45 protein-coding genes, 1 rRNA gene and 1 pseudogene (1 of these 47 cut by a window edge) are annotated in these 57,334 nt (G+C 71.8%); 19 read left to right on the top strand and 28 right to left on the bottom strand.

Annotated features, from left to right (window positions below; translation table 11 throughout):
• Positions 1–127 (bottom strand): 16S ribosomal RNA (locus U8525_RS08890); the annotation flags it as partial.
• 643 nt (positions 128–770) lie between these two features.
• Between U8525_RS08890 and U8525_RS08895 the strand changes: the two genes are divergently transcribed.
• Positions 771–1,367 (top strand): macro domain-containing protein, encoded by a 597-nt coding sequence (locus U8525_RS08895; protein ID WP_374263721.1) that lies wholly within the window; start codon positions 771–773, stop codon positions 1,365–1,367.
• 72 nt (positions 1,368–1,439) lie between these two features.
• On the opposite strand, the gene U8525_RS08900 is transcribed toward U8525_RS08895, so the two are convergent.
• Positions 1,440–2,525, bottom strand: coding sequence for an SGNH/GDSL hydrolase family protein (locus tag U8525_RS08900; RefSeq protein ID WP_374263723.1), 1,086 nt, complete (start codon positions 2,523–2,525; stop codon positions 1,440–1,442).
• Between the two features lie 209 nt (positions 2,526–2,734).
• Between U8525_RS08900 and U8525_RS08905 the strand changes: the two genes are divergently transcribed.
• Entirely contained in the window at positions 2,735–3,151 is a 417-nt protein-coding gene (locus U8525_RS08905) for a hypothetical protein (RefSeq protein WP_374263725.1), read from the top strand.
• On the opposite strand, the gene U8525_RS08910 is transcribed toward U8525_RS08905, so the two are convergent.
• On the bottom strand, positions 3,126–3,890 hold the full coding sequence (locus tag U8525_RS08910) for a carbonic anhydrase (RefSeq protein ID WP_374263727.1): 765 nt from the start codon (positions 3,888–3,890) through the stop codon (positions 3,126–3,128). The genes U8525_RS08905 and U8525_RS08910 overlap by 26 nt on opposite strands.
• 345 nt (positions 3,891–4,235) lie before the next feature.
• Here U8525_RS08910 and U8525_RS08915 point away from each other — a divergent pair, with 345 nt between their 5' ends.
• A complete protein-coding gene (locus tag U8525_RS08915) occupies positions 4,236–4,397 on the top strand; it encodes a hypothetical protein (RefSeq protein WP_374263729.1) in 162 nt (53 codons plus the stop codon).
• Here U8525_RS08915 and U8525_RS08920 read toward each other — a convergent pair.
• From U8525_RS08920 to U8525_RS08975, 12 genes are all read right to left on the bottom strand, one after another.
• Positions 4,382–5,674: a CapA family protein gene (locus tag U8525_RS08920; protein ID WP_374263731.1), complete on the bottom strand. Its 1,293-nt coding sequence runs from the start codon at positions 5,672–5,674 to the stop codon at positions 4,382–4,384. The two genes, U8525_RS08915 and U8525_RS08920, sit on opposite strands and share 16 nt — an antisense overlap.
• Positions 5,675–5,691: 17 nt before the next feature.
• The gene (locus U8525_RS08925) at positions 5,692–6,450 is read right to left on the bottom strand and encodes a trans-aconitate 2-methyltransferase (RefSeq protein ID WP_374263733.1); all 759 of its coding nucleotides are present in this window, start codon (positions 6,448–6,450) and stop codon (positions 5,692–5,694) included.
• A gap of 62 nt (positions 6,451–6,512) precedes the next feature.
• On the bottom strand, positions 6,513–7,943 hold the full coding sequence (locus U8525_RS08930) for a hypothetical protein (protein ID WP_374263735.1): 1,431 nt from the start codon (positions 7,941–7,943) through the stop codon (positions 6,513–6,515).
• Positions 7,944–8,054: 111 nt separating this feature from the next.
• Positions 8,055–8,690 (bottom strand): uracil phosphoribosyltransferase, encoded by a 636-nt coding sequence (gene upp / locus U8525_RS08935; protein ID WP_374263737.1) that lies wholly within the window; start codon positions 8,688–8,690, stop codon positions 8,055–8,057.
• A gap of 23 nt (positions 8,691–8,713) precedes the next feature.
• A complete protein-coding gene (locus U8525_RS08940) occupies positions 8,714–9,922 on the bottom strand; it encodes a URC4/urg3 family protein (RefSeq protein ID WP_374263739.1) in 1,209 nt (402 codons plus the stop codon).
• Positions 9,915–11,168 (bottom strand): GTP cyclohydrolase II, encoded by a 1,254-nt coding sequence (locus U8525_RS08945; RefSeq protein WP_374263741.1) that lies wholly within the window; start codon positions 11,166–11,168, stop codon positions 9,915–9,917. Before U8525_RS08945 ends, U8525_RS08940 begins: the two co-directional genes overlap by 8 nt.
• 65 nt (positions 11,169–11,233) lie before the next feature.
• The gene (gene mmsA, locus U8525_RS08950; protein WP_374263744.1) at positions 11,234–12,718 is read right to left on the bottom strand and encodes a CoA-acylating methylmalonate-semialdehyde dehydrogenase; all 1,485 of its coding nucleotides are present in this window, start codon (positions 12,716–12,718) and stop codon (positions 11,234–11,236) included.
• Between the two features lie 180 nt (positions 12,719–12,898).
• Positions 12,899–13,339, bottom strand: coding sequence for a hypothetical protein (locus U8525_RS08955; protein ID WP_374263746.1), 441 nt, complete (start codon positions 13,337–13,339; stop codon positions 12,899–12,901).
• A gap of 180 nt (positions 13,340–13,519) precedes the next feature.
• Entirely contained in the window at positions 13,520–14,749 is a 1,230-nt protein-coding gene (locus U8525_RS08960) for an AAA family ATPase (RefSeq protein WP_374263748.1), read from the bottom strand.
• Positions 14,750–14,930: 181 nt separating this feature from the next.
• Complete coding sequence (locus U8525_RS08965; RefSeq protein ID WP_374263750.1) at positions 14,931–15,455, bottom strand: GNAT family N-acetyltransferase; 525 nt, start codon at positions 15,453–15,455, stop codon at positions 14,931–14,933.
• A gap of 316 nt (positions 15,456–15,771) precedes the next feature.
• Positions 15,772–17,793 carry a glycoside hydrolase domain-containing protein gene (locus U8525_RS08970; RefSeq protein WP_374263753.1) on the bottom strand — a complete coding sequence of 674 codons (2,022 nt, stop codon included), beginning with the start codon at positions 17,791–17,793 and terminating at the stop codon, positions 15,772–15,774.
• A 118-nt stretch (positions 17,794–17,911) separates the two neighbouring features.
• A complete protein-coding gene (locus U8525_RS08975; RefSeq protein WP_374263755.1) occupies positions 17,912–19,156 on the bottom strand; it encodes a phosphatidylserine/phosphatidylglycerophosphate/cardiolipin synthase family protein in 1,245 nt (414 codons plus the stop codon).
• Positions 19,157–19,351: 195 nt separating this feature from the next.
• Here U8525_RS08975 and U8525_RS08980 point away from each other — a divergent pair, with 195 nt between their 5' ends.
• Together U8525_RS08980 and U8525_RS08985 are read left to right on the top strand one after the other, a co-directional pair.
• Positions 19,352–20,203 carry a hypothetical protein gene (locus U8525_RS08980; RefSeq protein WP_374263757.1) on the top strand — a complete coding sequence of 284 codons (852 nt, stop codon included), beginning with the start codon at positions 19,352–19,354 and terminating at the stop codon, positions 20,201–20,203.
• Between the two features lie 165 nt (positions 20,204–20,368).
• The gene (locus tag U8525_RS08985) at positions 20,369–20,542 is read left to right on the top strand and encodes a hypothetical protein (protein WP_374263759.1); all 174 of its coding nucleotides are present in this window, start codon (positions 20,369–20,371) and stop codon (positions 20,540–20,542) included.
• An 86-nt stretch (positions 20,543–20,628) separates the two neighbouring features.
• Here the strand turns inward: U8525_RS08985 and U8525_RS08990 are convergent, their stop codons facing one another.
• The 3 genes from U8525_RS08990 to U8525_RS09000 all read right to left on the bottom strand — a co-directional run bounded on the left by U8525_RS08990 (position 20,629) and on the right by U8525_RS09000 (position 25,253).
• Positions 20,629–21,855: an ABC transporter permease gene (locus U8525_RS08990; protein ID WP_374263761.1), complete on the bottom strand. Its 1,227-nt coding sequence runs from the start codon at positions 21,853–21,855 to the stop codon at positions 20,629–20,631.
• Positions 21,856–21,876: 21 nt separating this feature from the next.
• Positions 21,877–23,103: an ABC transporter permease gene (locus tag U8525_RS08995; RefSeq protein ID WP_374263763.1), complete on the bottom strand. Its 1,227-nt coding sequence runs from the start codon at positions 23,101–23,103 to the stop codon at positions 21,877–21,879.
• Between the two features lie 152 nt (positions 23,104–23,255).
• Positions 23,256–25,253, bottom strand: coding sequence for a lysyl oxidase family protein (locus tag U8525_RS09000; RefSeq protein WP_374263766.1), 1,998 nt, complete (start codon positions 25,251–25,253; stop codon positions 23,256–23,258).
• A gap of 239 nt (positions 25,254–25,492) precedes the next feature.
• Here U8525_RS09000 and U8525_RS09005 point away from each other — a divergent pair.
• Positions 25,493–27,253 (top strand): annotated as a pseudogene (locus tag U8525_RS09005) (MDR family MFS transporter); the annotation flags it as partial.
• A gap of 7 nt (positions 27,254–27,260) precedes the next feature.
• Here the strand turns inward: U8525_RS09005 and U8525_RS09010 are convergent.
• The gene (locus U8525_RS09010; protein ID WP_374263768.1) at positions 27,261–28,772 is read right to left on the bottom strand and encodes a M20/M25/M40 family metallo-hydrolase; all 1,512 of its coding nucleotides are present in this window, start codon (positions 28,770–28,772) and stop codon (positions 27,261–27,263) included.
• A 668-nt stretch (positions 28,773–29,440) separates the two neighbouring features.
• Between U8525_RS09010 and U8525_RS09015 the strand changes: the two genes are divergently transcribed.
• Positions 29,441–32,836 (top strand): PAS domain-containing protein, encoded by a 3,396-nt coding sequence (locus U8525_RS09015; protein ID WP_374263770.1) that lies wholly within the window; start codon positions 29,441–29,443, stop codon positions 32,834–32,836.
• Here the strand turns inward: U8525_RS09015 and U8525_RS09020 are convergent.
• On the bottom strand, positions 32,833–36,276 hold the full coding sequence (locus tag U8525_RS09020; protein WP_374263772.1) for an amidohydrolase family protein: 3,444 nt from the start codon (positions 36,274–36,276) through the stop codon (positions 32,833–32,835). The genes U8525_RS09015 and U8525_RS09020 overlap by 4 nt on opposite strands.
• Before the next feature lie 150 nt (positions 36,277–36,426).
• Between U8525_RS09020 and U8525_RS09025 the strand changes: the two genes are divergently transcribed.
• Positions 36,427–36,876, top strand: a complete 450-nt coding sequence (locus tag U8525_RS09025) for a PaaI family thioesterase (protein ID WP_374263774.1) — start codon at positions 36,427–36,429, stop codon at positions 36,874–36,876.
• 5 nt (positions 36,877–36,881) lie between these two features.
• Entirely contained in the window at positions 36,882–37,334 is a 453-nt protein-coding gene (locus U8525_RS09030) for a PaaI family thioesterase (RefSeq protein WP_374263776.1), read from the top strand.
• Between the two features lie 31 nt (positions 37,335–37,365).
• Here U8525_RS09030 and U8525_RS09035 read toward each other — a convergent pair whose 3' ends face one another.
• On the bottom strand, positions 37,366–37,695 hold the full coding sequence (locus tag U8525_RS09035; RefSeq protein WP_374263778.1) for a pilus assembly protein N-terminal domain-containing protein: 330 nt from the start codon (positions 37,693–37,695) through the stop codon (positions 37,366–37,368).
• Between the two features lie 326 nt (positions 37,696–38,021).
• Here U8525_RS09035 and U8525_RS09040 point away from each other — a divergent pair, with 326 nt between their 5' ends.
• Positions 38,022–39,191, top strand: a complete 1,170-nt coding sequence (locus U8525_RS09040; protein WP_374263780.1) for a hypothetical protein — start codon at positions 38,022–38,024, stop codon at positions 39,189–39,191.
• A gap of 266 nt (positions 39,192–39,457) precedes the next feature.
• Here U8525_RS09040 and U8525_RS09045 read toward each other — a convergent pair whose 3' ends face one another.
• On the bottom strand, positions 39,458–39,733 hold the full coding sequence (locus tag U8525_RS09045; protein ID WP_374263782.1) for a hypothetical protein: 276 nt from the start codon (positions 39,731–39,733) through the stop codon (positions 39,458–39,460).
• Positions 39,734–39,968: 235 nt separating this feature from the next.
• On the opposite strand from U8525_RS09045, the gene U8525_RS09050 reads away from it, so the two are divergent.
• Together U8525_RS09050 and U8525_RS09055 are read left to right on the top strand one after the other, a co-directional pair.
• Positions 39,969–41,327, top strand: coding sequence for an RtcB family protein (locus U8525_RS09050; protein ID WP_374263784.1), 1,359 nt, complete (start codon positions 39,969–39,971; stop codon positions 41,325–41,327).
• Positions 41,328–41,401: 74 nt separating this feature from the next.
• Positions 41,402–42,328: a TIGR02266 family protein gene (locus U8525_RS09055; protein ID WP_374263786.1), complete on the top strand. Its 927-nt coding sequence runs from the start codon at positions 41,402–41,404 to the stop codon at positions 42,326–42,328.
• Positions 42,329–42,390: 62 nt separating this feature from the next.
• Here U8525_RS09055 and U8525_RS09060 read toward each other — a convergent pair whose 3' ends face one another.
• Positions 42,391–43,464, bottom strand: a complete 1,074-nt coding sequence (locus U8525_RS09060) for a hypothetical protein (protein ID WP_374263788.1) — start codon at positions 43,462–43,464, stop codon at positions 42,391–42,393.
• A gap of 324 nt (positions 43,465–43,788) precedes the next feature.
• Between U8525_RS09060 and U8525_RS09065 the strand changes: the two genes are divergently transcribed.
• The 3 genes from U8525_RS09065 to U8525_RS09075 all read left to right on the top strand — a co-directional run bounded on the left by U8525_RS09065 (position 43,789) and on the right by U8525_RS09075 (position 45,796).
• Positions 43,789–44,223 (top strand): cupin domain-containing protein, encoded by a 435-nt coding sequence (locus tag U8525_RS09065; protein WP_374263790.1) that lies wholly within the window; start codon positions 43,789–43,791, stop codon positions 44,221–44,223.
• A gap of 171 nt (positions 44,224–44,394) precedes the next feature.
• The gene (locus U8525_RS09070; RefSeq protein ID WP_374263792.1) at positions 44,395–45,294 is read left to right on the top strand and encodes an MBL fold metallo-hydrolase; all 900 of its coding nucleotides are present in this window, start codon (positions 44,395–44,397) and stop codon (positions 45,292–45,294) included.
• Between the two features lie 49 nt (positions 45,295–45,343).
• Positions 45,344–45,796: a GNAT family N-acetyltransferase gene (locus U8525_RS09075; protein WP_374264212.1), complete on the top strand. Its 453-nt coding sequence runs from the start codon at positions 45,344–45,346 to the stop codon at positions 45,794–45,796.
• A gap of 21 nt (positions 45,797–45,817) precedes the next feature.
• Here U8525_RS09075 and U8525_RS09080 read toward each other — a convergent pair whose 3' ends face one another.
• Positions 45,818–48,040, bottom strand: a complete 2,223-nt coding sequence (locus tag U8525_RS09080; protein ID WP_374263794.1) for an ATP-binding protein — start codon at positions 48,038–48,040, stop codon at positions 45,818–45,820.
• Positions 48,041–48,357: 317 nt separating this feature from the next.
• Here U8525_RS09080 and U8525_RS09085 point away from each other — a divergent pair, with 317 nt between their 5' ends.
• The 3 genes from U8525_RS09085 (at position 48,358) to U8525_RS09095 (ending at position 51,254) form a co-directional block, all read left to right on the top strand.
• On the top strand, positions 48,358–48,633 hold the full coding sequence (locus tag U8525_RS09085; protein WP_374263796.1) for a hypothetical protein: 276 nt from the start codon (positions 48,358–48,360) through the stop codon (positions 48,631–48,633).
• A 265-nt stretch (positions 48,634–48,898) separates the two neighbouring features.
• Positions 48,899–49,912 (top strand): hypothetical protein, encoded by a 1,014-nt coding sequence (locus U8525_RS09090; protein WP_374263797.1) that lies wholly within the window; start codon positions 48,899–48,901, stop codon positions 49,910–49,912.
• A 148-nt stretch (positions 49,913–50,060) separates the two neighbouring features.
• On the top strand, positions 50,061–51,254 hold the full coding sequence (locus U8525_RS09095; RefSeq protein WP_374263799.1) for a peptidylprolyl isomerase: 1,194 nt from the start codon (positions 50,061–50,063) through the stop codon (positions 51,252–51,254).
• Between the two features lie 39 nt (positions 51,255–51,293).
• Here U8525_RS09095 and U8525_RS09100 read toward each other — a convergent pair whose 3' ends face one another.
• Positions 51,294–51,791: a hypothetical protein gene (locus U8525_RS09100; RefSeq protein WP_374263801.1), complete on the bottom strand. Its 498-nt coding sequence runs from the start codon at positions 51,789–51,791 to the stop codon at positions 51,294–51,296.
• Positions 51,792–52,002: 211 nt separating this feature from the next.
• Between U8525_RS09100 and ppk1 the strand changes: the two genes are divergently transcribed.
• Positions 52,003–54,168: a polyphosphate kinase 1 gene (ppk1, locus tag U8525_RS09105; RefSeq protein ID WP_374263803.1), complete on the top strand. Its 2,166-nt coding sequence runs from the start codon at positions 52,003–52,005 to the stop codon at positions 54,166–54,168.
• Between the two features lie 40 nt (positions 54,169–54,208).
• Here the strand turns inward: ppk1 and U8525_RS09110 are convergent, their stop codons facing one another.
• The 3 genes in view from U8525_RS09110 to U8525_RS09120 are tightly spaced (at most 32 nt apart) and all read right to left on the bottom strand, a layout consistent with a single transcriptional unit that may run on beyond the window.
• Positions 54,209–55,351: an App1 family protein gene (locus U8525_RS09110; protein ID WP_374263805.1), complete on the bottom strand. Its 1,143-nt coding sequence runs from the start codon at positions 55,349–55,351 to the stop codon at positions 54,209–54,211.
• A 32-nt stretch (positions 55,352–55,383) separates the two neighbouring features.
• Positions 55,384–57,237 carry a glycoside hydrolase family 15 protein gene (locus U8525_RS09115; protein WP_374263807.1) on the bottom strand — a complete coding sequence of 618 codons (1,854 nt, stop codon included), beginning with the start codon at positions 57,235–57,237 and terminating at the stop codon, positions 55,384–55,386.
• On the bottom strand, positions 57,234–57,334 hold the 3' end of the coding sequence (locus tag U8525_RS09120; protein WP_374263809.1) for a glucose 1-dehydrogenase. Its footprint extends 994 nt past the window's final position; only the last 101 of its 1,095 coding nucleotides appear in the window; its start codon lies beyond the right edge, outside the window — the gene reads right to left on this strand; it ends in the stop codon at positions 57,234–57,236. The genes U8525_RS09115 and U8525_RS09120 overlap by 4 nt, the downstream gene beginning before the upstream one ends.

A 57,334-nucleotide genomic window follows, 5' to 3' on the forward strand; every position in this document is an offset into this window, starting at 1 on the left:
AGGCAGATTATCCACGTGTTACGCACCCGTGCGCCGCTCTACTAGGGTTTCCCCATTCGCGCTCGACTTGCATGTGTTAGGCACGCCGCCAGCGTTCGTTCTGAGCCAGGATCAAACTCTCCAATTGCTTTCTTGGTTTGCTTGAACCGGCGTCCCCCAAGGCCCGGCTAAGGAACCTTGGCTCGCTGATTCGTCGGCGCTCCCCTCTCGCTGCGCTTTTCAGCGCTGCCCTCAAGGTGAAGCACCCTCAAAAAATTGACTGCGGTTTCCGCAATCCATTACTTCTTGGGCTTGCTATTTGGTTTTCAAAGACCGAGCCGCTTGTTGCGACCTTGTTGCTTGCCGGCTTCGCTTCAACCGGCGGGGTTGCAGCTTCTATTTCAGTTCGCAGTCAGCGTCAACTTCGCTTTTGCGTCCTGCTGTCCTTCGAATCCGTCGGCGCCGTCCAGTGACTTCCGCCGCTTCGTTCGAGGGAGGCGGCTTCTACTTCAGCGCCGCCCATCCTGTCAACCGCTCGTTTCTGGTCATCTTCGGCGAACCAACCGCCGAGGGTGTTGACCGGGAAGTCGACCGGGGCCCAGCGCGCCGAAGCGGCGTGCGAGGCGCAGCGGGAATTCGCACAGGTTGAGCTCGCGTGCAAGCTCTTCGTTGATCGGACGTCACCAAGCCGTCGCGGGTCTGTCACCTGGACCCGCTCCTTCGTGCCCCCATCAAGGCTGCGGGCGGGTGGGCAGGCGAGCGCCCGGCTGTCCCCTTATAAAGAGCCGGTCATGCTCCCCGAGAAGATCTACCTCATCGACCTCCAGTCCCAGCTGGTGCGGGCCTGGGACGAGGCCTTCGACCCGTTCGAGTTCGTCGCCGTGCGAGAGGAGGACTTCTTCGCCGTCCCCGCAGACGCGATGGTCAGCCCCGCAAACAGCTTCGGCATCATGGACGGCGGGCTCGATCTGGCCATCCGGGAAACGCTGGGATTCCAGGTCCAGGATGCCGTCCAACGGGCCATCGTGGACCAGCATCATGGCGAGCTCCCGGTCGGTGCCGCCGTGGTCGTGCCTTCCGGGGATGCGCGCTGGCCCTTCCTCATCGCCGCGCCGACCATGCGAATCCCCGAGAGCGTCTCGCAGACCGTCAACGCGTACCTGGCGTTCCGCGCCGCGCTCCTCGCGGTGAAGCGGCATAACGAAGCCGCTGGCGCTCCGGTCATCCGGACGCTGGTGTGTCCCGGGCTGGGTACCGGCATTGGCGGGCTCGAGGCGCGGCGGTGCGCGGCGCAGATGGTGCTGGCGCTGAAGCACGTGATGGCCCCGGCCCGCATCCCCTCCTTCCGCGACATCCACCTCGTCCACCGTGCCCTCCGCGCCTCATAGGCCCACACACGAAAGGGCCCCCGACCCGGTGACAGGTCGGAGGCCCTTTCTTCCCGCGGATGCCGGCTCAGCTCACGGCGTCGCGGGGTCGAACGTGGAGATGCTCCAGCCCATGCGCTCGTGGCCGAACTTGTTCCAGTCCGGGTTCTTGCCGTTGACGACCTGGCTGTCCGTGTAGGACGGCGCCCCGGAGCCGGAACCGGAACCGGAGAAGATGTTCACGCTGATGGTGGAGCCCGTGTACGTCGGGTGCGTGTTGTCCGACTGGATGTAGTCGTAGCTGGTGCTGCTGTTCGCCAGGTGGCCGTTCGCGTCGCGCAGCGTGCTGCGCAGGGTGACGCTGATGCGCTGCACGTAGGCGTCCTCGGTCTCACCGGCGCGGTACGCGATGGCCGCGGAGTCAATCTGGCCGTCGCCGTTACGGTCGTAGTCGGAGGCCATCATCTCCGCGAACGCGTCCGCGCACTTGAAGCCATACTTCGCCGCCAGGTTGCAGGCGCGCCAGTTGCTGCGCGCCAGCAGCGGCAGGAAGTACTGCTGCTTGTTCACCTTCTGGCCCGTCGCCGAGTCCGTGCAGGACGTCAGCGCGTTGTCCGCGTCATAGCCGGGGTAATAGATGTTGGAGATGACCTTCACCTTGGCGGTGGTCGCGTACTGGTTGATGGTCTGCATCGCCCGCTCCATGTACGTGGTGCAGGCCGACAGCGCGTTCTGCAGGCCGCTGTAGTTGCACGTCCCCTTCTGGTCGGAGAACGCGCTGCGGGCCTGCAGGTAGTCGTTGCCGCACATCTCGAACATCACGACGCGCGTGCGCGAGTCCTGCATGTAGGAGCGCTCGGAGACGATCTTGTTGTTGTAGATGTCGTCCGCCTTCGCGCCGGACTTCGTGCGACGGATGACCTCCACGTTGGAGCCCCACGTCTTCGCCGCGTACTCCCCCTCCACCACCGGGGCCGCACGGCGCGCCACGCTGGTGATCCCGCCGTTGTAGCCGGCGAAGATGGAGTCGCCGTAGGCCACCACGCGGTACGTCTGCGACGCCGAGCGGTTGATGGTCCACGACGTGTTCTGATTGATGGTGCTGGCCATCGCGCTGCCACTGAGGGTGGTGGCGGCGAGGACGGCGGCGAGGGACAGCCCGCTGCGACGAACGGACATACCGGCTCCTGAAGAGGTAGGGGATTCCCGCCCCGGCAATGGGGAGAGGCCGCGCACGGTACACGGCTCTGATTCGGGAATCACTCCTCAGACCAGAATTGACTTACCAATATGTATTCCATGTTGAACATGAATTTCGCCACGTCGCGTCAGGGGGAGCGGTCACGCGCCCTCCACTGACGCAGCGCTTCCCGATGACGCATTGTTTCATGGATTGGGGGCGCTGGAAGCTCGCGGGCACCAGCGACTGCCTGGGCCTGGGCATGCCCGGCATCATGCGCGCGTTCGAGGGGGGCTTCGCCGCCCTGGGTGCGTTCGCGTGGAAGCTCGCGTTCGCGGTGGTGGCGCTGGGTGCGGCACTGGGCATGGCGGCGGCCCATCCACCGCTCGCGCTGTCGTTGAGGGTGGTGGAACCGGTGGGCACCTCCGTGCTGCCTCACGTGGCCATCGTCGCCACGGTGGCGTACCTGCTCACGGGACTCCGTCGCAGCGCTTTGCTCGGAGGAAGCTGGGCAGGCCGCTGTTTGGACTGCGTCGTCGCCCTGCGCGACCTGCGTGAAGCGCCCCGGGAGGAACCCGAGGCGCCTCGCCAGCGCGGGGTCAGTGGGCGCCAGCGGCTTCGGTAGCGGTGGTGGCCGGCTTCGCCGCGGGGGCGAGCCCCTCCGTGTGCCAGAACTCCACGTGCCCGGTGTCGAGCGAGTAGATGGCGGAGACGATCGCGAGCTCTCCCGCATCGACCTTCGCCTTGAGGAGCGCGGAGCGCTCGGTGAGCTGGCGGGTGACGGCGTCCACGTTGGCGTGCGCGGCCTTCACCACCTTCGGGTCATGGCGGTCCGCGTCCGTGAGGTGGACGTCGCTGAGGTTGCTCTTCACGGACGAGACGAGCGCGTCCAGGTTGGGTGAGCCGGTGCTCTGGCCGTCCGGCGTGGCGAGGCCCGCCTTCACGGCACCGCAGGACTCGTGACCCATGATGACGATGAGGCGCACGCCCAGGTTGGCGACGCCGTACTCGATGCTGGCGACGGCGAGGGGCTCCAGCTCATTGCCGGCCTCGCGCACGACGAAGAGCTCGCCCAGTCCCTGGTCGAAGATGAGCTCCGGCGGCACTCGCGAGTCACTGCACGCGACGACGATGGCGTGCGGGTGCTGCTCACTGGCCAGCGCGTTGCGCACCGCGATGGTCTGCGCGGGATGGCGCGCCACGCCCTTGGTGAAGCGGAGGTTGCCCTGCTCCAGGCGGTGGAAGGTGACGGGCAGCGCCTCGGGCTTCACGGCAGGGTGGGACGGCTGCGCGTCCTCGGCGAACGCGGGCATGCCGACGCCCAGCAGCGCGACGGCCGAGGCAGTGCGAAGGAGAGGATTCATGGGGTGTGACCTGGGGTGGGGTGTACGCCGGGATGAGGGTCCAGGCGTCCCGCTGGCGTAACAGCGCCGCAGGTCCGGAACCATGGATTCCGGGGCGGGTCACGGAAGTGTCACAGGCGCCCATGGGCAGGCGGGCAGGGAACGCTGGCGCTCAGCTGAATGGCACATCCGCCCACACCTCCAGCCTGTCCGGGCGGAGGGGCTTCAGGAGCAGTTCGGGGGCTCGCAGCAGGCCTTGTCTCTTTGGCTCCGGGCCACGGGTGACTCGGCTGCCGGATGGGGCGGCCCGGGTGCCCGGACGCGTGCACTGCCTGGGCTGGGACCCGCGCTCCTGTCCACCGGCTGTTGGACGTCTGGGCCGATGCCGCCCGCCATGCGCTGGCGTCCTGGGACACGCTCACCCTCCCCCAGGACCTCAGCGAGGAGTTCCGTCAGCGCTGCGTCACCTGCCGGGGACAGCTCGCGGAGCTCATCGCTCGCGTGCCGCCGGTTCACGGCACGGTCTGAGCCGTCAGCCCCATGGCTCCGTCGCCCCTTCTCCGGAGCTCTGGCGTCGCCACCCGGAACTCCGCGGGCAGCATCCGCAAGATGCGTTCGCGGCGGTAGCGGGCGCCAGCCAGGCGCTGCTCCAGGGCGGCCTTCTCCGCTCGGGCGGCCTTGTCGGGTGCCGCGCCGCGCTGGGCCAGCGCGGCCAACCTCCGCGACACTTCTTCAATCTCGCGGTCGATGAACACGGGTTGGATGTTTCGCTTCTCTCCGGCCCGGCGGCCCTGGGCGTTGTTCTCAATCCACACCGGCAACACCGAAACATCCGCCAGCGACACCGGGGCCCCGGGCTCCGCCCGGGTCACTCCGACTCTCAGGAGCAGCGTGTCCCTCTTGTCTCCATCCTTCCCCAGTTGCCCCTTCACGTGCCGGTAGAAGCGCGCCTGGTTCGCCACCAGGTTGCCCAACGAATACGCGATGAAGCCCCGGCGCCCCGCCTTCGTCGTGTATGCCTCCAACGGCTGCAACACGTGCGGATGATGGCCGATGACCGCGAGGGCCCCCGCCTCCAGGAAGGCCTGGCCCAAGGCCCGGTCCAGGGGATGCGGCGTGTCCTTGTACTCGTTCCCCCAGTGCCCCAGCACGAAGAGCGCGTCACACCTCGCCGCCGCGGCCCGCACCCGCTCCACCGCTTCCTCCGGCGTCAGGCCCCTGCGGGAGGCGTGCTCCGGATAGGGCACCAGCGCCGCGTGCGGTGCGTCCGCTTCCTTCGGGTTGCTGAAGCCATTCAGGCTCCTCGTGAAGGAGAGGAAGCCCAGCTTCATGCCCCTCACCTCCATGAACGCCGGCTCCCAGGCCGCGTCCCGCGTCGCCCCCGTGCCCGCGTGGCGCAGCCCCGCCGCGTCCAGGTGCCTCAGCGTCTCCACCAGGCCTTCCACGTGCTGATCCCTCGCGTGGTTGTTGCCCGTGGACACCACCTTCACGCCCGCGCTCACCAGCGCCTCCACCAGCGCTGGGGGTGCGTTGAAGACCAGCTCCTTCGTGACGGCCTTGTCGTTCGCCGTGACCGGCGTCTCCAGGTTCACCACGCCCACGTCCGCCGTGCGCAACACGTCCGACAGCGGCCCGAAGACGTGGTCCCACCCCTCGTGGTTCTGCGACGGGGCCCCGCCGCTTCCGCCCTTCGCGTGGGCCTTCGCCACCGACCTCACCTCGCCGTGCGGAATCACGTCTCCGCCAAAGACGAGCTCCACGCGCGCGGGCGCGGCCATCCCCCACACCGGGATGAACAGCAGCAAGGCCCCCCACCCTCGCATCACCCCTGCTCCCGCACTCCGATGAAGACCTCCCGGTTCCAGGGGTCCCTGTGCGTCGTCGCGGGACAGCCGGCCTCCCGCATCCACTCGAGCCAGTCGTCCCTCCGGAACAGCCCGAAGCGGTGGCGCTCCTGCGACATGCTCACCGTGCCGTCCGCTTCCCGCAGCAGATAGGCGAACGCGGTCTCGAACGTCTCATCGTCCGGATCCGGATCCCACGTCCACATGAGGTAGCGCATGCCGCGCCCGTCCGGCGCGTCGTGACCTCCGGACTCGGTGAGGGGCTCGAAGGTCTCCCGCACGCAGTCCGGCAACAACACCACCCGGCCCCCCGGACGGCAGTGCGCCGCCGCCGTGAGGACCGTGGCCCGCGCGTCCTCCCGCGCCACCGCGTACATGATGGCGTCGTGCACCATCACCCGGTCGAACGTGCGCCCCAGCCGCAGCGAGCGCATGTCGCCCACCCGGTGCTCGCACTCCGGATTCACCTTGCGGCTCACCGCCACCATCTCCGGCGAGCGGTCCGTCAGCGTCAGCGTGAAGTGCTTCTTCAGGTGGAAGGCCAGGCTCCCACCGCCCGACCCCAGCTCCAGCAGCGTGCGCGCCGGGCCCTCCTCCGGATGCAGCAGGGGGAGCAGATCCTCCGCCTCTTCCACGTACTCCTCCGGTGGCGAGAACAACGGCCACCAGGAGGCGAGGTCGGTGTAGAGGTGGGGCTCCTCCACGGGAGGCGGAATCACGGTGCGCAACAACGCCATGGGTGGCTTCCTCGGAGACGGGGGACCGTTCTACCGCCCGGAACCCCGTGCGTCCATGCGGCTCACCGGACCTGGATGGCGTCCGCGACCACGTAGGTCCCCGCCGTCACCCAGCGGCTCAGCTGGACCTTGTTCCACCCCGCCGGGAAGCTCCACGTGCCCAGCGTGTTCCAGCGGGCGCCGTTGACCGTCTGGTTCACCTTCACGTTCGCCAGCTGCGTGCCGGACGCGTTCGTGATGATGAAGGGCGCCGCCGTGGAGCGGTCGCTCGCCGCCGTCCACCACGCGTCCACCGTCTTCGTGGCCGCCGCGGAGAGGTAGAACCAGAACGTCGCCGGCTCCGACACCGCCGCGCCCGGGGACACCAGGTAGCTGGTGCCGTAGTAGCCCGCCACGTTCGTGGACGCGGCCCAGCTCGTGCCCGCCAGCTGGATGTAGCCCTTCGCCTGGTCGTTGTTCGCGTTGTTGCTGTCGATGACCAGCCCCGTCGACGAACCGCCGCCGGACGTCCACAGGTACGTGACGTCCACCCAGTCGTTGTTCGACATGCCCAGGTCCGTCCAGAACGTCCCGTCCGCGATGTCGATGCCCGCAGGGTTCGCCGGCCGGCGGCCGAACTGATCCAACCCGCCGTTGAAGTTCTCCTGGTACGCCGCCTGCGCCTCCGGCTTGCCCTGCGGCAGCGTCTTCCACATCTCGCGCACGCTGGAGGGGTTCCAGTAGTCGTCCTTCGTGTTCCACGGGCCCACGTCCCAGACAGACGTCGTCGCGCACTTCGCCGTCTTCGAGTAGCAGACGCGCACCTGGTACTCGGAGCCCCCGTTCGACGCGAGCCCTCGCCGCGAGGGCAGCGCCACGAAGCGGTCGTTGCTCTTGATGACGTGGCCGTTCGCCGTGGTGCCGCCCACCAGGCCCTCACGGGTCGCGTACACGCGGTATGTCAGCGGCGTGAGCGCCTGGAGCGCCTCCTCGGCGCCGCCTTCGCGCCAGCCCTCCAGCGCCACCTCCTGCACCGCCGGGCCCCGGCCGCGCTCGTCCGCGATGAGCGCCAGGCGCACCTGCACCTCCGTGCCCGAGCGGGGCAGGCGCACGGCTTCGTCTCCGGTGGCGGTGCGCCACTCGCTCCAGGCGCCTCCGGGGCTCCGCACGCGCACGTCCACCTCGACGCCCTGCCCCAGGCCCACCGTCGCCTGGACCCTCGGACGGAAGGTGTCCACGGGCTGCGCGAGGGTGCGCGCGGGGAACTCGAAGAGGCCCGTGAGCCGGCTCAGGCCCTCCGGACGGCGCATCACCGCGTTGGGCTCGTAGAGCAGCCCGTCGCGCGTGCCCACGAGCTCCGACGTGCCCGTTCCCTCCGAGAGGTTCTCCGTCCAGCGCTGCGTGCCGGCCTGCCGCCGGAGCGCTTCCGGCGCGGGCTCGGCCGCCGCCGCTCCTTCCGCGAAGACCGCGCCCAACATCACCGCCATCAGGGTGGACCGCCACGACGCGCGCATGCCTGGACTCCCGGGAAATGGACAAAAACGTTTAGGCCGTTCAACGTTTAAATCCGTTTTTCCTGGTTCTCAAGAGCCAAGGCGTGAAACCGTCGCGGCCCGGTGCGGGGCCTACTTCGTGCCGAAGAGGCGGTCTCCCGCGTCGCCCAGGCCGGGCAGGATGTAGCCGTGCGCGTCCAGCTTCTCGTCGATGGCGGCGGTGAAGACGCGCACGTCGGGGTGGTGCTCGCGCAGGTTCAGCAGGCCCTCCGGGCACGCGAGCAGACACACGAAGCGCAGGGAGCCCGGGCGGCTCCGCTTCACGCGCTGGAGCGCCGCCACCGCGGAGTTGCCCGTCGCGAGCATCGGGTCACAGACGATGACGTCCCGGTCCTCCAGGTTGGAGGGCACGCGGTAGTAGTACTCCACGGCGCCCAGCGACTCCGGGTCCCGGTACAGGCCGATGTGGCCCACGCGCGCGGAGGGCACCAGTTGCAGGAGGCCGTCCAGGATGCCCTGCCCCGCTCTCAGGATGGGCACCAGCACCAGCTTCTTGCCGTCCAGCGCCCAGCCCGTGGTGCGGGCCATGGGCGTCTCGATCTGCTCCTCGCGCAGCTTCAGGTCTCGCAGCGCCTCGTACCCGAGCAGGAGGGAGATCTCCTCCAGCAGCGCCCGGAAGGACGCCGTGCTCGTGTCCGTCCTGCGCATCACCGTCAGCTTGTGCTTCACCAGCGGGTGATCCACCACCGTGCAGTTCGGGAAGTCCATGCGTCGTCCTCCTGGATTGTGTTTCAGAACACCGTGCCGTCACTGCGGATGCGGATGGGCGGCACGCCCCCGGGGCGCAGCTCCGCCGCCACCCGGCGCCCCGCCGTCCACGTGCCGCCCTGGAGCACCTTCGCCAGCGGCAGCTCCTCCGCGCTCATCTCCAGGCGCCCTCGCACCAGCGCGGCCACCCGGTCCAGCAGGGCCACCGTCAGCGCCCGCCACTCCACGATGGGCGGGTCTCCCGGCGCATGGACCTCCCTCGTCAGGCGCGGGTCCTGCGGCACCAGCACGCCCAGGTCCACGAAGAGGCCGCCGTTGCGGTACTCCGGCAGGCCGGTGAGCGCGTCCAGCTCCGTCACCGTCACGCCCGCCTCCGCGAGCGGCTCCACCAGCGAGTACGCCAGCCACTGGGACAGCTTGTGGAAGGGCACCAGCGCGTCCGCGCTCTCCGGCGGCCCGAGCGCCGGGTGCGGCCACACGTCCCCCAGGTTCACGCCGTCCACCGTCGTGCGCCCCGGCCAGATGGGCCCCAGCACCTCCAGCACCGTGCCGAGCACCTCCGCCGCGCGCACGCTGCGGCGGTGCGCGGCCAGCATGTCGAACAGCGCCCCCGGCCTGGGCAACACGCGCGACAGGCCCTGCAGCAGGTGCAGCCGGCCCTCCACGCCCAGCAAGGGATTGGACTCGGACACCTGGAGGCCGCGCTCCAACTGCTCGCGCGTCATCCGGCCCAGCGCCTCCGCGTCCGCGCGCAGCGGCCGGTCCGGATCCGACGAGAAGGCGCCCGCCATGAACATGCGCAGCGACGCCACCGCCAGCCCCTCCGAGCGCACGTATGTCGCGCCCCCGGGCTCCTCGTAGCGCCACGCCGGGCCGCTGCCCGCGTCCAGCAGCACGCTCACCACGCCCAGGTCCACCCTGGACCGCGCGCGCTCCTCCGGCGGCAGCGGGGCCAGCTGCTCCTCCAGCTGCGCGAGCCGGGGCACGCCGCCCGCGTCGAAGTGCCTCCAGCGGCTGTGCACCGGGATGTCCAGCCGGGGGTACGCCTCATGCGTCACCGCCAGCACCCGGTCCACCACCGTGGGCAGCCTCGACGGCTCCACCCGGAAGTACTCCAGCCGGCCCGCGAGCCCCAGGTCCAGCACCTGATGGCAGCGCTCGCGGATGGCCGCCGGGCTGCGCAGCCACGCCACCGTGGGAGACACCTCCTGCACCCGGATCGTCTCAAGCATCGAGGTCCCGTCCCTTCACCTGCGCCAGCGCCCCCGCGTCCGCCACCGGCCCTCGCGTGAAGTAGCCCGCGGCCTTCTTCGCCTCCATCTCCACCTTCGCGTCCGCCGGAATCAGGCCGTCCGGGATGGGGACGCGCTCGAGGATCTCGATGCCCGAGCGCACGATGGCGTCGTGCTTCATGTCGCTCATGGAGATGAAGCGGTGGATGCGCGTGATGCCCAGCCAGTGCAGCACGTCCGGCATCAGCTCCTGGAAGCGCATGTCCTGCACGCCCGCCACGCACTCCGTGCGGTGGAAGTACGTGGCCGCGGAGTCGCCGCCCTCCTGGCGCTTGCGCGCGTTGTAGACCAGGAACTTGGTCACCTCGCCCAGCGCGCGGCCCTCCTTGCGGTGGTAGACGATGAGCCCCACCCCGCCCTGCTGCGCCATCCGCACGCACTCCTCGATGCCGTGCACCAGGTAGGGCCGGCAGGTGCAGATGTCGCTGCCGAAGACGTCCGAGCCGTTGCACTCGTCATGCACGCGCGCCGCCAGCGGCACGTCCCTGTCCGCCAGCGCGGAGATGTTCCCAAACACATACAGCGACAGCCCGCCGATGGGCGGCAGGAAGACATGCAGGTCCGGGCGGGTGATGAGCTCCGGGTACATGCCGCCGGTGTGCTCGAAGAGGCCCCGGCGCAGCGCGCCCTCCGTGAGGCCGAAGCGCTCGGCGATGCCGGGCAGGTACCAGACGGGCTCCACCGCGGCCTTCACCACCTTCACGTCGCCGTTGGACGCGACGAGGTCGCCGTCCACCTTGAGGCGGCCGGCGGTGATGGCCTCGCGCACCTCCGGCATGTTGATGTGGGCCCGGGTGACGGCGATGGTGGGCCGGTAGTCCACGCCCTGCTCGGCGTAGGCGCGGAACACCTGCGACGCCACCGCGCCCCAGGGGTCCAGCGACACGATGCGCCTGGGGTCGCTCCACGCCGGATGCGGCCCCACCTGCGCCGCGGGCGAGGTGTTGGTCAGGTCCGCCTTGTGGTCCTGCGGCAGCCTGCCCGCGGACACCGCCAGCGCGCGGTAGATGGAGTACGCGCCCGAGTGCGTGCCGATGACGTTGCGGTTCGCGGGGTCGGAGAGCGTGGCCACCACCGGGCCGCGGCGCAGCGGCTCGGACTCGCCCCAGCGCAGGGGGACGCCGGGGGCCTGTCCGTCGGGGTGGGAGGTGAGGCGGATGTGATTCACGGGCTTCTTGTCAGCCATGGGTGCACCCTCCTTGAGGGGCGCGCGGGAAATGCAGATGTCTGGGAATGGGGGAAGCCGCGACGTCAGCTCATCCACGAGCCGTCGGTGCGCGCGGACCACTTGCGGGTCACCTTCTTGAGCTGGCTCCAGAAGTCGAGGCTCGACGGTCCAGTGACGTCGCCGTGGCCGAACTTCGAGTCGCCCGTGCCGCCGAAGGAGAAGGGCTCGCGCGGCACCGGCACGCCCACGTTCACGCCCACCATGCCGGCCTTCGCGCCCTCCACCACCGTCTGCGCCACCGCGCCGCTGGTGGTGAAGATGGACGCCGCGTTGCCATAGGGCGACGCGTTCTCCACGGCGAGCGCCGCCGACAGCGTGGGCACCCGCACGATGGACAGCACCGGGCCGAACAGCTCGCGCCGCGCGGCCTCCATGTCCGGGCGCACGCCGTCCAGCACCGTGGGGCCCAGCCAGTGGCCGTTCGCGTAGGCCTCGCCCGCGGGCCGCCTGCCGCGCCCGTCCAGCAGCACGCGCGCCCCGTCCGCCTGGGCCTTCGCGATGGCCGTCTCCAGCCGGTCCACCGCGCCCCGGTCGATGAGCGCGCCCATGCCCGGGCCGACCTCCAGGCGGGCCGCGCGACGGACGATGTCGTCCACCAGCGGCTGCACGTCCCCCACCGCGAGCAGCACGCTGGCCGCCATGCAGCGCTGGCCCGCGCAGCCCGTGAACGAGTCCACCACCGCCTGCGGCGTGAGGTCCGGATCCGCGTCCGGCGCGACGATGAGGTGGTTCTTCGCGCCGCCCAGCGCCAGCACGCGCTTGCCGTGGCGGCTGCCCTCCACGTAGACGTGCCGCGCGACGGGGGATGAGCCCACGAAGGCCACGGCCTTCACGTCCGGGTGCTCCAGGAGCGCGTCCACCGCGGCCTTCGCGCCGTGCACCACGGAGAAGACGCCGGGCGGATAGCCCGCCTCCACCATCAGCTCGCCCAGCGCGGTCGCGGTGAGCGGCACCTTCTCCGACGGCTTGAGGATGAAGGCGTTGCCCACCGTGACGGCGATGGGGAACAGCCACAGGGGCACCATCGCGGGGAAGTTGAACGGCGTGATGCCGGCGACGACGCCCAGGGGCTCGCGGCGGTATTCACAGGTGATGCCCCGGCTCACCTCCAGGTGCGCGCCGCTGTCCAGGTTCTGGAGCGACAGCGCGAAGTCACAGACCTCCAGGCCCTTGAGCAGCCCCGCGCGGCCCTCCGCCACCGTCTTGCCGGATTCGCTCGCGGCCAGGTGCGCGAGGCGCTCCAGGTTTGCTTCGAGCAGCGCGCGGAAGCGTTGCAGGAGCTGGGTGCGCTCGCGCAGGGGGGTGACGCGCCAGCCCTGCGCGGCGGCCTTCGCGGCCTCCACGGCCCGGGCGACCCCCGCGGCGGTGGTCAGCGGCACCCGGCCGATGAGCCCGCCGGTGTAGGGACTGCGGACCTCCTGCGAGGGACCCTCCGTCGGAGACAGCCACTCTCCGCCCACGAGGTTGCGACACGGGACGACGCTCTCGGGTAACCGAACAAAGGACACGCGCACCCCCCCGGTGTTGCGTGACAGATGGACGGCAAGGATAGACGCAAAGCCGGAAGCCGGGGCAAGTCGGGGGGCGTCACCGTGTCATTGCTTGATCGGAAGCCATGGCGTCCCCCCTGTGGATGTGTCGCAAACCGGACCGATGCGCGGGTGCGCGAACGTGCGCGCCGCGCTTCGTCAAGCCTGGGAGAGCATCCGCTGGTGCCGCTCCGACATGGCGGTGGTGTCCGTGGTGGCGCGCAGCTCCGCGATGGCGGTGGCGTCCTCTGTGTCCGGGTTGAGGCCCATGGAGATGGCCTCCAGGTAGAGCTCCAGCGACAGCAGGAAGCGCGAGTCGGCGGTGAGCGGGTCGCCCTGCTCGCGCATCAGCTCGCCGTCCTCGCGCACCAGCTTCGCGAGCATGCGCACGCGCGAGGCGGTGCCCAGCAGGCGCGAGGTGGACTCGGCGTCCGCGAGGACGAGCGCGCCGTACTCCATGCCCAGCACGGTGAGGGCGGTGTCGCGGATGAGGTTGCGTGCGTCCCCGTACCGCTTCTCCTTCCGAGCCTTGAGGAGGCTGGCGATGGCGGCGACGAACTGCTCGATGGCGCGCTCGATGAAGTCCTTGCGGAGGGACATGGGCCCTACACGGTAAGCCCGCCCCGGGGCACATGCACCTTTCCCACCGTGCTGGCGTGGCCCCTGTCACATGAGACCCATGGGGTTTCACGTGTTTCAACGGTCCTCACCGAGACCGCGAGGGAGCGGCGGGCCGCACCCCCGGTGTCCTCCCGCGCGGCGGGCCGCCTTCGTCTCCCTTCACGCGGTCGCGTGGCTCCGTGACCTCCAGTACTCGCGACGCGCGGGCACGGAGACGAGCTGCCGCTCCGGATAGCGCAGCGCGGTCAGCTTCCCTCCGAACACGCAGCCCGTGTCCAGGCAGAGGGTGTTGTTCACCCACTCGGCCTCCGTCACGGAGGTGTGGCCGTACACGACCGTGGCCTCACCGCTGTAGTCGCGCGCCCAGTCGGCGCGCACCGGCAGGCCGTAGGCGTCCGCTTCACCCGTGGTCTCGCCGTAGAGGGCGAAGTCGCGCACCTCGGGGGTGTCCCGGCCGTGCATGGACGCCTTCAGGCCCGCGTGCGCCACCACCAGGCGGCCGTCATCCAGGACGTAGTGCGGCGAGCGGGCCTCGATGAAGTCCGCGACGGCAAGCGGGAAGCCGGGCGGCTCCCGCGCCAGTTGCTCCAGCGTCATCGCGAGCCCGCGCGCCACGCGCACGTCCTTGCCCCGCAGCTTCTTGAGCAACTTGATTTCATGGTTGCCCGGCACGCACAGCGCCGTGCCCGCCTCCACCATGCCCATCACCAGCCGCAGCACGCCCACCACGCCCGGCCCCCGGTCCACCAGGTCGCCCAGGAACACCACCTTGCGCCCGCCGGGCGTGCCCACGTCGAAGCCGGGGCTGCCGTCCGCTCTCGGCGCGACCGTGTAGCCCAGCTCCGTCAGCAGGGCCTTCAGCTCATCGAAGCACCCGTGGATGTCTCCGATGAGGTCGAAGGGGCCGTGCTCGTCCTGGCGATGGCTGGGCAGCGGGCGGTGCTCGAACGCCACCGCCTCCACCGTCTCCGGCGTGAGCACGTGCACGTGCCGGATGCCCTCCTTCGCCAGCCCCTTCAGCGCGTTCTGGAGCTGCTGCACCTGGTTGCGCAGCGCGCGGGGACTGGCGTGCGCCCCGGAGCGAGCGCGGTTGCGCTCCAGGCAGAGCGCCTCCGGCGTGTCCATGGCCACCGCGACCAGGGCCACGTGGTGCTCGCGCGCCAGGGTCACGTAATGACGACGCGCTTCGGCGCTGAGCGGGACGCCGTCGATGACGGTGAGCGTGCCGCGCGCGAGCCTTCGCGACACCTCGTCGTGGAGCTTCTTTTCGTTGCCCGTGCCGGGCAGCACGTCCTCCGGGAGGAAGTGCGCGTTCGCCAGCGTGGACTTGCCGGAACCGGATGGACCGAGGAGCAACACGAGCGACTGCTCGGGAATGGGGATCATCATGAGGGGAACACCGGGGATGGGGTCGGCGCGTGCCGACCGGCGCCCCTTCCGGGGCAGGGCGCACGCCACGACGCCTGCGCGCGATCCCCTCCGGTGCCCGGGTCACGCGAGCCTTCGCGGACCCTCCGGCGTCAGACGGGATGCGCTCTCCACGGTTGAAGACGCCCCCGCCTGACGGGCGTCACTTCAGGGGCAGCAGGTACGCCTCCAGGAACACCTCCGGACGATGGTCCATGTCACCCTCGGGTGCCCGCTGGTAGCCCCGGCGCTGGTACATGCGCGCGACTCCCACCGCGCCCTGGCGCACGTGGAGGGAGATGGCGTCCACGCCCCAGCGCTTCGCCAGGACCTCCGACTCCGCCAGCAGCGGCTGGGCCAGCCCCTGACCGTGGTAGCGCACCGACGTGGCCAGCGCGCGCAGGTCCGCCGTGCGGGGAAGCCACGCCTCGGAGCCGGGCGCGCCGGGCGGGTACAGGGCCACCGTGCCCGCGACCTCGCCGTCCACTTCCGCCACGAGGAGGGTGCACACCTTCCGCCGGGAGGCGACGTCGCGCAGGAACGCCTTGCGCTCGTCGGAGTAGACGACCTCCGGCAGCTTCTTCGCGTACTGCGTGACGTAGGCCTCCACCAACAGCTCGCCAATCGCCTGGTCGTCCTCGGGCCGCGCCTCGCGGATGACGGCGCGCTTCACCACGTCCGTGCTCATGCGTCGCCCTCTAGCATGGCGTCGCGGACCTGCGCGGGGCTTCCGGGCAGGCAGCCAGGCTTGTACCTCCCCGGTCCGACACGGGCTCAGGCTGGCCGCCAGGGCCGGGGGTCCGGGCCGCGGTTCTCCAAGACCTGTCCGACTGTCGGACAGGTTCGTGCGGTTCGCCTCCGGCAGCGGGGCGGCAGGGTCCGGGCCGCGGTTCTCCAAGACCTGTCCGACTGTCGGACAGGTTTTCGCGGTCTGCCTCCGGCAGGGGGCCCGCCGGCATGGCGCGTCGCGGCAGGCGTGCACGCCTCGCGTGCCTTCCCCGCGACTACCGCCTCCGGGCGGGCACGGTCACGCGAGCGTGACGACGACGCATGCCGCCGAGCGCCCAGGCCGCGAACAACAGGCCCCCCGCGATCGCCGCCGTGCCGCCTCCGCCCGTGCTGCATCCGCCCGACTGGGCGTCGGAGACCGCGTCTGGCGTCACATCGGACGGCCTCTGCGATGGACCTCCCGAGGCTTCGTCCGGCGTGGGCGCCGTGCCCCCGTCCGTCGGCGTCTCCGGCGGCTGCGTGCTCCCGTCCGTCGGCGTCCCCGGCTGCTGCGTGCTCCCGTCCGTCGGCGTCCCCGGCTGCTGGGTGCCCGCGTCCGGCGGCTGCGTGCCTTCATCCGGCTTCTGGCCCGCGGTCAGCTCCTCGTAGCGCTGGATGAGCTTCAGCCTCGCCGCATCGAAGGCGGCGCTGTCGTCCGAGACCCGCGACGCGGCCGGAATCAGGTCCCGGGCCACCTTGCGCGCGAAGGCCGGGTCTCCCGCGTCACCCACCGCCTTGAGCCACTCGTAGTCCTGCATGCCCTGGCGGAGGAGCTTGAGCCGCATCGACGCCACCGGCACGTCCGTCTTGCCCCCAATCGCCTGGGGCGTGCCCGGGTAGAAGAGCGTCCCGTCCCCGTTGCCGTTGTAGCGGTACTGGTCCGCCCACGCCGTGGAGAGCATGCCCACCGTCTGGTAGTACAGCTCGCCCGTCGCGCCTTCGAGGTACGTCACCCACTCCATGGCGCGCGCCTTCGCCGCCGACCGGTCCAGCATGTACGACGGCCAGCCCGCGCCCGGCTTGTTCTCCGGCGCGTTGGTCCCATACGCACAGCCGTGGCTCATGCAGCTCTGATACATCCACAACGCGGTTCCCGGACGCTTCAGGAAGGCCGTGTACGTCTCGCGCTGGTCACCCCGGAAGTTCGCGTCCGTGCCGTCCAGGTGGTTCACCAGCGGCACCACCACGTCCACCCGGTCTCCCAGGTCGTTGGCCTTCAGCTCACGCGAGTTCGTCGTCAGCATCGTGCGCAGGCCGGGCGCCGCCTGGCGCACCAGGTCCCCGTTCGCCTGCACCTGCGCGAAGGTCGTGCCGTAGGGCGGCTCATCCCCCAGCTGCACGTAGGCCCGGTCCAGCCAGCCCTTGTCCTTCATGTGCGCCGTGAAGTCCTTCAGGTTCGCCGCGTCGAGCGGCCCCACGTACTCCAGGCTCGTCATCCTCGCGCCCGGCAGCCGCGTGGGCGCGGTGCCTTCCATGTACGGTCCCCACGTCGCGTCGAAGCAGCGCCACTCCGGCGGCCACGGCTTGCGCGGGAAGAGGCTGGACAGCGTGAAGCGGTGCTCCAGGGCCATCCGCTGGTAGCGCTCCAGCAGCGGTTGCAGCTCCTCCGCCGTGCAGTCCTCGCGCCCCATGTGCGCGCGGCACACGTGCGGCGGCCAGAGCAGGAACGCAGAGGGCAGCGAGGACGTGCTCGGCAGCGCCGCGTCCACCACCGTCAGCCTCGCGGTCACCTGCCGCTGGAAGCCCCCGTCCGCCTCCACCGTCACCGTGCCCGTGTAGTCGCCTGCGGGCGCGCCCTGGGGCACGTGCACGTCCACCCAGAGGGCTCGCGACTCGCCCGCGGGCACGTCGAAGGGGAAGGCGTTTCGCGTCTCACCGGCAAGCTCGTCCCTGTCCGGCACCAGGCCGTCCGGCCACGCGCCCACCGGCTCTCCCGCCACCGACGCCTGCTTCGTGGTGATCAGCGCCTCGCGGTACAGCGTCACGTCCGGCCCCGTCAGCGTCGCGGGGCCCTCCAGCGCGGGCAGCTTCGCTCGCACGCCCTTCAGCCCCGTGTCGCCGCCGTGCAGCGCCACCTGGAAGGAGACGAACTCGTTGCGCGCGGCGGTGAGCCGCACCTCGGTGGCGCTCCGGGCGGCGGTCCCCGGCCGCACCTTCACCATCATCCCCTCGCCCCATACCGCGGGCCCGGCCGCGAAGGCCGGCAGGGCCAGGGTCAGCGACAGCAGGGCGGCATGGAACGGTCGGGTCGAGGCCATGGAGAGAGCAACGCGCCCCGGCCCGGCCCGGCTTCCCGCGGCGGGTGTCTCCTGTCAGCCGGACGGGCAAGCAGACAGGTCCTCCCGGGCCCGGGAGGTGGGCTCGGGAGCGGATGGCTCACAGGAAGTCGCCGATGAGCCACGGCAGCTGCTCGCCCAGCCGCTGGAGCAGGCCGCGCCGCTTCCAGCCGTGCCAGTGGACCTCCGCCGAGTGCGTGAGGTCCTCCTCGAAGGCCGCCGCCAGCTCCTCCGCCAGCGCCTTGTCCTCCACCACCACCGAGCCCTCGTCGGTGTGGCTGAGCGCCAGCGGATCCATGTTGGTGGAGCCCACGACGCTCAGCGTGTCGTCCGCGACCAGCGTCTTGGAGTGCAGCATCGAGATCTCGTACTCGTAGATGCGCACGCCGCCCTCCAGCAGCCGCGCGTAGGACGCCCGCTGCGCGGCGAGCACGGGCTTCACGTCGTGGTAGCGGCCCGGCACCAGCACCCGCACGTCCACGCCCTCGCGCGCCTTGAGGATGAGCATGTCGCTGATGGCTTCCGACGGAATGAAGTACGAGTTGGCGATCCACAGCCGGTGCTTCGCGGAGGCGATGGACAGCAGCCACATCCTCGACGCCTCCGAGAGGAAGCGGTGGCCGGTGCTGGCGACGAAGCAGGCCCGCGCGGCTCCGGCGGGCGCGAGCTGCGGGAAGGACTCCGAGGGCAGGAAGTCGCCGCCGGACTCCTGCCAGTTCCGCGCGAACGCGAGCTGCATGCCTCGCACGACCGGGCCTCGCACCCGCACGTTGGTGTCGCGCCAGGTCTCCGGCGCGTCGCCGTTGCCCAGCCAGCTGCGCCAGATGCCGAAGCCTCCGGTCAGCGCGACCTCGCCGTCGCGGATGATCATCTTGCGGTGCATGCGCGCGCGGATCCGCACCGCGTCCAGGGACGCCACCGCGCCCTGGTAGGGACGGTAGACGCGCACGTCACAGCCGGCGTCCGCGAGCACCGGCGCCACGACCTCGAAGTTCACGCTGCCCAGCGGGTCCACGATGACGCGGCACTGCACGCCAGGGGCGCGCTCGCGCAGCGCGATGAGCACCCGGTCCGACGGGATGCCCGGACGCCAGATGTAGCTGGCGATGTGGATGCTGGAGCGGGCGGCGCGGATCTCCTGCTCGATGACGTCGAAGACGCGGCCGTTCTGCACCAGCTCCACGGCGTTGCCGGGCTCCATCGGGATGCCCAGTGTCTGCTCGATGGCGAGTTCCCTCGCGGCCGGGTCCTCCGGCAGCGCGCGCAGGCGCAGGTCCTGTCGGTGGTTCGGGTAGGGGCACCCCGCGGCGAGCAGGGCGAGCAGGATGGGCCAGACCAGCCGCACGGTCCGGAAGCTAGGGCAGCCCCCACCCTTCCGCATCCGCCGGATGTCTTCGAGTGGAGGAAGGGCGTGCACGGACACGAACACCGTCCACCCGCCGACGGTTGAGCGCGGCGAAACAAGAGGTCGGTGGTGCCGGGCGCGTCGCATGCGCACTGCTGGACGTGAACAGGGGATGCGCGGGAGGACACACACGGCATGGGGCGACGGGGGAGGTCACCAGCGCGCGGAGCGCTCCTGTCGCTGGTCCTGCTGGGGGCGCCCGCCGCGGCCGCTCCCACGGGGGCGCAGGACGAGCCGCCCGCGGAGGGGGACGCCCCCGCGCCTCGCGATGAACCGCGCGAAGCCGACGCGCCCGTGGCCGGCCCCGCAGCGCCTCCTCCGGAGGAGGCGCTGCCTTCGCCCGCCGCGCCGGAACCTCCACCGCCTCCGCTGAATCCCGCCGCGCTGGACGCGCCGTTCCGAGACGCGGAGCCGCCGCCTCCCGCCGTGCCTCCCCGCCCGCTGCGGCCCTTCATCCCGCACGGTGAGCCCGACACGGAGGCCTCGCTGTCCGGCGGGACCTGGGCCGCGCACGGCGGCGTCGCGCTGCTGCCCGTGGGCGCGGTCTGGGCCGCGACTCGCGTGGGCGGGGACACGCGCCTGGGCGCCACCGCCGCGGAGGCCGCCGCGGGCACCGTGCTCGCCTCGCTCCCCGGACGCGTCCTCTTCCTCCACCCTTCCTATCCCCAGGGCCGGTGGCTCGAGCTGGAGGTGGGCGCGTTCGGCGCGGCGATGGTCGTCACGCCTCCTGTCGCCGCGCTCGGCACCTGGGGCATGGGCGAGGTCGCGTTCGGCGACAGCCAGCGGCCCGGCCGCGCGTACCTGGGCGCGCTCGGCGGCGCGGCCGCGGGAATGCTGCTGGGCATCGCCGCGCATGAAGGCCTGCGCCACCTGGCCGGCTCCAGCGAGCGGCTGGACCTCCTGCGCCGCTACCTCGCGCTGTCACTCATCGGCAGCGGCGCCACCGTTGGCTATCAGTGGAGCCGCACCCCCACTCCCAGGCATTGACGCGCTGTTTCGCCGCACCGGCGTTTCAATCTTCCTTCCGCGCGCGGCGCCTCGGCGCCCCGCCCTCCACGCCAGCGCGCGAGCCCGACGCCTCGGCGCTGGCGTTGTCAGCCCGGGTTCCTACAGTGCTCCGCGCAGCGCCAACACCCAGCAGGGAGAAGACACATGCAGGCTCGCAAGAACGTCCGTCGCCTCGCCTTCATCCTCGCCGCCGCGGCCACCGTGATGGGCCTGGGCATCGCCGCCACGCCGTCCTCCGCGGACGCGCAGGACTGCACGCCCCAGTGTTTCAAGAACCCCATCACCGGGCAGCTCACCTGCACATACCCCTGCCCGTAGCCTGGGGCAGGCGACGACCGCGATGAAAAAAGGCCCCACCCGCTTCATGCCGGGTCGGGGCCTTCTTCATGCGCGAAGCGCGCGCGCTACTCCGTGCGCATCGCCTCCACGGGGTCCAGCTTCGCGGCGCGCGCCGCCGGGTAGATGCCGAACGCCAGCCCCACCCCGCAGCTCATCACCAGCGACACCACCACGGACCACATGGGGACCTCCGTGGGCAGGTTGATCATCCACCGCGCCAGGTGCGCCAGGCCCACGCCCAGCGCCACGCCCACCGCGCCGCCCACCAGGGACAGCACCACGGCCTCCAGCGCGAACTGCGCGAGGATGCGGTAGCGCTTGGCGCCCAGCGCCTTGCGGATGCCAATCTCCCGCGTCCGCTCCGTCACGGCGACCAGCATGATGTTCAGGATGCCGATGCCGCCCACCAGCAGCGACAGGATGCACACGCCGAAGCTGGCGGCGGACACCGCCGAGGAGAGGTTGTTGAACATCTCCGTGGCGGACGCGTTGTTGTAGAGGAAGAAGTCGTCCGGTTCGTCCGCCTTGAGCGCGTGGCGGCGGCGCATGAGCAGCGTCACCTCGTCCTGGGCGCGCTGGAGCAGCTCCGGGGACTTCGCCTGGATGCTGATGCGGAAGTCGCGCACGCCGAACATGGTCGCGAAGGTGGACAGCGGAATCATGGCCTGGTTGTCCTGGCTGCCGCCGCCCAGGAACCCGCCCCGGCGCTTGAGCGTGCCCACCACCTGGAAGGTGCGGCCCAGCAGGCGGAACTCGCGGCCCAGCGGATCCAGGCCGGGCCACAGCGTGTCCGCCAGGTCCTGGCCAATCACCGCCACGCGCCGGCCGTCCACGAACTCCGCGTCGGTGAAGGGCCGCCCGGCGGACAGGCCCACCGAGTTGGTGTGGAAGTACTCCGCCGTGCCGGCCCAGACGTTCACGTTGGGGCGCGACTCGCGGTCGGCGGTGGAGGCCTTCTGGCCGCCCTTGGAGTCCTCGCCGGCGGCCTGCGCGATGGAGGGCTGCGTGCGGATGGCGTCCAGGTCCGCGTAGGTGAAGCGCGGCCGGCGCGCGAGCTCCGCGACGGAGAGCTGGCCCTGGCCAAAGGGCAGCCGCTGCACCTGGAAGCAGTCGCTGCCCAGCTCCGACATCTGGTCGTTCACCTGGTTCCGGAGGCCCTCGATGAGGGCCATCATGGACACCACCGTGGTGACGCCGATGACGATGCCCAGGAGCGTCAGGAAGGAGCGCAGGGGGTTGGAGCGGAACGTGCCGAAGGCCAGCCGCACCGTGTCCCAGAAAGCCATCCACATGGTCAGGTCTCCCGCTCGCGCCTAGTCGTGGCGGAGCGCTTCCACGGGGTCCAGGTTCGCGGCGCGCGCCGCGGGCCAGATGCCGAACAGGAGGCCCACCACCGCGGAGAAGCCCACGCCCAGCGCCACCGTCAGGGGTTGCACCGCCGCCGCCAGGGGCGTGAGGTAGTTCACCAGCCACGCGAGGCTCATGCCCACCGCGGTGCCCATGGCGCCGCCCACCGCGGACACGCTGGCCGCCTCCATGAGGAACTGGAGGATGATGGTGTGCTTGCGCGCGCCCAGCGCCCGCCGGACGCCGATCTCCCGCGTCCGCTCGCGCACCGACACGAGCATGATGTTCATGATGCCGATGCCGCCCACGAGCAGGGTGATGAGGCCCACGCCGGTGGCCGCGCCGTAGAGCGCGCCGGTGAGCTGCGCGTACATGTTGGCCAGCTGGTCCGGCCGGTTGATGGCGAAGTCGTCCGGGGCGCCGGGCTTGGTGTTGCGCTCGCGGCGCAGCGTCTCCGTGAGCCGGTCCTGCACGCGGGGGACGTTCTCCTGCTGGTCCACCGCGAGCACCAGGGTCACGTCGCGCTGGGTGCCGAAGTGCCCCTGGAACGCGGTGTAGGGCAGCATCACCACCAGGTCCACGTTCTGCCCCAGCACCGTGCCGCGCTCCACGATGACGCCCGCGACGCGGTAGGGGCGGCGGTCCACGAGGATGCGGTGGCCCACCGGGTTGATGCCCGGGAAGAGCACCTTGCCCACCTCCGCGCCAATCACCACCACGGCGGAGCGGTTGTCCACGTCCGCGTCCGTGAGGAAGCGGCCCTGGCCCATCTCCACGGAGGACGTCATGGCGTAGTCGGGGCTGGTGCCCATGGTCTGCACGGAGGCGAGCTTCCGGTTCTGGAAGGACACCTCCGCGTTGACGAACATCATGGGGGCCACCGCGACCACGTGCTCGGAGGCGGCGCGCAGGGGCGCCACCAGGTCGAGCGAGAGCGCCTTGCGGTTGCGGTACGCCCACCAGTCCCCGTTCATCACCCAGGGGAACTTGGACACCTGGAGCGTGTTGGAGCCGATCTTGTTGAGCTGTTCCGCGAACGAGCTGTTCAGCCCCTGGATGATGCCCACGATGGCCAGCAGGGTGCACACGCCCACGCCGATGCCCACCGTGGTGAGCACCGTCCGCAGCCGGTTGGAGCGCAGCGAGGTCAGCGCGATGCGCGCGCCCTCCCACACGTCGACCCGGAAGTTCACGAAACCACCCCTTCACGCGAGGAAGCCGCGCGGCCCACCGCACCGGGAGACACCCCGGCCGGCGGGCCGCGTCAGGCACTCTACGCCGAGGAGGGCCACCCATTGCACGCGGCCTTCACCCGGCGCCGCCCCGCGGCCGCGTTTCCCGGGTTTCAAGGCAGCACGGTCACCGTGTCGCCGGTCAAGCGCACCTTGACGGTGGCCTCGTTGGGGAGCGCGTCGGCCTCGTCGATGATGTGGTTCTCATCCACGCCCACGCGCACGGTGTACTCGCCGTCCGGGGTGTCGGTGACGTCCAGCCACTGGCAGGCCGTGTCCGCGGTGTAGACGTCCGACCAGCCAGGCGAGATGCCCGTGCCCGGGTCGTACCAGGACAGCGGGACGCCGTCCGCGCAGGACTGGGTGAAGTCCACCATGTAGAAGCCCTGCTTGCGCCCTACGGCCGTGGTGTGGCCGGACGCGTCCTTCAGGTCGTAGCCGGCGAAGTTCACCAGGTGGTGGTGTTGGTGGCACGCGTCGTAGACGAAGAGGTCCGGCCGCTCGTCCGGGGAGGGCACCACCGCCGGGGCGCTGCCCATGTTCATGATGGACGTGGTGAAGCGCAGCAGGCGCCGCTCGCCGCCCGCGGGCACGCAGCCTTCGCGCACCTCGCAGGAGTCCTGCGCGAAGGAGCGCCGCTCGATGTAGAGCGAGCGGGCCATGACGTCCCGGTCCACCGTGAGGTCCGGCTTGCCGTTCACCGGATCCACCTGGAGGTTGCACGTCCGGGTGGGCATCAGCGCGGGCGCGGGCTCGCTCACGTCCGGCACCGGGCCGCCGCCATACACCACCACCCGGCCCGGGGCGCGCGTGCCGTCGTTCTCCTGCGACAGGCCCACCACCAGGTCGTCGTACCCGTCCCCGTCCAGGTCGCCAGGAGCCGCCACGGCGGGGAGGCTGAAGCCCAGCATCGTCTGGGGCAGGAGGCGGTTGGAGCGCGGCCACGACCAGACGGGCGCCAGCGGGCCGGACACGTTCTCCAGGGGGCGGAAGAGGAACACGCGGCCCAGCGCGGTGAGGACGAAGTCGTGCCCCGTGCTGCCCTTCGCCATGGCCCCCACGGCGAGGCTCTGCGCGGCCACGCTGGGGAACACCGGGTCGTCCATCAACGTCCACGCGGGCGTGGCGGAGTAGCCCTGGACGGAGGCGTCGGACAGGTGCAGGCGCACGCTGCCCCTCAGCGACGCGAGCGCCTCCGGGCGGCCGTCCCCGTCCAGGTCCGGAATCCCCCTCATGCTCTCCGCCGTGCCCCTCCACACCGGCTGCGTGGTGAGCGGCCCGTCACAGACGCGCGGGCCGTCCGCCTTGCAGCCCAGGAAGAGGCCCTGGCCGTTCTCCTCGTCGAAGAGGGAGATGAGCAGGTCCTGGGCGCCATCTCCGTCCGTGTCTCCGGCGGGCTGCACGTAGCCGGACAGCACGCGCGCGTTGGTGAAGGGGCCCTCCGCGCCCCCCGGTGTCGCGCGGTAGAGGGTGGTGCTGCCGCTGAAGGTGGAGACGACGAGGTCATCCAGCCCGTCGCCATCCAGGTCCAGCAGCTGCGCGCTGCTGAAGCGGAGGGTGGTGGAGTCCGGCGCGCGGAACACCGGCTGCGCGAACACCTGGGACAGGTCCGGCCCGCCCCGGTACACGCTGACGCCGTAGTAGCCCTTCACCAGCACGTCCGCGTACGCGTCCCCGTCGATGTCGCCCGTGGCCACCACCAGCTGGTAGCCCGACGTGCGCGGGCTGGGGTGCACCCACGACAGCGTGGAGGTGACGGGCGTCTTGGAGAAGGAGGACGCCTGCCCCGGGTACACCATCACGCGGCCGGGGAGCGTGGGGCCGCTCGTACACGGCGGTGAAGTCACCACCAGGTCCTGGCGGCCATCGCCGTTGAGGTCGCCCAGCGCCACGCCCCGGCCGAAGCACTCCTGCGCGACGAGGCCATCCCCCTGCACCTGCCAGCGCGGCGTCTCCGAGAGGGAGGGGGCGCGGGTGCCGGCGTCGTCCTGGGAGCCCCCGTCGGGGCCCGCGTCCGCGACTCCCGCGTCGGGCTGGGGCTTCGGGTCGCCCTGGCAGCCCGCCGCCAGGAACACCATTCCGGCGCAGGCCAGCGCTCCATGGATGCGCATGCGTCACTCCTGGAAAGGACGCCGCCATGTCCCTGGCGTTGTCCGACGTCCGACATGAAGAGGCGCGGAGGATAGGACCGCACGCCTCCTTCTCCGAACGGCCCCGGCCGGATGAACTTCCATTTCGCGCCCCAGCCGCGCGTTGATTTCCAGGGGAGGGCAGCCGGGCAGGCGGGCGTGGCCAGCCCCCGAGCCCATCCCCAGATTGGCGCGGATGCGCGCGCCCGCGTGCGCGTGCCCGAGCCATGGCCGACACCGCCGCCGACACCGCCCCGGACTCCCGCGCCGCCCCGGCGTCCGAGCGGTTCAGCCGCTCGCAGAAGGCCTTCACGCTGGCGGGGGCTCTGCTGGGGCTGCTGCTGGCGGCGCTGGACCAGACCATCGTGGCCACGGCGGGGCCCACCATCCAGGCGGACCTCCACATCGCGCCGGAGCACTACCCGTGGCTCACCACCGCGTACCTGGTGGCCTCCACGATGATGGTGCCTGTGTGGGGCAAGCTGTCGGACCTGCTGGGCCGCCGCGCGGTGCTGGTGGCGGGCATCGCCGTGTTCCTCACCGGCAGCTTCCTGTGCGGCGCGGCCCGCTCCACGCTCGTGCTCATCCTCTGCCGCGCGGTGCAGGGGCTGGGCAGCGCGGCGCTCTTCACCGGCTCGCTGGCGGTGGTGGCGGACCTGTTCCCGCCGCGCGACCGGGGCAAGTACCAGGGCCTGTTCGGCGCGGTGTTCGGCCTGTCCAGCGTCATCGGTCCGCTGGCCGGCGGCTTCATCACCGACTCGCTGGGCTGGCACTGGGTGTTCTTCATCAACCTGCCGGTGGGCGCGCTCGCGCTGGCGCTCATCTTCCTGCGCATGCCGCCGCTCAGGCCCGAGGGCGTGCACGGCGGGAAGCTGGACGTGCCGGGCGCGGCGGCGCTGGCGGTGGGCGTGGTGCCGCTGCTGCTCGCGCTCAGCCTGGGCCATGGCGCGTCGTCCCGGGCGGGCGGGTTCGCGTGGGGCTCCGCGCCCATCCTGGGCTTGTTCGCGCTGTCGGCGGTGGGGCTGGGGCTCTTCGTGTGGCGGGAGCGCCGCGCGGAGGAGCCGCTGCTGGACCCGTCGCTGTTCCACCTGCGCGCGTTCTCCGCGGGCAACGCGGCGGTGTTCCTCATCGGCGCGGTGTTCCTGGCGTCCGTCACCTTCCTGCCGCTGTTCATGGTGAACGTGGTGGGGCTGTCCGCGACGCACTCCGGGCTGACGCTCACGCCGCTGACGCTGGGCGTGGTGGCGGGCAACGTGCTGTCCGGGCAGCTGGTGTCGCGGCTGGGCCGCTACAAGGGGCTGATGGTGGGGGCGCTCTTGTTCCTCATGGGCGGCTTCGCGGTGATGGGCTTCACGCTGACGCCCGACTCCAGCCAGGCCGAGGTCACCGTGAAGATGGTGCTGGTGGGCCTGGGCCTGGGGCCGTCCATCCCGCTCTACACGGTGGCCGTGCAGAACGCCGTGCCGCCCCAGCGCATCGGCGTGGCCACGTCCGCGACCACGTTCTTCCGGCAGTTGGGCATGACGGTGGGCGTGGCGTTCCTGGGCACCGTGTTCGCGGGCACGCTGGGCCGGGAGCTGCACGCGCGCACCCAGCAGCTCACGCGCGGGCTGCCTCCGGACGTCCAGCGGGAGCTGCATGCGTCCGCGCCCGGAGGTCCGGGCGGCGAGGGCGCGCCGCAGGGGCAGAAGTTCCAGCCGGAGCAGGTGAAGGCGAAGCTGCGCGACGGCTTCTCCGAGGAGCGGCGACAGGCCCTGCGGGAAGGCCCCGAGGCCCGCGCGCGCGTGGACGCGGACGAGGCCCGCGCGCTGTCCACCGTGGACCGCATGGAGCGCGCGCTCAAGGAGTCCTTCACCCGCGCGACGATGGCGGTGTACCGCGTCGCCATCCTCGTCGCGCTGGCGGCCCTGCTCGTCACGCTGCTCCTGCCGGAGCTGCCGCTGCGCAGAGGCGCGCCGCGCAAGGCCCCGGCGGAGGCGTAGCGGCGGCCTACCTCCTCGGCGGCGGAGGCATGTCCGACTCCGGCGCGGTGGGGCGCGCGAGCACCCCGGGCGCCTCCGCCAGCGCGTAGGCCACCCACGCCACCGCGGCGGTGCTGCGCGCCAGGTCCTGCGGATCCACCTTGTCCAGCGTGTCCGCCATGGAGTGGTGCACGTCGAAGTAGCGGCTGCTGTCCACCCGCACGCCCACGAAGGGCACGTGCGCGGGCTCCATGGGGCTCAGGTCCGCGCCCGTCGCGTGGCCCACCAGGAACCGCGCCGCGCCCAGCCCCTCCAGCGGCGGGAGCCACGGCCGCAGGAGCGCCTCGCCGCCGGGCCCGGCGTGGAGGCTCACGCCCAGGGGCCGCCCGCCGCCCGCGTCCATCTCGATGGCGGCCACGTGCCTGGGCAGCTCCTTCGCGTGCGCCTCCGCGTACGCGCGGCCGCCGCGCAGGCCGTTCTCCTCGTTCATGAACAGCACCACGCGCACCGTGCGCCGGGGCGCCTGGGGCAGCTTCGCGATGAGCCGCGCGGCCTCCATCACCATCACCACGCCCGCGCCGTCGTCGTGCGCGCCCGTGCCCACGTCCCACGAGTCCAGGTGCGCGCCCAGCAGCACCACCTCGTCCGGCTTCTCGCGGCCCCGCACCTCCGCCACCACGTTGGCCGAGTCCGCGTCCGGCAGCTCCGAGCACCCCAGCACCAGCCGCACCTTCACCGCCCCGCCCTGGAGCATCCGGTGCAGCGTGAGCGCGTCCTCCACGGACACCGCCGCCGCGGGCAGGCGCGGGCCGCCTTCATCGAAGCGCGTGGCCCCCGTGTGCGGCGTGCGCAGCGACGCCGTGGCCAGCGAGCGCACCAGCGCGGCCACCGCGCCCTGCCTCGCCGCCGCCGAGGGCCCCCGGCCGCGCAGCCCCGCGAAGCGGCCGTAGTCCGCCGCCTCCGACATGGTGTGGTTGAAGAACACGATGCGGCCCTTCACCTTGTCCCCCAGCGCCGCCAGCTCCTCCAGCGAGCCCACCTCCACCACCTCCGCCGTGACGCCCTCCGGCGGCGTGGGCGCGCTGCCACCCAGGGCCAGCAGCGCCAGCGGCAGGCCGCGCGTGCGTTCGGAGGGGAGGAGCTCGCCGTGCTCCTCGCCCCGCACCCAGCGGGGCACCTTCACCGGCTCCCGCCACGCCTTCACCCCGTCCGCCTGGAAACCGCGCAGGGCCCACTGCACCGCGGCCTCCGCGGCCTCGGAGCCCGACAGGCGCGGCCCCACGCCGTCCGTCAGCTCCGCCAGCCGCGCGTACGCGTGGCCCTCCGCGAGCGCCGGCCCCACCAGCTTCGCCGCCGTGGCCTGCTGCGCGGCGCTCGGCTTCGCCGGGGCCGGGGGCGCGGCCTTCACCGACGACGTGGCCGGGGACCTCGGCGCGGGCTCCTGGGACGGCGCGGTGGCGGTGTTCTGGGGAGCGGGTGAGGCCGAGGTGAAGAGGTGCAACGCCAGCGAGAGGGGCAGGACACAGGTGGACGTGGACACTCGAATCCTCGAAGGGACCTGATGAGGGAGGAGCGGGGTGGAAGTCCCAGGGGCCACCGCGCGCCGAGAGGGGGAACGCGGCGCGCGGGGCTCAACTGGGACGTCACGCACCGGTTCCGCGGTTGGGGAACGCGAGGCCCGGTACATACGCCATCTTCCAAGAAGAAGAGGACGTGCGTGCATTCTTTAAAGAAATTCCTCGCAGCGTCAAGGCGGGAAGTGAGCATTGCGACCCGCGGGTGATGTGAGTGTTCACGAGTCTCCGCGACGCGGGACAGCCCCTGACGCCCCCGCGTCCGGGTGACCCGCGGGGTCCCGCCGGCCTGGCGCCACCGGGTGCGCGGCGATCTCTCGCTGTTCTTTGAGGTCCTCTCGCGCACGGACCGTGCGGTCGTCGGTGGTATTCCCCGTCCCTGTCCCGCGCCGTGACGCCCTGGCCGCCCTGCGTCAAGGCGACGGAGGGGGGTGCCGCGGGTGGCGGCGCGACGGACTGACCGCGTGCCTCCCGGCGTTCCTCTCCAGGACCGGACGGGCTCGGCCGCCGGAGCGGGCGCTCCGGTTCCAGGGGGAATGGCTCCTCCGGAATTCTCCGTTGCCCACCCTGGATGACCCGGGCGACAGTGCCACGGCCGAGAGGTCGTCCCCCCCGGGACCCGCGGTCCCCGCTCATGAGCGTGCCCCCTTCCGATGCGGAACAGGCCCTGAGGGCCGAGGTCGAACGTCTGCGACTCCGCCTGCGCGCCGCGGGCCTGGATGACGGCGACGGCACGGTGTCGCCCCGGGGCCCGGAGGGCTCGGCGGCCGACGCCGACGCGCGCGCGAAGCACGAACAGCTTCGGCTGGCCCAGGAGGCGGGCGGCATTGGCGTGTTCACGCTGGACATCGCCACCCACCAGATGACGGTGACGCCCGAGTTCTGCCGGCTGTACGGCGTGCCGGTCTCGGACACCCTGCCCGCGACGGAGATCGAGGCGCTCGCGCTGGAGGAGGACCGGCAGCACGTGTCCAACGCGCGCACGCGGGCCTCCGGGCAGGTCCCGCCGTCGGTGGAGTACCGCATCCGCCGGCGGGACACCGGCGAGGTGCGGTGGATCCACCGGCGGGCGTCGCTCGTGTACGACGCGGCCGGCGCGCCGGTGCGGCTCGTCGGCATCACCCAGGATGTCACCGAGCGCCACCAAGCCGACGACGCCCTGCACGCGGCGAACGAGCGCGTGCGGCTGGCGCTCAGTGCCGAGGCGATGATTGGCACCTGGGTGTGGGACGTGCCCGGCAACCGCGTCGTCGCGGACGAGCGCTTCGCGCAGTCCTTCTCGCTGGATCCAGCGCGGGCGCGCGAGGGGCTGCCCATCTCCCAGTTCGTGGCCGCCATCCACCCGGAGGACCGGCCCGGCGTGGAGGCCCTCATCGCCCGCACGCTGGAGACGGGCGGTGCGTACCGCGCCGAGTACCGCGTGCGCCGCTCCGACGGCGACTACCGGTGGGTGGACGCCAGCGGCCACTGCGAGCTCTCCGCGCGGGGCGTGCCCCTGCGCTTTCCCGGCGTGCTGGTGGACATCGACGCGCGCAAGCGGACGGAGCTGCGGCAGGCGGCGCTGCTGGAGATGGCGGACCGGCTGCGCGAGGCCTCGTCCCCGGACGCCGCCGCGCGGCTGGCCATGGAGGTGGTGGGCCGGATGCTGGGCGTGCCGCGCGCGGGCTACGGCACGGTGGACGCAACGCATGCCCGGGTGTTGATACACCCGAACTGGGTGGCGTCCGCGGACGTGGCGCGCGTGGAGGGTGTGCACCGGCTCCAGGACCCCGGCGTGCTCCTGGAGGACCTGCGCCAGGGCGAGGCGGTGGCCATCCCGGACGTGCGGGAGGACCCGCGCACGGCGCCCCAGGCGGACGCGCTGGAGCGGCTGGGCATCCGGGCGCTGCTCCACATCCCGCTGCTGGAGCACGGCCGGTTCGTGGCGGTGCTGTTCCTGCACGACGTGAAGCCGCGCCCGTGGACGGACGACGAGGTCGAGCTGTGCCGCGACGTGGCCGACCGCGTGTGGGCGGCGCTGTCCCGGCTCAAGGCGCTGTCGGAGCTGAAGCGGGCCAACGAGACGCTGGAGGAGCGCGTGGCCCAGCGCACGCGGGAGCGCGACCGCGTGTGGAACGTGTCCCAGGACCTGCTGGTGGTGGGGAGCCTGTCGGAGGGGAAGTTCCTCAGCGTCAACCCGGCCTGGACGCGGATGCTGGGGTGGACGGAGGAGGAGCTGCTGGGCCGCACGTCGGAGTGGCTGGAGCGCCCGGAGGACTACGCGCGGACGCGCGCCGAGGTGTACCGACTGGAGGGAGGGCAGCCCACGCTGAACTTCGAGAGTTCCTACCGGTGCAAGCACGGCGGCTACCGGCGCATCTCCTGGACGGCGGTGCCGGTGCCGGAGGACGGCGTGCTGTACGCCGCCGGGCGCGACGTCACCGAGCAGCGGCAGACGGAGGAGCAGCTCCGGCAGGCGCAGAAGATGGAGGCGGTGGGCAAGCTCACGGGCGGCGTGGCGCACGACTTCAACAACCTGCTCCAGGTGGTGGGCGGCAACCTGCAGCTGCTCCAGCGCGACGTGGCGGGCAACGAGCGGGGGATGCAGCGGGTGCGCTCGGCGTTGGGCGCGGTGGAGCGAGGGGCCCGGCTGTCGGGGCAGCTGTTGGCGTTCTCGCGGCGGCAGCCGCTGGAGCCGCGCTCCTTGAGCCTGAGCCGGCTGGTGCGCGGCATGGACGACCTCTTGCGCCGCGCGCTGGGCGAGGACATCGAGGTGGAGACGGTCATCGGCGGCGGGCTGTGGAACACGCTGGCGGATCCGCACCAGTTGGAGAACGTCATCCTCAACCTGGCCATCAACGCGCGCGACGCGATGAGGGGCAGCGGGAAGCTGACGTTGGAGTTGAGCAACGCGTCGCTGGACGACCACTACGCGCAGGCGAACCCGGAGGTGATGCCGGGGGCGTACGTGCTGCTGGCGGTGTCGGACACGGGCGGGGGCATGACGCCGGAGGTGATGGAGCGCGCGTTCGAGCCCTTCTTCACGACGAAGGCGGAGGGCCGGGGCACGGGCCTGGGGCTGAGCATGGTGTACGGCTTCGTGAAGCAGTCCGGCGGCCACGTGAAGCTCTACAGCGAGCTGGGGCACGGCACGACGGTGAAGGTGTACCTGCCGCGCGCCTACCAGCCGGAGGCGCCGGTGACGGAGGTGGTGGCGGGGCCGGTGGAGGGCGGGCGGGAGACCATCCTCGCGGTGGAGGACGACGCGGAGGTCCGCGCGACGGTGGTGGAGCTGCTGACGGAGCTGGGCTACCGGGTGCTGCGCGCGGGGGACGGGCAGAGCGCGCTGTCCATCCTGCGCAGCGGCGTGGCGGTGGACCTGCTCTTCACGGACGTGGTGATGCCCGGGCCGGTGCGCAGCCCGGAGCTGGCGCGGCAGGCGAAGGCGTTGCAGCCGGACATCGAGGTGCTCTTCACGTCCGGCTACACGGAGAACGCCATCGTGCACGGCGGCCGGCTGGACCCGGGCGTGAGCCTGCTGTCCAAGCCGTACCGGCGCGAGGACCTGGCGCGCAAGGTGCGGGCGCTGTTGGATCAGCGGCAGCAGCGGCGGGTGGCGCCGAGGCCCCCGTGGCCGGAGGGGGCGCGCGGCGCGGAGACGCCCGCCACGCAGGAGGCCGCGCGGCGGATGCACGTGCTGCTGGTGGAGGACGACGCGGACATCCGCGCGTCCGCCAGCGAGCTCCTGGGCTTGCTGGGGCACGCGGTGATGCCGGTGGCGAGCGCGGAGGAGGCGCGGGTGGCGCTGGCGGCGGAGCGCTTCGACGTGCTCTTCACGGACGTGACGCTGCCGGGCATGTCGGGCGTGGACCTGGCGCGCGAGGTGGCGCTGCGCAAGCCCGCCATGCGCATCATCATCGCGTCCGGCCACGGCCGCGCGGCGCTGGAGGGAGACCCGCAGCAGTGGCTGGGCGTGGTGGTGCTGCCCAAGCCCTACGCGCTGCCGCAGCTCCAGCAGGCCCTGGCCCAGGTGGCCGCGACGGCCCGCTAATCGCAGGCCTGTTCGGTGGCGTGCGTGGTGGCCCGGGGGCTCCAGCCCTCGTTGCCGTCCTTCTCGAAGAAGAACTTCGCGCGGGTGCGCTGCCGCGTGCCCACTTCGTTCAGCGTGTTCGCGTCGTACAGCCGCCCGTTCACCATCGTGTAGCGGAGCGTGCGGCTGTTGGAGATGTCCTCCAGCGGGTTCTTGTCCAGCACCACCAGGTCCGCCAGCTTGCCCACCTCCAGCGAGCCCAGGTCCCTGTCCATGCCCAGGTGGCGCGCGCCGTTGAGCGTGCCCGCGCGCAGGGCCTGCATGGGCGACATGCCGCCCTGCACGAACATCGCCAGCTCCCAGTGCGCCGCCAGGCCTTCCCGCTGTCCGTGCGCGCCCAGTTGCACGCTCACGCCCAGGTCGCTCAGCTCCTTCGCCGCGCGGGCCACGTTCTGGTGGTTGAACTCCTCGTCCGGAATCATCACGCGGCGCCGCGAGCGCCCGTCCACCACGCGCCGGGGCACGAACGACAGCAGGCGCGCGTCCTCCCAGACGTTCGTCTTCTGGTACCAGTAGTTCTCCCCCATGAGCCCGCCATAGGCCACGCCCAGCGTCGGCGTGTAGTCCACCTGCGTGCCCTTCCAGAGCTGGCGCACGTCGTCGTAGACGCGCGCCACCGGCAGCGAGTGCTCCAGGCTCGTGTGCCCGTCCACCACCATGGTCAGGTTGTGCTGGAGCAGCGAGCCGCCCTCGGGCACCACCAGCATGTCCAGCTCGCGCGCCGCCTGGAGGATCTTCTGCCGCTGGTCGCGCCGGGGCTGGTTGTAGCTCTTCACGCTGAACGCCCCCAGCGCCTTCACCCGCCGCAGGTGCCGGCGCGCGTCGTCCAGCGTGTCGATCTCCACGTGCGCGTCCGCGCTCGCCGCCCCGTACAGGATGGTGCCCGTGGAGAAGATGCGCGGCGACGTGAGCATCCCCGCCTTGCCCAGCTCGCTCGCGGCGAAGATGGTCTCCGAGTGGTTCGACGGGTCATGCAGCGTCGTCACCCCGAACGCCAGCGACGCCGCCTGCACCCAGCTCTGCTCCGGCATCAGCCCGTCCACGCCCAGGGTCCCGTGCCAGTGCACGTCCACCAGGCCCGGCATCAGCGTCTTGCCCTTCACGTCCACCACCTTCGCCCCCGCCGGCACGTTCACCTTCCCCACCGGGCCCAGCGCGACGATGCGGTTGCCCCTCACCACCACCACGCCCTCCTCCACCACCTGCTCGCCCTTCATCGTCACCAGCCGCCCGCCCACCAGCGCCAGCGTCCCCTCCGGCACGTCCGACTTCTGGGAGAACCCCACGTCCACCCCGTCCGCCTCCGGCGGCGGCAGCGTCTTCGGCGCCCCGTCCATGAACGTGAACGCGTCCTTCAGCGCCCGCGTGTAGAGCTTGCGCCCCAGCGCCCAGTGCAGCGACAGCCGCCCCTGCGTGCCGGACCAGTGCAGGTACTCGCCCGCGTCACGGCTCACCTGCGTCACCGGCATCGCCTTGGTGCCCGGCCCCACCCGCGCCTCCTTCGCGCCGCGCACGAAGGGCGTCACGTACGCGTTGAAGTCCTCGCGGAAGGCCACCCATCGGTCGTCCGGCGACACGCGCATCTCCAGCGCGCCGCCGCTGGTCAGGTGCGTGCGCGGCTCGCCCCCGTCCAGCCCGATGCTGCGGAGCGTGCGCACGTCCTCCACGTCCTTGGACTCCACGTGCAGGAAGTACACGCGGTCCGACTTCGCGCCGAAGTGCGGCTGCTCCCCTTCCCGCGTCAGCCTGCGCGCCACGCCCCCGCCCGTGGACGGCACCACGAACAGCCCCGTCTCCCGGCTCCACGTGCCCGGCATCAGGTAGCCGTCGCCCGTCGCCCGGTACACCACCCACCTGCCGTCGGGGCTCATCGCGGGCTCCACGTAGTAGCCCGGCTGCGTCGTCACCACGCGGCCCTCGCCGCCCGTCGCCGCCACCACGCGCACCGCGCCCAGCGCGTCGTCGTCCCACGTCGTGTAGACGATGGAGCGCCCGTCCCGCGAGAACGACGGGTAGAACTCCAGGTGCGTGCTCTGCCGCGTCAGCCGCCGCGGCGTCCCCGACGGCAGCTCCTTCACGTACAGCTTGCCCAGCGCCTGGTACACCAGCCTCCTGCCATCCGGTGACACCTGCATCCAGCGCAGCATCTTCACGTCGAAGCGCTCCGGCGCCACGGCCCGCGTGCCCCTCACCGCCGCGAACACCGCGCGCGTGCCCTTCACGTGGAAGGGGATGGGCGTCACCTGCTTCGTGGCCACGTCGATGCGGTGCAGCGTCCCGCCCGCCCAGAACACCAGCGACCGGCTGTTCGGCGTCCACGCCATCACCGGGGACACGCCGTGGATGGCCCACGTCTCCTGCATGTCCCGGTCGAGCCCGTCGTACAGCGGCCGCTCCGCCCCGGACCTCACGTCCGCCACGTACAGCACGCTCCTGCCGCGCACGCGCCGCACGAACGCCAGCTGCTTGCCGTCCGGCGACGGCGTGGGCCGGATGGAGCCGCCCGGGCCGGTGACGAAGGGCTCCACCTCCTTCGTGTCCAGGTCCAACCGCTGGATGGCGTAGAGCTCCTTGTTCGGGTCCTTGTCGTACTCGAAGGACTTCCCCGGCGTGACGTCCTGGCTGAAGTAGACGTAGCGGCCGTCCGGGGAGAACGCGGGCTCGCCCAGGTCCTTCTGGTCGTTGGCGCGCTCGGTGAGCTTCACGCCCTCGCCGCCCGCGCGGTGGTACATCCACACCTCGCCCGCGCCCAGCGAGCGCCGGCCGGTGAAGTGCTTGCGCGCCACCAGGAACTGGCCATCCGGGCTCCACGCCGGGCTGTTGAGCAGCCGGAACTTCTCCTGCGTCACCGCGCGGGGGTTCTTGCCGTCGCGATCCATCACCCAGACGTTGTCCCCGCCGCCCCGGTCGCTGGTGAACGCGATGGACTTCCCGTCCGGGCTGTAGCGCGGCTGCATGTCCCACGCCGCGCCGGACGTCAGCGCGCGCGCCTCGCCCCCCGCGATGGGCAGCGCGTAGATGTCCCCCAGCAGGTCGAAGACGAGCTCATCTCCGCGCGGGCTCACGTCCACGTTCATCCACGTGCCCTCGCGCACGTCGATGGGCACCTGGGTGCTGGCCACGCCCGGGGGCGCGTCCACGCTCCACGGGTCCTGCTTCGCGTCCGCCGGCGCCTGCGCGGCGACGGGGGCCAGGGTGCCGCCATCGCCCTCGCTGGCCCGAGCGGCCTCGCGCGCGGTGTCCCCGGGCGCGGGCGGCGCGGGCGGTTCGTGCGGCGGCGCCTCGCCCTGTCCCGGCGGTGCGGGGACAGGCTCGCCCGAGGGCTTGGGCAGGGGCTGCGCCGCCAGGAGCAGGCCTGGGACGAGCAGCGCGAAGCAGAGGGAGGAGAGGGGTCGGTTCACCGGAAGTGTCCTCGGGGAAGACGCGGGGCGCGGCATCCTGCCAGGATGCGTGGGCTGGCAGGGTGCCCGTGAACTCGCGGACGGTCGGGCGTGTTCCTGGGCGGGGTGCGTTCCCCCGGCGCGGTCCGAATCTGCTACTGCATCCCCCTTATGTCGGACTTGAGTCTTCCCACGGACCCGGAGGCGCGGCGGGAGAAGCTCTCCGTGCTGTTCACCGAGGCGGTGCCCCACAACCACGCGCTCGGGCTGCGGCTGGACGCGGTGGGGGAGGCGACCGCGACGGTGGTGATGCCCTACGCGGACGTGCTCGTCGGCAACCCGGAGGCGGGGGTGGTGGCGGGCGGCGCGGTGACGACGCTCATCGACGCGACGAGCGGCACGGCGGTGATGGCGGCGCTGGGCGCGTTCGCGGCCATCGTCACGCTGGACCTGCGCATCGACTACCTGCGGCCCGCGCGCCCGGGCCTGCCGCTGACCGCGCAGGCCGAGTGCTACAAGGTCACCCGCCTGGTCGCCTTCGTGCGCGCGCTCGTGCACCAGGGCGACCCGTCAATGCCGGTGGCGTCGTCGCAGGGCACCTTCATGCGGGTGGAGGACTGAGGACCATGGGCACGCCTTCCCTTCCCCTCGCGGACCTGGTGCGCCAGGTGCGCCAGTCGCGCGAGTACCACCGCCTCACGGACGCCATCCCCTACACGCGCTTCATGGGCATCGGCGTGGAGAACCTGGCCGGCGAGATGCTCTGCCGCATGCGCTACGCGCCGCGCCTCATTGGCAACAGCCTGCTGCCCGCGCTGCACGGCGGCGCCATCGGGGCGCTCCTGGAGTCGAGCGCCATCTTCGAGCTGCTGCTCCAGACGGACACCGAGCGCGTGCCCAAGGTCATCTCCACCACGGTGGACTACCTGCGCTCGGGCAAGGCGCAGGACACCTTCGCGCGCGCGTTCATCACGCGGCAGGGGCGGCGCGTGGCCAACGTCCGCGTGGAGGCCTGGCAGGACGACCGCACCCGGCCCATCGCCAGCTCGCACGCGCTGTTCCTGCTGTCGGAGCCGTGAGCCGCCGCGGACGTGGGCCGCCGGCTTCGCGCTAGCGCTTCACCACGATGCGCCAGGTGCGGCGCGTGCCGTCACCGCTCCAGATCATCAGCGTGGTCGTCCCCGCCTTGAGCGCGGAGACCTCCACGCCATCCACTCCGGTGGTCTTCACGTCCGCGACAGACGGGTCTCCCAGCGCCACGCGGCTCAGGCCGGAGACCGTCAGCACGTGCTTCGCGCCCTTCTTCAGGGTGATTGTCTCGTCCGCTGGCGGGAGCTCCTTCGCGTCCTCCGCTGAGGGGGCCGCGGGCGCCTCTGCCCACGCGGGCAGGGCGCCGAGCAGCAGGGTTCCCAACGTCAGGGCCATGAAACGTGAAGCCATGGATGCGACCTCCGGGCGACTCCGGGGGAGTCCGGAGCTGCCCCAGTGTCCCATGCGCGGGTATCCGACGTCTCCGGAGATTCCCAGGAAGGCTGGGACTGACGTTGTTACAGCGCGGCTCCCATTTCTACAGGGTCCCCTCCGGGTCCTTCAGCGGACAGCGTGCACGGGGACACGGTGGAGTGCCTCGCGGTCCGCCGGGTGGCGGACAGGGGTTCCGGTCCGCGGTCGCGGTGGGGGCGAGGCAGTGAACGCGAGCGCGCGTCACGGGGGCGCGGCACGTCGCCTGCTAGCTCAGACGAGCGACACCGACGCGGAGACCCCCCATGAGCGAGCGCGAGTCGATGAAGCTGCGGGAGCTGAAGGAAGCCGCCTACGCGCTGTACCAGCGGGGGAGATATGCGAAGTGCGCGGAAACGTACGCGCACCTCGCGAAGCTGCTGCCGCGAGACGCGAATGTGCGCGTCCGGCTGGCGGAGGCCTGCCGTCGCGCGGGGCAGAAGGCGCAGGCCATCGCCGCGTACCGTGAGGCCTCACAGATCCTCCTGTCACTGGGTTGTGAGTCCCGCGCGCGGGGTGCGCTGAAGGCCGCGCTGGAGCTGGATCCGCGAGACGCGACGCTGCAACTGGAGGTGGTGCGGCTGGGTCAGGGCGCGGTGACGCCGGCGGAGCTGGACGAAGAGGAGCTCTACCGCTTCGACCGGCTGCCGCCACCGACGCCGCCGCCCGCGCGGATGCGCAGCGTGCCGCTGTCTTTCGTGCGCAACGCCGCGAAGGAGCCGGCCTCCCGGGGGGGCCCGCCGGTGGCGCCGTCCATCGCGCCGGTGAGCGTCCGTGAGGCACCGAGCGCGCGAGCCGGGCCAGCAGAGCGGCAGGGGCTCGCGGCCCATCCGCGCCCCGCGGCGACGTCCGCGCGCGACGCGGCGACGGAGACGGCGGCGCAGGGGGCGGTGGGTGCGCCGCGTCCGACGGGGCCCGCTCCCCTGCCGAAGGTCATCGTGTCGATGTCCGCCTTCGCGGAGCCACCGGCGTCGGGCACCGCACGGGCGCCGATGGGGAATACGCCTCCGGGCATCGCGCCCGTCACGACGGGCAAGGCCATGCCCCAGAAGTCACTGCCGGGGGTGCCGCTGGGCCTCCCCGCGCTGCCGAGGAGTCCCCCGGGCACCTTGTCGCCCATGACGACTCCGGCTCCGACGCCAGAGCGTCCCACGGTGAAGGTCCTCGCGCTGCTGAACCGCGCGCCCGAGGCCCAGCCGACGCCTCCTCCTTCCGCGCCGATGCCGAACGCGCACGCCAGCCATCCGCATGCACCGGCGCCGACGGTGCCGCCGCAGGCGGTGCTGCCCTACAGGCCGGAGATGCGCCGCCTGGCGCCGAACGTGGTGGCCCTCCGCGTGTCGCCGCAAGCGCGCTGGGTCATCATCCGCTCGGAGAGCGAGCTCGAGGTGAGCCGTTCGGAGGAATTGCCCGGCGAGTTCGCCGCCGCGCATTGAGGCGGGGACGGGGTCCTTCACGCGCCATCCGCGCTCGTCTGCCATTGCATGCTCAAATGACTCTCACGGAGCGTCCCCGGCTCCGGGGAGGGGCTCCGCATGCGGCGCGCGTGGTTGATTCCGATCTTGGTCGTCCTGCTGACTGGCTCTGGGACGCAGGCACCTGGTCCCTGGACCCGGGATAGCCCCCCTCACGACGACCGCGGCGCCCTCCCCGCTCCTGGGAAGGACGCCCGGTCTTCACCTGGCTTGGGAGCAGCCCGGCCCTACATGGACACGGACTTCGCCGGGTCGATGAGGCCCTGGAGCGGGTTCGCGGCCTCCCGCTGCTCCACGTCCGGCTCATCGGCGCGGACCTGCGCCTCGCAGTGGTTGCTCTTCCGGTTCTGGTGACAGTGCCGGATGCCGTACACGTGGTGACACCCGCATGGATCCACGCGCTTCTTGGCGCACAGCGATGGATTGAACACCGGAGCCGCGGTCATCTCCACCGGCCCCGCCTGCAACGCCACCGCCAGCACCATCCCCGTCAAAAACCCCATCGCCCACCCCCTTGATGCACGCTGCAGAAATGGGAATGCCGATCCACCGCCGCAACCCCCAGGCTTGTCTGAATGCCATGTCGTGCACTCCCGATCGGTTCATCCCTCCACCGTCCGGGGTCCCCCGCCGCCGCGCGCCGGGCGGGCAGCCGTGCCCCTGCCCGGAGCCCTCCACCGTCAGGGATGATGGAGGACCGCGTCCCTGCCGCGGGTTCATCCACCTGGGGGATTCACCATGAGCTGGAAGCAACACCTGGAGAAGGTCTCCGAGGGCCACTACGTCCTGCCGCGCACCAAGACCATGCGCGTGCACGCGGACCTCTTCCTGTCCGACAAGCTCCTCTGGGGCGAGGAGGGCAACCCGGAGGCCCCCGCGCTGGAGGACGCCGTCTTCGATCAGGTCGTCAACGCCGCCACCTTCCCCGGCGTCACCCGCGTCGCCGTCACGCCCGACTGTCACGTGGGCTACGGCGTCCCCATCGGCACCATCGTGGAGACGGACGGCACCCTGCTGCCCACCGCCGCCGGCTACGACATCGGCTGCGGCATGGTGCAGCTGCGGACCTCCCTCACCGTGGAGGACGTCGCCGACCCCGCGAAGCGCCGCCAGTGGATCGACGAGGTGACCGACCGCATCGCCGTGGGCGTGGGCGCCACCCGGGCGCGCAAGCAGCGCAGGCTCAGCGAGCCCACCCTCAAGGAAGTGCTTCGCCACGGCGCCAAGGCCCTGGGCCGCGGCCATTCCGTCACCGAGCGCGACTTCATCCCCGTGGAGGACACCGGCGTGTCCATCCCCGAGCGCGCCTACGACAAGCGCGGACAGCTGGGCAGCCTGGGCGGCGGCAACCACTTCACCGAGATGCAGGTGGATGAGACGGGCCGCGTCTGGGTGATGCTCCACACCGGCAGCCGCGGCTTCGGCTGGAACATCGCCAAGCACTTCTTCGTGGCGGGCGCCGCGCAGCTGGGCCTCAAGAGCCGCAGCGAGGACTTCGTCTGGCTGGACGCGGACAGCCCGCTGGGCCGGAGCTACTGGAACCTGCACAACATGGCGGCCAACTTCGCCGTGGCCAACCGGCTGCTCATCGGCGAGGCCGTGTGCGGGGCGCTCGAGGACGTGTTCGGCGGCACCGCGAGCATCTACTACGAGATCAGCCACAACCTCATCCAGCGCGAGGGCGGGAAGTTCGTCGCCCGCAAGGGCGCCACGCGGGCCTTCCCCGCCGGCCACCCGGCCCTCCAGGGCACGACGTGGGAGTCCACCGGGCACCCCATCCTCATCCCGGGCTCCATGGAGACGGGCAGCGCCATCCTCTTCGCGGAGCCGGGGGCGGAGAAGTCCATCTACTCGGTGAACCACGGCTCCGGCCGGCGGCTGTCACGGGCCGCCGCGCGCCGGCAGCTCCAGCAGGAGGAGACGGACCGGCGCATGGCGGAGGCCGGCATCCTGCTCAACACCCGCACCACGCCGCTGGACGAGTCCGGGCCCTGCTACAAGAACCTGGACGACGTGCTGGAGACGGTGGAGCAGGCGGGACTCGCCCGGGTGGCCCACCGCCTCAAGCCGGTGGCCTGCATCAAGGGCGCGGACTGACGGGGTATTCCGGGAAGGGACTCGTGGGGGAGGCCGGGCGGCGGTAGGATGGACTTCCGCCTGGAGCCCCACCCATGCCCTCCTCCCCCACCCCCTCCCGGGAAGCCGAGCTGGCGCGCGCCGAAGCCGACATGGCGAAGCTGGAAGCCCAGCTCGCCGAACAGGTCGCCCGCGCCACCGCCGACGCGGCCGCGTTGAACGAACGGCTCGTCCGCATGCGCCAGGCCCTGGCCAGGCCGGAGCACGCCGGAGAGTCGCGCCTGTCCCAGTGGGCCATGCGCCTGGAGGACACCGAGTCCCCCGAGCCGTCCCCGGAGCTCGCGCGCCTGCGTGAGAAGGCCCTGGACGCGCGCGAGGCCGCGCTGGACACGCGCCGGCAGGCCGGGCTGGACCTCCAGTCCGCGCTGCGCGTGCAGAAGGAGGACGCCGCCCGCGTGGAGAAGGCGCTGACGTCCGCCGAGGCCGACCTGAAACGCGTGGAGGACGCCGCCAGGGCCCGCGCCGAGGCCGAGGAGAAGGCCCGCCGCGCGGCGGAGGCGGAGCCCCAGAAGGTCGTCCCGCCCGCGGCCCTGCGGCCGTCCCCGCCGAAGGCCTCCGAGGAGACGCCGACCCGCGCGGAGCGCCCCCCGGCGCACGCGGCCGCCACGCCCGCGAAGCACGACGCGCGCAAGGCGGGCCGGGTGCGGATGCACACGACCATCGACACGCGCAGCGACTCCAACTTCTTCACCGGCTTCTCGATGGACATCAGCGAGGGCGGCATCTTCATCGCCACGGTGGAGTCGGTGCCGCGCGGCACGGCGGTGGAGCTGGACTTCACGCTGCCGGGAGGCCGGCCGCTGACGGTGAACGGCGTGGTGCGCTGGGCGCGCGACGGCAATGACCGCACGCCGGACCTGATGCCGGGCGTGGGCGTGCAGTTCACCACGCTGCCGCCGGAGGTGGCGCACGCCATCTCGTCGTTCGTGGCCACGCGAGACCCGCTGTTCTACCCGGACTGAAGCAGCGTCACGCGGCCCCAACGCCCGCGCGAACACATGTCCCCCGGCCGTGCGCCTGTGCGTCAGGGCTGGTTGGGATTGCCGATGCCCTGGAAGGGATTGAACGTGTACGTCGTGGAGAACTGCGACGACGGGCTGAAGTAGTACGCGGCCAGCTTCGCGGGGTCCTTGGCGATTTCACCGCGCAGGACGGGGCCGTCGTTCTGGTCGTCCCAGCCCCAGGGCGCGTTCGCGGAGTTGGTGCCGCAGTTGCCCACCACCAGGCCACAGCCTCCGCTCGTGTCTCCCCGGAACGTGCCATCGGACGCGAACAGCGAGGTCAGGTCTCGGCGCGGCCACAGGCCGTCGGTGGGGCTGTAGATGTCGAGCAGCTTGTAGCGCACGTCCGGATCCGTCGCGGACGAGGGCTGCTCCGCCAGCGTGAGCGACGGGTAGTACTTCACGCCGTCTCCGACGATGTCGTAGTACGGCCACGCCTTGAGGCCGTGGCCCTTGGCCTCCTGCGCGGTGATGGGGTGCAGCTCCCCCTCGAAGGAGGCCATGGACAGCGTGCCGTCAATGGACTCCGACCCCGACCCGAGCGGGCTGCCGGACGGCACGAACGAGTAGAAGTCCTTGTGCGCCACCGTCACCGCGCCCACGAGCGAGCCGTACTCGCTGCCGTCGCGCTTCACGATGAGCAGCACGCCCTCGCCGTCGTTCTCGTGCTCGGTGTCGAAGATGGAGTCGGACCAGTCTCGCGGGTGGAAGAACGTGTAGAGCAGGTACCAGTGCGTGGAGGTCTCCACCACCGACTGGTAGGCGTGCGCGGTGAGCGCTCGCGAGCCCGTGTTGTCCCAGTTGTTCGTCCCGCTCCAGTCCCCGTCGAAGTCCACGCGGGTGATGAAGTCGGACTTGCCGCTCAGCGAGTGCGAGCCCGTGACGTCCACGTCCTGGTAGTGGATGGGCGCCCACCGCTTCGTCAGCGCCGCGCGCGCCGCGGACGAACCCACGCCGTTCAACAGCGCCTGCCGGCCCTGCGCGAACAGCTCCTCTTCCTCCAGCACGCCCTCACCGCAGGCGGAGAGCCACAGCAGGGCCGTGGTGACAGCCGTGAACTTCAGGACAGGGGGCAGACGGCGCAGCAATGACCGCATGGGGACCGGCCTTTCCTTGAGAGAGGAAGGCGGTCATCAGACATCACCACGGAATATTTGCGAAAGAAGCTTTCATTGAATTTCGAGTCAAACCGACATGGCTCACGGCGGCCGTTTCCGCTCGCGGGGCCACCGACGGCGGAGCTCCGGACCCGCGAAGCGGGCCTGCCGCCCGATGGGACAATCCCTATCCTACCAGCGCCATCCGTCGGATACCGGACCGGCCCCCCGTGGCGGGGGGTGAAACACAGGCCCTGTCTCTGGCAGAAACCAAGACAACCCATGAGGGATGGGACCACGTCCCCCTGAAGGAGTCCCTGTCACATGAGCACGATTCTCCGGACCCCACCCCTCACCGGCGGCCGTCCCCCTCGCTGGGACTCGCGCCGCCGCGCCCCGGCCGCCCCCGCGGCCCTGCCTCCCCTGGAGAAGGTGAACCTGGCCCACGCGTCCACCCACCTGCCGGAGCCCGGCGTGGTCCGGCCCGTGGGCATGCTCCACGGCCAGCCCGTGCACCTGGTGCGGCTGACGGGCACCGGCCCCTGGTGCCGGCACGCCGCGGGTGATGCCCTGTTCTTCGTCACCCGGGGCGCCCTGCGGGTGGAGCTGCGCGAGCGCGCCGTGGACCTGGAGGAGGGCGAGCTGCTCATCGTCCCCCGGGGCGTCGAGCACCGCCCGGTCGCTGACGCGGAGGCGCTGGTGCTGATGTCGGCTCCCCCGCTCGACGGGGAGGCGGCCGGGCAGTCTCCCGCCCCCTGAGCGCAGGCCTGACGCCTCCCGGGCGGGCGAGCCCCCGTCCCGCCGGAGCGCGGTGATTCCTCCCACGGGGCGCACAGCGCACTTTTGCCTTGAACGAACGGAAGGAGGCTTCCCGCGTCGGTCCACCCGTCGCCGGACGGCCGCCGCCTTTCACAAGGAGCGGGAGTCGCCATGCGCATCCACCACCTGAACTGCACCACGATGTGCCCGCCCGGCCGGCGGCTCATGGATGGGCGGCGCGGCTTCAGCGGCCCGGCGGCGCTCACCTGCCACTGTCTGGCGGTGGAGACGGCGAACGGCCTGGTGCTGGTGGACACCGGCTTTGGCCTCAATGACGTGTACGCGCCGCGCGTGCGGCTCCATCCCTTCTTCCGCGACCTGCTCTGCCGCCCCGCCCTGGCGGAGGAGGCCACCGCCATCCGCCAGCTGGAGCGGAAGGGGTTCCACGCCAGCGACGTGCGCGACATCGTCCTCACGCACCTGGACTTCGACCACGCGGGCGGCCTGGATGACTTCCCCCACGCGCGCGTGCACGTGCTGGCGGAGGAGTACCGCGTGGCCACCGCGCAGAGGTCGTGGCTGGACCGCGCGCGCTTCCGCCCGCCGCAGTGGTCCAAGGAGACGCGGTGGGAGACCTATGTCCCGCGCCGGGGCGAGAGCTGGTTCGGCTTCGACTGCGTGCGCGAGCTGACCGGGCTGCCGCCGGAGATCCTCCTGGTGCCGCTCGTGGGCCACACGCTGGGACACGCGGGCGTGGCCATCGACACCGGCGACGGGTGGCTCCTGCACGCGGGCGACGCGTACTTCTACCACGGCGAGATGGACCTGGACCGCTACCGGTGCACCGCCGGCCTGCGCGCCTACCAGAAGCTGATGCAGAAGGACGGGTGGATGCGCTGGTACAACCTGCGCCGGCTGCGCGAGCTGGTGCAGCGCCACGGCGACCAGCTGACGGTGTTCTGCGCGCACGACTCGCTGGAGTTCGAGCGGCTGGAGGAGCGCGAGAAGCTGCCCGAGGACTTCCCCATCCAGCCCGGCCTCGTCGCCCCCGTGCCGTCGCTGCACCTCTAACCTGCTTCCGGTAGGCTCGTCACCCGGCTCGAGGAGACCGGCTCTCTTGGTGATCTTGCGCAGCGTGACAGCTGAAGACCTCCCGCTCTTCTTCGAGCACCAACGGGACGCAGCCGCGCTGCGCATGGCCGCGTTCCCATCGCGGGAGCGCGATGCCTTCCTGACCCACTGGCGCACGCAGGTGCTCCGCCCCGAGAACGTGACCCGCACCATCGTCGTTGGCGGCCTGGTCGCTGGGTACGTCAGCAGTTGGGAACAGGACGGCAAGCGCCTCGTCGCCTATTGGATGGGGCGCGAGCACTGGGGCAAGGGCGTCGCGACACGGGCGCTCTCGGAGTTCCTCGTGCATGAGCCGGTTCGTCCGCTCCATGCGTGGGTCGCTGTCCACAACGTCGGGTCGATGCGCGTCCTCGAGAAGTGTGGCTTCCGCGCGGTGGCCCAGGAGCCCCCGCAGCACGCGGACGGAGTTGCCGAGGTGCTCATGATGCTGGGTCCGAGGTAGCCGGCCCGCGCCGTCCCCGCGTCAGGGAGGGGGCGGAGCCTGCTGGAGCGGAGGAGACTCCGCCGGCGGCGGCTCCTCCACCGGCCGGGGCGCGCGCGGCAGGTCCACCGTGAAGGTGGAGCCGCACCCCGGCATGCTCTCCACGCGGATGGCGCCGCCGTGCGCCTCCACCAGCTGGCGGGCGATGTAGAGCCCCAGCCCGTAGCCGGCCTCCGCCTTCGCGGCGCGCTCCCGCTCGAAGCGCTCGAAGACGCGGCGCTGGGCCTCCGGCGCGATGCCCACGCCCTCGTCCCGCACGCGCAGCCGCGAGTGGTCCGCGTCCAGCGCCGTCACCGTCACCGTCACCGGGTGGCCCCGGCCGAACTTCAGCGCGTTGGACAGCAGGTTCGTCATCACGCGGTCCAGGCGGATGCGGTCCCACTGGCCCACCTGCCCCGCCTCCACCGCCAGCCGCAGGTCGCAGCCCGCCTCCACGGCCGCGTCCGCGAAGCGCTCCACCACCTCGCGCGCCAGCTCCCCCAGGTCCATGGGGGCCGCGTCCAGCAGCCGCTTGCCGGAGGACAGCCGCGACAGGTCCAGCAGGTTGTGGAGCAGCTGCCCCAGCCGCTGCGCCTGCCCGCGCGCCGCCACCAACCCCTGCCGCACGTCCTCACCCCGGCTGGCCGCCTGCGCGCGCTGCACCTTGGTGAGCAGCAATTGCAGCGCATGCAAGGGATTGCCCAGGTCGTGCGCGGTGACGGCGATGAGGTCCACCGCCTCGCGCGCCTCGCGCAGGAGCCGCGTGTTCTCCAGGGCCAGCGCCGCGCGGCCGGCCAGCTCCTCCACCAGCACCTGGTCCGCCTGCGTGAAGCGGCGGTGCCCCCGGGCCGTCAGCAGCACGAAGGCGCCCAGCGTCTCGCTGCCCGTGCGCAGCGGCACCACCATCGCTGAACCGATGCCGATGCGCTCGATGAGCAGCCGGTGCTCGTCCGTCTCCGCGGAGGCGGCCAGCTCGTCCTTCTCCACCTCCACGTCCATCCGCGAGCGCCCGGTGCGCATCGCCTCCCAGACGGCCGGCGGCATGCCCACGCGGGGCGGAAAGCGCCGCAGGGCCTCCCACAGGCTCGCCTCGCGCTCGGGCTGCACGTGCGTCACCGCCCGGGGCCGCAGCTCGCCCGCCGGGGTGAGCAGGTAGAGGATGCAGCCGTCCGCCACCTCCGGCACCAGCAGCCGCGCCACCTCCGCCGCCGTCAGGTCGGGGTCCAGGGATTGGAAGACGCGGCCCGCCTCCGCGAGCAGCTCCTGCATCCGCTCCTGCCGCCGCTGCTCGGTGATGTCGCGCGTCACCACGGAGAAGCCCTGGGGCCGGCCGTCCTCGTCGCGCAGCGCGGTGATGGACACCTCCGCCCAGAACCGCGAGCCGTCCTTGCGCTGCCGCCAGCCCTCCGTGCGCAGCCGCCCCTCCAGGAGCGCCCGGGACAGCTCCCGCTCCGACTGGCCCGCCGCCGCCTCCTCGGACGTGTAGAAGCGGGAGGCGGGGCGGCCCAGGATCTCCGCCTCGCTCCAGCCCTGGATGCGCTCGGCGCCCGGGTTCCAGCTGGCCACCCGCCCGCGCGCGTCCAGCAGCACCAGGGCGTAGTCGCGCACGCCCTCCACCAGCGCCTGGAAGCGGTGCGCGCTGGCCGCCGCCTCGCGCCGGAGCGGGTGCAGCCGGCGCTGGAGCACCCACGCCAGCGCCGCCGCCACCGTCAGCCCCAGCAGGGACGCCACGAGCAGCAGCGCGGACTCCCACCGGTCCACCCGCACCGCGGCCTGGCTCTCCCGGGCCAGGCGCGCCTGCACCGCGCGCTCCAACTGGGCCTGCGCCTCGCGCACCCGCCCGTGGGCCCGGGCCAGCCGCTCGCGCGCCCGCCTCTGCTCCTCCGGATCGTCGGAGGTGTCCAGGAGCGCGCGCAGGGCGTCCTCGTGCGCCTGCTCCACGATGCGGATCTCCTCCACCAGCGCCTGGTCCTCGGGGGCCGCCAGCCGGGTCCGCAGCCGCTCCGCGGTGTCCAGGAAGCGCTGCCGGGCCTGCCCCGTGTCCCGGCTGAGCGACTGCCCGCCCGCCAGCAGCGCGCTGTTGGCCAGGGACACCTTGTCGCTGAAGGCCCGCCCCAGCAGCCCCACCTCCTGCAGGTCCAGGGAGCGCTCCATCACCCGCGACTGCACGGACGCGCGCGTCAGCAGGAGCGCGCCCACCGCCAGGAGCAGCAGGACGAGCGCCACCCCGAGACTCGCCCCGAGCCCCCACCCCTCCTCCGCTCGTGCGCGCCTGGGACCTGCCATGGGTGTCCCTTCCCCGCCAGACGCACGTGCCCCGCCGTGCCCCCGCGTCCATTCACGGTGGGGCCCCCTTGACCCCGCGCCCACCCCCTCCCTGGTCCGTGCGGTGTCCACCAGTGCGCGCCTCCCCGGCGGACGGGGTGGGACAGTGACGCCTTTCCGACCGCCGGAGACCCACCGCGGCTTGTGGGCGCTTCGCGGGGGCGGGGCCGCTCCCCACCCTGGCCCTTGGGGCCGATGACGGGCGACGGGAACGGGGCATGGGGCGAACGGGCGGTGGGGTGGGCTGGGTGTTCGTCGTGGGGCTGTGGATGGCGTGCGGCCGGGCGCTGCCGGAGGACACGGCCTCCTCCACGCTGGACTGGTGGGACGGGTCCTTCTGCATGCCCATGACCTGCGAGTCACAGGGGCTGGACTGCGGCTACGCCATCGACGGGTGCGGCGGCACGCTGCACTGCGGCGAGTGCGCCGAGGGCCAGGCCTGCGGCGGGGGCGGCGTCCCCAACGTCTGCGGCCCCTGCCCCGGGTGCCCATGAGCCGCGAGGCCTCGGGCCAGAACCCCGGCCACGCCCCGCGCTGCCTCACCGGCTGCCGGGGCACGGAGCCGGGCCGCGCCGTGCGCCCACATCCCACGACACAAGAGGCCCGGCGTTGACGCTCCGTGCCACAACCTGGGTCTTCCCCTCACCTTCTCAGCCCATGTGAGGTGCTGCGCAACTGATCGACGGGCGCAGCGATAATTCCCGCAAGTCGTTCGCAGCCTCTTCCCATTTTCCTCGAACTCCGACGAGGGAGCCCCACATGAGCTTCATCGACCGCGCCCGCAGTGCCGTCACCAACACCATCCGCCACGTGCAGCAGGACCCCATCAAGGCGGCGAAGGACATCGGGACGCAGGCGAAGAAGGGCTACGACACCTTCAACAAGGTGAAGACGGCCGTGAAGGACGGCTTCGACAACGTCAAGAGCCTGAAGACGGACGGCTTCAAGGCGACGTTGAAGGGCAACGTCGACAAGCTGGTCTCCAAGGCCACGGACCCGAAGACCAAGCTCGACCTCAAGGGCAAGCTGGGCATCGCGGGCAAGGCCTTTGGCACCATCACCAGCGCCGCGAAGCTGGTGGGCCAGACGGGCACGGCCATCAAGGACGTGCGCAACGCCGTGCGCTCCGGCAGCAGCGAGGACTGGAACAAGGCGCTGGGCTCCGTCGCCACCGCCGGCAAGGGCGCGGTCAGCACCGTCAAGGGCGGCCTCGAGATCGCCCGCGACGTGAACAAGTTCGGCAGCGCGTACAAGGCCGCCAGCAGCGCCTTCAAGGCCGCGGTCCCGGGCGCCGGCCCCAAGCTGGCCCGCGCCGCCGCCGGCGCCGCCGCCAAGGCCGCCTTCGAGGGTGGGGCCGCCTCCGCCATCAAGAACGGCGTGCGCACCGCCGTGAAGGCCGCCGTCAGCGAGAGCGGCGTGGCCCTGAAGGCCGCCACGGGCACCGCGACCCGCGCCGCCGCCCGCGCCGCGCTGTCCGAGGGTGGCAAGGCCGCCGCCAAGGCCGGCGCTTCCGCCGCCGCCCGCGCCGCCGGGGGCACCCTGGCCAAGGCCGCCGGCCGCTTCGCCCCGGGCGCGAACGTCGCCATCGCCGCCTTCGACACGGCGAACGCGGTCTCCACCCTGCGCGACCCGAACGCCAGCACCACCAAGAAGGTCACGGGCGTCATCACCGCCGTGGGCTCCATCGCCGCCGCCACCAACATCCCGGTGGTCAGCCAGGTGGGCGCCGCCGTCTCCGCCGTCTCCAGCTTCGTGGGCGGCCTGTTCGGCTAGTCCGCGCTGAAGTGACGCAGGGCCCCGGGCGGCGACGCCCGGGGATGTCCCCGGGGGGCCCTTTTCTGGTAGGCACCGTGACCGTGTGAGACGCGCTCGTTTCAATCCCCTCTGGGACCACGGTCGCTACCTGCCAGGAGGCCCTCCGGTGGCCACGAAGAAGAACCCTCCCGAGAAGTCTCCGGCCCCCGCCGCCAAGGCGCCCGGCCCCTCTTCCGCCCCGGCGAAGCCGGCGAAGTCCGCCGCCGCCCCTGGAAGCCCCAGGCCCCCGGAAGCGCCCGCCCCCGCCGAGGCCCCCGTGCGGCAGCTGGTGCAGCGGCTCCCCGTGGCGCCCGGCCTGGGCCACCTGGCGGACCTGCCGCAGGTGAAGGCCCCCTCGCTGGAGAACCTGGACATCCGCGTGCCCCAGGGCGAGGACCTCACGGAGGAGGACCTCCTGGAGCGCTTCCACGAGCTGGCCCGCGCGAAGGCGGAGTCCCGGCCGCGCGCGGAGGGCGAGGCGCTGGCCATGGGCGACGACGTGTGCCTGGACATCCTGGGCTACGCCAACGGCCGCCTCATCCCGCTGAGCACGCGCGTGGGCTTCTGGATGGAGCTGGCGCCGCAGCTGATGCTGCCCGGCTTCGCGGAGGTCATCGCCGAGGCCAGCGTGGGCGACAGCGTGGAGGTGGGGCTGGTGCTGCCGGACGACTACCCGGCGGAGCAGCTGCGCGGCATGCCGGCGCGCTTCCTGGTGGACGTGCGCGCCGCGCGCGAGGTGCGCATGCCCGACACGGAGTCGGACGCGTTCCTGAAGCTGCTGGGCCGCGGCTCCACGCACGAAGAGGTCATGAGCTCCATCGTGGACGAGATGGAGGGCGAGCTGGCCGACCTGCTCTGGGTGGACGCGCGCAACCGCGCCCTGGACGAGATCGTCGCCCGCTCCGACGTCACCGTCCCCAAGCCGCTGGTGGACGAGGAGATCCGCCGCCGCTGGCAGCAGGCCGAGGGCGAGGTGCTGGCGCAGAAGTTCTTCAGCCTGGAGGAGCAGCAGGAGGCGCTGGACGGCTGGCTGCACCACCCGGGCATCCGCGACGACGTGGAGCGCCGCCTCAAGATCGCCCTGGTGCTCCGCGCCATCGCGCAGCGGGACAAGCTCCAGCTCACGCCGCAGGCCGCGCTGGAGCTGCTCAAGGAGTCCTCGGAGCCCTTCGGCATCACCGAGGCGCAGCTGCGCGAGTCCATGCTGGACCCGACCGCCTCCGCGCAGATGATGGACGTCGCGTGGCACCTGCTCGCCGTGGAGCACGTGATGACGCAGGCGAAGGTCACCTTCGAGGGCGCCGAGGAGGGGCTCGCCTGAGGGCCGGGCGCCCCCGGCCCCGCTCCGGAGGCCGGGCGGCTACCCCGCCGGGTTCTGGGGCGCGGGCGGCTGCCCGGGCGCGATGAAGTCCCCCGTCGCGGGGTCTATCTGCCAGGCCGAGTACTGGTGCGTGAAGACGTCGCGCACCTGCCCCTGCTCGTAGCAGACCGAGTACACGACGAAGACCTCGTTCACGAAGTTGGGCCGGCCGTAGCGGTAGCAGTCCCGGTCCCCCTGCTTCTGGAGCGTGAGCGGGTGGCCCAGCAGGCCGCCGACCTCCTGGGTCGTCATCCCCGCGCGCAGCACCTTGATGCCGTGCGGGGTGACGACGGAGAAGGACGTCCCGTTCGCTCGCCAGAGCGCGAAGAAGCCCAGGGCGAGCACCACCGGCACCGCGGCGGCCACGAACCAGGTGAAGGTGAAGCGGTGGGACTTCTTCCGGGACCCTTCCCGGAAGGCCGTGAACAGGGCGTCCGGAGAGGTGTCCGCGGGAGCACTGTCCTCGACGGCGGGAAGCGGGGGATTGGGAACGCTCACCCTTCTTGAATGCCGTCAGTGCCGGGCGGATTCAAGCGGTGGACTGCCGGAGAGTCCACAGCTCGCCCGGCTCGTCGTCCACTGCCCGGGTCGTCCGGGGTGGGATACGCCCGGATGTCCGGTTCCGGGCCAGACGTGCGAGTTCACAATCGGCGCGGTGCGGGACTGCTAGACGGGCACACCCAGGGCTCATCTCGAGGAGTCACACATCATGGCGAAGCGCGCCGCTGCGAAGGGCACCCAGCAGAAGGTCGTGGACCGGGACGCGGTTCCCCCGGGCACGGAGATGCCGGACAGCGACCTGTTCTTCAACCGGGAGCTGTCGTGGCTGGCCTTCAACGACCGGGTGCTGCAGCTGGCCGAGTCGCCGGAGGTGCCGCTGATGGAGCGGCTGAAGTTCACCTCCATCTACGCGCGCAACCTGGATGAGTTCTTCATGATCCGCGTGGCGCGGCTGCACGAGCAGATCTCCGCGCGCGTGGGCCGGCTGGTGCCGGACGGCGCGTCCCCGGGCGACACGCTGGACAAGCTGCACACGGGCATCCTGGAGCAGGGCCGGCGCCACGCGGACTGCTTCGAGAAGGTCCTGCGCCCCGCGCTGGCGGAGAAGGGGCTGCGCATCCTGTCCATGAAGGAGCTGGACGCGGAGCAGCGCGCGCAGGTGGATCAGCGCTTCCGCGAGCAGATCTTCCCCGTGCTCACGCCGCTGGCCATCGGGCTGGGGCGGCACTTCCCGTACATCTCCAACCTGTCGCTGAGCCTCGCGGTGCTGCTGCGAGACCCGGTGGCGGAGGAGGAGAGCGTGGCGCGGGTGAAGGTGCCCAAGGAGATCCTCCCCCGCTTCGTGCCGCTCAAGGGGGGCACGCTCTTCGTGCCGCTGGAGGAGATCATCGCGCAGCACCTGGGGGACCTGTTCCCCGGGATGGAGGTCCTCAACTGGAGCCTGTTCCGCGTGACGCGCGACGCGGACTTCACCGTGTCCGAGGACGCGGAGGACCTGCTCAAGGCGGTGGAGACGGAGCTCAGCCAGCGCCGCTTCGGGGACGTCATCCGGCTGGAGGTCCAGTCGGGGATGCACGCGAAGCTGCTGGAGCCGCTGGTGGAGGCGCTCACGCTGGACCCCCTCCAGGTGTACGAGGAGAGCGGCCTCCTGGACCTGGCGGACGTGATGTCGCTGGCGATGACGCCGGGCTTCTCCGAGCTGCGCGACCCGCCGTGGACGCCGGTGACGCAGGCGCGGCTGCGCACGGACAGCGAGTCCCCGGACGGCGGCGGCACGGTGATGTCCGCGATGCGCCGGGGCGACCTGCTGGTGCACCACCCCTATGAATCCTTCGCCAGCTCGGTGGAGCGCTTCGTGAGCGAGGCGGTGGAGGACCCGGACGTGCTGGCCCTGAAGCAGACGGTGTACCGCACGTCGGACAGCTCCCCGCTGGTGCCCGCGCTCATCCGCGCCACGGAGCACGGCAAGCAGGCGGTGTGCATGGTGGAGCTGAAGGCGCGCTTCGACGAGCGCACCAACATCCGCTGGGCGAACGCGCTGGAAGAGGCGGGCGTGCACGTCGTGTATGGGATTCCCAGCCTGAAGACGCACGCGAAGGCCATCCTCATCGTGCGGCGCGAGGGCGAGCGGGTGCGGCACTACGTGCACATCGGCACGGGCAACTACAACCCGAAGACGGCGCGGCTCTACACGGACCTGGGGTTGTTCACCACGGACCCGGACATTGGCGCGGACGTGGCGGACGTCTTCAACTTCCTCACCGGCTTCGGCCGGCCGCGCTCCTTCCGCAAGCTGCTGGTGGCGCCCCTGACCATGCGGGAGGGGCTGCTGGAGGAGATCAAGAAGACCCAGGCCGCGCACACGCCGGAGGCGCCCGCGCGCATCCTGATGAAGATGAACGCGCTGGTGGACCCGGGCATCATCCGCGCGCTCTACGACGCGTCCCGCGTGGGCGTGCGCGTGGACCTCAACGTGCGCGGCATCTGCTGCCTGAGGCCGGGCCTGCCGGGCGTTTCCGAGCACATCCGGGTGGTGTCCAACCTGGGCCGCTTCCTGGAGCACCCGCGCATCTACGCCTTCGAGCGGGGCCCCACGTCGCGCTGCTACATCGGGTCCGCGGACCTGATGCCGCGCAACCTGGACCACCGCGTGGAGATCCTGGCGCCGGTGGAGGACCCCGCCCTGGCCGCGCAGGTGAAGGACGTGGTGGAGCGCTGCATGGTGGACACCAGCGGCGCGTGGGAGCTGGGCCCGGACGGCACGTGGCGGCGGCGCACCGCCGCCACGCCCAGCGACAAGCGCTCCGCCCAGGGGGAGCTCATGGAGCGCGCCATCCGCATGATGCAGGTGCAGAGCGGCCGCCCCGTGGGCTGAAAAGCGCCCGGCGCCGCATGGGACGAGGCGCGGAGGCCGCTCAGCCCCGCTCGCCCAGGACGCCGCGCGCGGCGTCCTCGCGGCGGTGGGCCTCCACCTCCGGGACCTCCTCCCAGCGGATCCACCCGGCGCGCGCCGCGTGCCGCGCGGCGGCCACCGTGTCGTCCACGGCGACCAGCTCGCTGCCCGCGTCGCGGATGTCCCTCGCGATGGCCTCCAGCTCCTGGCCCCGCCTGGAGCGCCCCGGCACGTTGCGGATGTAGACGCAGCGGATGCGGCCCGGGTACTCGCGCGCGATGGTGCGGTAGTGCTCCGCGTCCTCCTGCCCGCTGTCCCCAATCAGCACGAAGGGCAGGTGGGCCAGCGTCTCCAGCACGCCGCGAATCTTGTCCAGCTTGTGCCCGTGCCCCCCGCCCGGCGCGAAGCCGTGCCGCGACAGGCCCCAGTCGCGCAGCAGCAGCGGACCGACGGGGATGCGGTGGATGGCGAGGAACTCGTCCAGGTGCTCGTAGAGGTTCCAGGGGCTGCTGGAGACGTAGAAGATGGGGTTGTCCGCCGCGCCGGAAGCGCCCGCCTGGAGCGCCGCGTAGAACGCGTCCACGCCCGGGAAGGGCAGCCGCACCCGGTGCTCCGTGAGGAACAGCGCCCACGCGCGCTTGAGCGGATCCGTCACCCCCGTGGCGATGACCGTGTCGTCGATGTCGCTGATGACGCCCAGCTCCGCGCTCGTCCCCGCCACGCGCACCGGCGCCGTCACGCGCGGCACGCCCTCGGCCTCCGGCGACAGCAGCTCCAGCTCCACCATGTGCCAGCCGGAGCGCACGCCCTCGGGCGGGGGCACCCACAGCTCCAGGAAGCCCTCCTCGTCCGTCACGCCCTCCCAGCGCTTGTCTCCCCAGCGCACCGCCACGTGCGCGCTGGCGATCTCCCGGGTCATGTAGCGCTTGTAGGAGGCCACGGCGCTGCTCCACAGCGTGTGGCGCTGGCGCTGGGGCGTCACCTTGCGCTCCTCCAGCACGCGCGCCTTGATGACCACGCGCTCCGGGGTGCCGTAGCCCCGGTACGGCAGGATGCGCAGCGGCGGGGCGATGCCCAGCCCCTTGCGCACGCGGCGGCTCAACACGTCGTACTGGGCATCCGCCTTGACGGCGAAGCGGAACAGCAGCGGGTACAGGTCGGGCATGGCGGGTGCGCGCGAGTCTACCGCCCCCTCCGTCAATCGTGGCGGCCCAACGTCCGGTCCAGGTTGTACGCGGCGCTGATGAGCGACAGGTGCGTGAGCGCCTGCGGGAAGTTGCCCAGCGCCTCGCCGGACAGGCCCGTCTGCTCCGCGTACAGCCCCAGGTGGTTCGCGTAGCCCTGCATCCGCTCGAAGATGAGCCGCGCCTCGTCCAGCAGGTCCGGCCGCACGGTGCTCGCGCGCGTCATCGCCTCCACCAGCCAGAAGCTGCACAGGTTGAAGGTGCCTTCGCTGCCCTCGATGCCATCCAGCGTCGCGTCCGCCTCGTAGCGGAACACCAGGCCGTCCGACGTCAGGCCCCCGTGCCGGGGCGCCTTGCGGATGACGTCCAGCGTGGAGAGCATCCGCGGATCCACCGGGGACAGGAAGAACACCAGCGGCATCAGCAGGTTCGCCGCGTCCAGCGCGTCGTGGCCGTAGGCCTGGATGAAGGCGCCCTTCTCCTGGCACCAGCCCTTGTCCATGATCTCCTCGAAGATGGCGTCGCGCGTCTTCAGCCACTTCGCCCGGTCCGCCGGCAGGCTGCGCTTGTCCGCGAGCCGGATGGCCCGGTCCACCGCCACCCAGCACATCAGCTTCGAATAGACGAAGTGCCGGCGCGAGCCGCGGATCTCCCAGATGCCCTCGTCCTCCTTCTGCCAGTGGTCGCACACCCAGTCCACCAGCCGCCGCAGGTGCCGCCAGAAGTCATAGGAGATGGGCGCGGCGTACTTGTTGGACAGGTACACGGAGTCCATCAGCTCGCCGTAGATGTCCAGTTGGAGCTGGTTCGCCGCCGCGTTGCCGATGCGCACCGGGCTCGCGCCGCCGTAGCCGCGCAGGTGATGGAGCTGCTCCTCCGGCGGCACCGGGCTGCCGTCCAGGCAGAACATCAGGGGCAGCGGCCCGTCCCCGTTCTCCGCGCAGCGCTTCTCCACCCAGCGCATGAAGGCGGCGGCCTCCTCGTTGAAGCCGATGCGGATGAACGCGTAGACGGTGAAGGCCGCGTCGCGCAGCCAGCAGTAGCGGTAGTCCCAGTTGCGCGTGCCGCCCGCGGACTCCGGCAGGCTGCACGTGGGCGCCGCGATGATGGCCCCGGACGGCTCGAAGGTCATCAGCTTCAGGGCCAGCGCCGAGCGCTGCACCATCTCCCGCCACCGCCCCGTGTACTTGCACCTGGACAGCCAGTGGCGCCAGTAGTCCACCGTGTCGCGGAAGAGCTTCTCCGCGGAGTCATGCGTGTGCAGGTGGTGGTGGCAGCCCTCCTTGCCCCCCTCGCGCAGGGTGAAGACCGCGGACTGGCTCTCCTTCAGCGTGAAGTGCGCGACGACGCCGTTCTTGTCCTGCCGCAGCGGCACGTTCGTCACCAGCTGCATGCTCAGGCCCTTGGAGAGGAAGGCCGCGCCCCCCTCCACGATGTGCGTCTCGTGGTCGTCCCGGGCGTAGTTGAACGCCGGGAAGCACTCCATGCGGAAGGCCATCTCGCCGCGCACCACGCGGATGCGCCGCAGGACCTCGCGCCCCTCCGCCTTCGCCCCCCGGCCCAGGGGCATCAGGTCGATGAGCTCCCCCACGCCGTTCGGCGTGTAGAAGCGCGTCACCAGCACGTTCGTGTCCGGCCAGTAGAACTGCCGCTTCTGGACGTTGTCCGGCTCCGGGGACACGCGCCAGTACCCGCCCCGCTCCGGATCCAGCAGCGCCGCGAAGACGCTGGGGCTGTCGAAGTACGGGAAGCACATCCAGTCGATGGTGCCCTCGTAGCCCACCAGCGCCACCGTGCGCAGGTCGCCGATGATGCCGTGGTCCTCGATGGCCACGCCGCCCTTCAGGTCCGTGTGATGCAGGTTCACCGGGCATGCTCCTGGAATGAGATGACGTGCTTGATGCCGCCCCTCGCCTCTACCACCTTCGCGAGCTCCGACGGCGGGTGACGCCGGGTGATGAGCG

Source organism: Corallococcus sp. RDP092CA (assembly GCF_041903675.1).
In the GTDB taxonomy this organism is placed as follows: Bacteria; Myxococcota; Myxococcia; order Myxococcales; family Myxococcaceae; genus Corallococcus.

Excerpts from the sequence above, each read along its gene's own strand:
- U8525_RS08990 (WP_374263761.1), bottom strand. The coding sequence starts at position 21,855 with ATGTGGATGGCTTTCTGGGACACGGTGCGGCTGGCCTTCGGCACGTTC.
- U8525_RS09065 (WP_374263790.1), top strand. The coding sequence starts at position 43,789 with ATGAGCACGATTCTCCGGACCCCACCCCTCACCGGCGGCCGTCCCCCT.
- U8525_RS09045 (WP_374263782.1), bottom strand. The coding sequence starts at position 39,733 with ATGGGGTTTTTGACGGGGATGGTGCTGGCGGTGGCGTTGCAGGCGGGG.
- U8525_RS08910 (WP_374263727.1), bottom strand. The coding sequence starts at position 3,890 with ATGAATCCTCTCCTTCGCACTGCCTCGGCCGTCGCGCTGCTGGGCGTC.
- U8525_RS09070 (WP_374263792.1), top strand. The coding sequence starts at position 44,395 with ATGCGCATCCACCACCTGAACTGCACCACGATGTGCCCGCCCGGCCGG.
- U8525_RS08900 (WP_374263723.1), bottom strand. The coding sequence starts at position 2,525 with ATGTCCGTTCGTCGCAGCGGGCTGTCCCTCGCCGCCGTCCTCGCCGCC.
- U8525_RS09055 (WP_374263786.1), top strand. The coding sequence starts at position 41,402 with ATGCCCTCCTCCCCCACCCCCTCCCGGGAAGCCGAGCTGGCGCGCGCC.
- U8525_RS09050 (WP_374263784.1), top strand. The coding sequence starts at position 39,969 with ATGAGCTGGAAGCAACACCTGGAGAAGGTCTCCGAGGGCCACTACGTC.
- upp (WP_374263737.1), bottom strand. The coding sequence starts at position 8,690 with ATGGACTTCCCGAACTGCACGGTGGTGGATCACCCGCTGGTGAAGCAC.
- U8525_RS08930 (WP_374263735.1), bottom strand. The coding sequence starts at position 7,943 with ATGCGCGCGTCGTGGCGGTCCACCCTGATGGCGGTGATGTTGGGCGCG.
- U8525_RS09060 (WP_374263788.1), bottom strand. The coding sequence starts at position 43,464 with ATGCGGTCATTGCTGCGCCGTCTGCCCCCTGTCCTGAAGTTCACGGCT.
- U8525_RS08980 (WP_374263757.1), top strand. The coding sequence starts at position 19,352 with ATGGGGCGACGGGGGAGGTCACCAGCGCGCGGAGCGCTCCTGTCGCTG.
- U8525_RS09090 (WP_374263797.1), top strand. The coding sequence starts at position 48,899 with ATGAGCTTCATCGACCGCGCCCGCAGTGCCGTCACCAACACCATCCGC.
- U8525_RS08925 (WP_374263733.1), bottom strand. The coding sequence starts at position 6,450 with ATGGCGTTGTTGCGCACCGTGATTCCGCCTCCCGTGGAGGAGCCCCAC.
- U8525_RS09110 (WP_374263805.1), bottom strand. The coding sequence starts at position 55,351 with ATGCCCGACCTGTACCCGCTGCTGTTCCGCTTCGCCGTCAAGGCGGAT.
- U8525_RS08955 (WP_374263746.1), bottom strand. The coding sequence starts at position 13,339 with ATGTCCCTCCGCAAGGACTTCATCGAGCGCGCCATCGAGCAGTTCGTC.
- U8525_RS09000 (WP_374263766.1), bottom strand. The coding sequence starts at position 25,253 with ATGCGCATCCATGGAGCGCTGGCCTGCGCCGGAATGGTGTTCCTGGCG.
- U8525_RS09035 (WP_374263778.1), bottom strand. The coding sequence starts at position 37,695 with ATGGCTTCACGTTTCATGGCCCTGACGTTGGGAACCCTGCTGCTCGGC.
- U8525_RS08970 (WP_374263753.1), bottom strand. The coding sequence starts at position 17,793 with ATGGCCTCGACCCGACCGTTCCATGCCGCCCTGCTGTCGCTGACCCTG.
- U8525_RS09040 (WP_374263780.1), top strand. The coding sequence starts at position 38,022 with ATGAGCGAGCGCGAGTCGATGAAGCTGCGGGAGCTGAAGGAAGCCGCC.
- U8525_RS08960 (WP_374263748.1), bottom strand. The coding sequence starts at position 14,749 with ATGATGATCCCCATTCCCGAGCAGTCGCTCGTGTTGCTCCTCGGTCCA.
- U8525_RS08895 (WP_374263721.1), top strand. The coding sequence starts at position 771 with ATGCTCCCCGAGAAGATCTACCTCATCGACCTCCAGTCCCAGCTGGTG.
- U8525_RS08965 (WP_374263750.1), bottom strand. The coding sequence starts at position 15,455 with ATGAGCACGGACGTGGTGAAGCGCGCCGTCATCCGCGAGGCGCGGCCC.
- U8525_RS09025 (WP_374263774.1), top strand. The coding sequence starts at position 36,427 with ATGTCGGACTTGAGTCTTCCCACGGACCCGGAGGCGCGGCGGGAGAAG.
- ppk1 (WP_374263803.1), top strand. The coding sequence starts at position 52,003 with ATGGCGAAGCGCGCCGCTGCGAAGGGCACCCAGCAGAAGGTCGTGGAC.
- U8525_RS09030 (WP_374263776.1), top strand. The coding sequence starts at position 36,882 with ATGGGCACGCCTTCCCTTCCCCTCGCGGACCTGGTGCGCCAGGTGCGC.
- U8525_RS08945 (WP_374263741.1), bottom strand. The coding sequence starts at position 11,168 with ATGGCTGACAAGAAGCCCGTGAATCACATCCGCCTCACCTCCCACCCC.
- U8525_RS08985 (WP_374263759.1), top strand. The coding sequence starts at position 20,369 with ATGCAGGCTCGCAAGAACGTCCGTCGCCTCGCCTTCATCCTCGCCGCC.
- U8525_RS09015 (WP_374263770.1), top strand. The coding sequence starts at position 29,441 with ATGAGCGTGCCCCCTTCCGATGCGGAACAGGCCCTGAGGGCCGAGGTC.
- U8525_RS08940 (WP_374263739.1), bottom strand. The coding sequence starts at position 9,922 with ATGCTTGAGACGATCCGGGTGCAGGAGGTGTCTCCCACGGTGGCGTGG.
- U8525_RS08905 (WP_374263725.1), top strand. The coding sequence starts at position 2,735 with ATGGATTGGGGGCGCTGGAAGCTCGCGGGCACCAGCGACTGCCTGGGC.
- U8525_RS09085 (WP_374263796.1), top strand. The coding sequence starts at position 48,358 with ATGGGGCGAACGGGCGGTGGGGTGGGCTGGGTGTTCGTCGTGGGGCTG.